Source organism: Parahoeflea halophila, assembly GCF_900220985.1.
GTDB lineage: Bacteria > Pseudomonadota > Alphaproteobacteria > Rhizobiales > Rhizobiaceae > Hoeflea > Hoeflea halophila.
Window position 1 is genome coordinate 228,750 of sequence record NZ_OCPC01000005.1, and the last position, 56,473, is coordinate 285,222.

Below are 56,473 nucleotides of genomic sequence, written 5' to 3' on the forward strand. Positions count from 1 at the left end.
GTGGTCGGGACGGCATTTGCGATCGTGGCAATCGCCATGCAGGCATCGCGACAGACAGCGACGAGCGCCTGGATCTTCTCGTCCGGCTCGTCGCTCTCAATGAGCACGTGGCAACTATAGGCATCACAGCGGCCGACGCCCTGCCCCCCGTTTTGCGGATCAGGCTGCAAGGTCGCGTATTCGGCACGGATCTCGACCTTGATGCTGGAGATCTGCATCGGCGCCTTATGCAGATAGCCCTTGATGTGGGTCAGAAGGCAGAAGGCGACGCCCATGATCAGGTAGCCAAGCGGCGAAGGCGCCTCGTCGCCGCCGCCCATGCCGGTGCCTTCGTCGCAGCGTACTTCCCAGCTGCTGTAATCGGGCCGCGGGCTGAGGATCACGCCGCGCTTGCTCTGTCCCTCGCCCGGTTCGGCGATGACGTGATAGGGGAAACAAACCGGATCACCCGGCTTGATCCTGGCCCGCTCATAGGGCTCGAAAGACTGCAGTTCCGGTGGGTTTTCAGCTCGGGTGACAATTGACAAACTGGTGGCTCCTCAAACTACGATCTGGCTTTGACAGCTGAGACCAGACGAAATCAGTCTCGGAACATAGCCACCGGCCTGCACCAGCCCGCGCTGGCATCCTTGACCTTGACCGGGAAGCAGACCACCTCGAAGCCGGTGGCGGGCAGCGTCTCCAGCGCGGCCATCTTTTCCATGTGGCAATAGCCGCGCACCATGCCAGCCCGGTGGCCTTCCCAGATCAGCGAGGCATCGCCGGTTTCCGCGACTTTCCGGGCGGTATGGATAAAGGGAGCGTCCCAGCTCCAGGCATCGGTTCCTGTCACCCGCACACCGCGTTCGGTGAGGTAGAGTGTCGCTTCACGTCCCATGCCACAGCCGGTGCCAACATAGGCTGGCGTGCCATAGGCCTCTGCGGCCGCCGTGTTGACCAGCACGATATCGCCTTCGCGCAAGGTGTGGCCAATACGCGCCAACTCGTCTTCCACATCCTTGGCGGTGGCAACATAGCCATCGCCAAAATGCCGGAAGTCGAGCTTGACGCCCTGCCCCCAGCACCACTCCAGCGGCACCTCGTCGATGGTGATGGCGCGCTTGCCGCCATCCATCGTCGAATGGAAATGGTAGGGTGCGTCGAGATGGGTGCCGTTGTGCGTGCTCAGCGCAACCGTTTCCACTGCCCAGCCCTCACCACCGGGCAGCTGGTCGCGGGTCACTCCCGGAAAAAAGCCAAGCACCTGCTCTGCCGAATCGTCGTGACCCGTATAGGCAATTTTCGGACCAAGGCCCGGCGGATCGGCGTACTCTGTGTTTTCCAGCGGCCGGGATAGATCGACAAGTCTCATGATTTTCTCCGTTTGGAAGGGGTCAACGCCCCAGAAGTCCGGTGGCGATAACCGGAAATGCGATGACAAGACCGAGACAGATCACCATCATCAGGGCGAAGGGAGCGGCTCCGACAAAGATGTCCTTCAGGCTGATATCCGGGTCATTGAGGGTGGATTTGATCACGTAGACCGAGATGCCGAACGGCGGCGTCAGAAGGCCGATTTCAACAGCGATGACCGTGATGACACCGAACCAGACCAGATCGACCTGCAGATCGGTCATTACCGGCAACATCAACGGCACTAGGATCAGCATGATCGAGCTGCTGTCGAGGATCATGCCGAACAGGACGACGACCACAACATAAAGCAGGATGATGGACAGCATGCCCATGTCTGCGCCTGCAACCATGGAGCCGAATTCGGCCGGAACACCGGAAAAGGACAACATCCGGGAATACATCTGTGCGGCGATGATCAGGAACGATATGGCGGCCGTGATCAGGCCGGTCTCGACCAGCACCCGCCACAAAGCTGCCAGCGACAGGCGGCGCTTGGCGACGCCGATGATCAATGCGCCGGCCACACCCACCGCACCAGCCTCGACCGGGGTGAAGAAGCCCATGTAAAGTCCGCCCAGCACGAGGCCGATCAGCAGAGCGATCGGCAGGCCCTTGGAGGCGGCCTCGGAAATGGGCATCGTGTCGCCGCCGGAGCTCAATGATCGACCGATGAAACCGGGTGTCAGATAGGCCATCAGAATGGTGCCGACGGCAAACAGCAGCGCCAGAAGCAGCCCCGGAACGACGCCGGCCAGAAACAGGTCGCCAATCGACTGCTCGGCCAGCAAGCCATAAAGGATCATCAAAAGGCTTGGCGGAATCAGCATGCCCAGAACGGAACTGCCTGCCACCACGCCCACCGAATAGCGCGGGGAATAACCATGGCGGCGCAATTCCGGCACGGCAAGCTTGGTAAAAACCGCGGCTGACGCGATCGAGATTCCGGTGATCGCGGCAAAGATGGCATTGGCGGCAATGGTGCCGACCCCGAGCCCCCCCTTGATGCGCTTGAAGGTGGCATTGGCGACATCGAAGGCATCGCGTCCCATACCGCTTTCGGAGACCAGGAACCCCATCAACACGAAGACCGGGACCACGCCGAAGAAATAGCTGGAGATCGCGTCATTGGCCGCAAGCCCCAGCATCTTGGCTGCCAGTAGCGGAGTACCCTTGATCGCCCAGACACCAACGAAAGAGCACAGAATCAGGGCGATGGGCACATACAACCCGCCGAGCACAAGCGTGCCCATGGCAAGCAGGCTCACCATGCCGATGGCAAAGTCAGTCACTCGGGAGCCCCCTTGCTCAGTCGCAAAGCGATCCGGGCGATAAACTGCAAGGCCAGCAGCACTGCGCCGATGAGAATCATCAGCTTGGCCGGCCATGTCGGCATGGTGAAATTGCCGACCGCACCGACGAATTCAGAACGTGTGATGGATTTCATCAGGATCGGCCAGTGGGCATAAATGATTGTTGCGATGACCAGAAAACCGAGGACCTCGAAGGCGGCCTCGAGCAGATTGGCCGACCGGGGCGAGCGCGCCCGCAGCGTCGTAATGACCGCATCAGACTGGGTCAGGCGTCCGGCCTTGAGCGCCTGCGGCACCTGCAGAAAGACGATCGCCACGATCGACAGCGACACCATTTCCGGCACGCCTGGCAGCGGCGTGCCGAACAGGTTGCGCCCCAGCACATCGGTACAGATCATGATGACCAGGCCGACGATCAGCATGGTGCCTGCGATGTTCGCCCCCTGCGTGGCAAGATTGAGCACACGCAGGGGGTATGGGGTGGCTGGCATCTATTCCTTGTCCCAGTCGCGAAGCGGCTCGGCGCCGCCGGCGCGCATGCGGTCCATGTACTCGGTCAGCACGCCGGAGCCATCCTTGCCGGCCGCGTCCAGGCCCTCGGCCCAGGTCTTGGCGGCATTGTCCATTCCGGTGGCCCATTGCTCGCGCAACGCGTCGCTGGCGTCGGTAATTGTCGCACCGGCTTCGGCCATCTTGCTGAAGGCTATGCCGACAAAGGCTTCAAGGTCGCCGATATACCATTCGGCGGCCGCTTCGGAGCCGGCCATGAACGCCATCTGCACATCTTCGGGCAGGCCATCCCACCAGTCCTTGTTGGCACAGAGCGAGCCGGCATATTGGGCACCGAGTCCAGCCTTGGTGATGTAGGGTGCAACCTCGTAGAGCTTGCCGGGGAAAGCGGCCGAGGCGAACACGATGACGCCGTCATAGACCCCGGTCTGCAACTCGTTGTAATAGGTCGTCAGATTGCCCTGGACGCCAACAGCGCCAGTGCCTGACAGCCAGTTGATGGCGGCCCCGGGTGCTGCAATCTTGCGGCCCTCCAGATCAGCCATCGAGTTGACCGGGAAATTTGTCATCAACGTGTAGTCGTCGATCGATGTCGGCGCGCCGAGATACACAACATTGTTGTCGGTGTAGGCCTGCTGCATGCGCGGGTCCTCGACATGAAGGTCATGCATGGTGTCGGCGACAAGGCGGGCGTCAGCGCTGACGAAAGGCGTGTAGTAGGTCACGTTCTGAACCGCCATCTTGCCGGGATCGAACAGGCTGGAACAGACGCCGATTTCGGCCAAGCCCGCCTCGACCGTTTCGAGCTCTTCGCCAACACCGGCAATTGCGCCGCCATATTGTTCAGAAAACGAAATCGTGTGGCCCAGTTCGCTCATCTTCTCGGTCACCGCCGGAATAAACGCTTCCGGTAACATCTTGACCCAGCGGAAGACCGGCGGATGGCCTGCCACCAGGGTGACATTGTAATTTTCGGCAAGAACGGATGTCGACGACATGAGAACGAGCGCAGCCGCGCCCAATCCGGCAATTTTCATAAAACCCTCCCATAGAGGTCACGCGCGGCCGGGCTCCTCCCCGTCTGCCGTGACTTTCGACAGAGCTTAGCGCGATTTTTCCCAAGTAAGGAAATTGATATTGACGGTACCGGTCAGTAATGCTGTTGATACCTCATGCACCTCGAAAAACTCGATCTGAACCTGCTTGTTGTGATCGACGCGCTGTTGCGGACAAGCAGCGTGACGGTTGCCGCGACTGAGCTCAACCTTACCCAGTCGGCGGTGAGCAGTGCGCTCAAGCGTGCGCGTGCGCACTTCGAAGACGAGATCCTGTTCTACGACGGCCAGAAAATGAGCCCGACACCGTTCGGGCAGTCGATCGCAGGCATTGTTCCCGAAATGGTGATCCGGCTCCGGGCCCTGTCGCGGATGCGGGCAACAACGGATCTGGTTTCCCTCAATCGCCAGTTCACCGTGATTGCCTCGGACTACGTGGCTGCCGTCTTTCTTTCATCGGTGGTGCAGCGGCTTTCCAAGGCTGCCCCGGGCGTTTCACTGGCGGTGGTGCCGTTCAGCGAAGATTCGATGGACCGGTTCAACCGCGGCAAGATCGATTTCATGATCGGGCCATCGTTCTGGTCGGTGCCGGATCAAAATCGCGCCGCGCTTTTCGAGGACGGATTCAAATGCGTCCTGTGCAAGACCAACCCATTGTGCGAGACGGGCCTGACACTCGATGCATTCCTTAATTCTCCACATGTGCTGACCAATTTCTTTGTCGGGCATGGCAAGAGCCATTTCGAGAACTGGCTGGAAGAACAGAATTTCTTAATCAAGGTCGCGGCGTCGCTGCCAAGTTTCGTGGTGCTTCCGCATTACATCTCCGGAACAGCGAACATTTCCACCATCCACAAGCGGCTTCTGAGCCACGTCGTCCATCTGGAGGACCTGGTAAGTTTCGAGCCACCATGCGACATCCCTCCGCTGACGGAGCACCTGAGCTGGAAAAACCATCAGGAGTTTGATGTCGAAGCGAAGCTGATGCGCGAATTCATGCTGGAAATCGCCAAGAACATGTAATTTTCCGGGCTTGCACTCCGCCCTCTTTCCCAGAGCGCTTTCATCCAGGAAGTCGGCAAAGATCGAGGCTGCTAACAGCTACAGGCGAGCGGCGCAACCTGCTACGTGACGACGTCGGCGGCCCCCCGGACGCGCGGTTTTGTTCATTACAGTCCTCCGATTTCCGCGCCCCTTCAAAGGCACGCCGCTCATGTCCAGAAGCTGAAGCAGCCCACTTGCAGAAAACATATGACTTGTCACGCATTTCCATTCGGTGTCTACTCGCCGACTGAGAGAGATCGCAATGAAACAAGCATCAGAGCGTCAGGCGGAGCGGATAAAGCAGCGACGTGAGCGCCAGGAACAGAACCTGTTTTCGCGCCTCCCGGCAGCCTATGCGGCGTCGCGGCTGCAGGCGCAGCGCCTGCTGCAACGGGCCGGCGGACTTTCGGTCCTGGAATGGCGGGTATTGTGGGATCTTTGTGAAGCCGGCCCGATGACAATCCGGGACCTGGCGGAGATACAGCGGACCGATCATTCGCAGTTGAGCCGGGCCCTGCCCGCCATGCAAAGGAAGCAGTTTGTCACAATGACCCGGGACAGTTCCGACGGCCGGCAGATCGTGGTCGAAATCACTGATACGGGGCGGCGTGCCTATGAAACAACAGCGCCGACAATGAAACTTCGGCGCGACGCGCTCAGGGCGGAATTCTCGCCTGAGGAAATCGCAACCTTCATCAGCCTGCTGGACCGGCTCGAGGATTTCCTGCGCCGTCCGATCGACACATTTCTGGAAAGAGAACCTCCCGAATGACCAATGCGCCGAATGTTTTGTGGATCATGGCCGACCAGTTGCGGTTCGACTACCTGAGTTGCTACGGCCACCCGCATCTCGACACCCCGCATATCGACGCTCTGGCAGGGCGCGGGGTGCGGTTCAACAAGGCCTATGTACAGTCTCCCGTCTGCGGCCCGTCGCGCATGTCGGCTTACACCGGCCGCTACGTTCGCAGCCATGGCTCCACTTGGAACGGCATGCCGCTGCGCGTGGGGGAACCGACCCTTGGCGACCATCTGCGCGAAGCCGGCGCCCGGGCGGTGCTGGTGGGCAAGACCCACATGATCGCCGACCGCGAGGGCATGGCCTGGCTTGGCATTGATCCGGCCAGCGAGATCGGCGTGCGCGTGTCTGAATGTGGCTTCGAACCTTTCGAGCGCGACGACGGGCTGCACCCCGACAGTCCTCGCCAGCACTGGTCGGCCTATGACGATTATCTCGTCAGTCTCGGATACAAATCCGACAATCCCTGGGAGGATTTCGCCAATTCCGGTCTCGACCCGGACGGCGAACTGATGTCGGCCTGGCTTTTGAAGAATTCGCGCCTGCCAGCCAATGTGCCCGAAGAACACTCGGAAACAGCTTACATGACCAACCGGGCCATGGATTTCATGGCCGAAGCTTCGCAGGGCGACAAACCGTGGTTGTGTCACCTGAGCTATATCAAGCCGCACTGGCCCTATATCGTGCCTGCGCCCTACCACGACATGTTCGGCCCCGAGCATATTGTCGAACCGATCCGGTCGCAGGCCGAGCGGGACACCGACCACCCGTTGCTCAACGCCTATCAGCAATCACGGGTCTGCCGCAGTTTTTCTCGCGACCATGTGCGCGAGCACGTGATTCCGGCCTATATGGGACTGATCAAGCAGCTCGACGACAATCTGGGGCGATTGTTTGCCTGGATGGACGAGAAAGGGCTGAGCGAGAACACGATCATCGCGTTCACCTCCGACCATGGTGACTACATGGGCGACCACTGGATGGGCGACAAGGATTTCTATCACGAGGTCGCTGTAAAGGTGCCCTTGATCATCGCCGATCCCCGGCCCGAAGCGGACAAGACCCGCGGCTCCACAAGTGACGCGCTCGTCGAGATGATCGACCTTGCGCCCACCTTCATGGCGGCGATGGGCTGCGCGCCGAAACCCCACGTGATCGAGGGCCGCGACCTGACGCCGCTGCTGCACGGCACTGACGGCTTCTTTCGGCGCTACGCCATCAGCGAACATGACTATTCCAGTTTCGAAATGGCGAGCGCCCTTGAGGTGGCGCAGGAGGACGCGCGGACCGTCATGATCTTCGACGGGCGCTGGAAGTACATCCGCTGCGAAGGCTTCCGCCCTGTCCTGTTTGACCTTGAGACCGACCCCGGCGAATTTATAGATCTGGGTGCTTCCGAAGCAGCGGAGCACATACGAATCCGGGCCGAGATGGAACAGGCGCTGCTCGCATGGGCAATGCAACACCACTCCCGGATCACCGCGACGCCGGAAGTGTTAGCCAAACAGAAGTTAGCCGCAGAAATCGGCATTCTGATCGGCTTCTGGGACGAGATCGAATACGAGCAAACCACCGGCAAACCGTTCAGCAGTCTTGTGCCGGTCGGGGCACCGGCATCCAAATCAAACGCGGGATAGGGATGATCCGCCGGAACGGCTTGTTCAAGGACCGTCCGGTCCTCTCTGGCGAATGCACCGCAGCAGGCCATTCAGGCGTTGTGACCCGGCCCCGATTGCTGCCGTGTGCCGTCGTGTGAAAGTGCGATCGAGCTGTAGACAAGATCGCTCGCAATAAATATGACTATTTCTGTCATGTATTTTTGTTACCCCCTATCGCCGCTTCGGCTGACAGGGGTGCAGCACCGATCCGAGTAGCCTCATGCGTAACAGCGAAAGTCAAGCAACAGCGTCCCAAGGGTCCAACACCGTCTGCCTCGCTGAGCCGAAACCTTCTGGAGAGGTGCATCTGCCGGCCGGGGCCATTCCTTCGGGCAGCCTGTTTCAAAACCGCCGCGAGGTCACAATTTCCCACCAGGGCTCGCTTTACCGGTTGCGCATTACCCGGCAAGGCAAACTCATCCTGCACAAATGAGCCCGGCTTCGCACCAGCCAGGCAATCCGGAACCAGCATCGTCGCCGACCCGGACCCCGTGCAGCATGGTGAAATCTGTTCGCGCTGGCAAATGTTCCAGACCGGCACGAGTTGTCTTTGGCCAAAATCGCTGTAGCATTCCGGGCCAATCCACTCGAAGCGAGAGTTGCCCCTTTGACGATTGCCAAACCGCCGTTCGATGACGGCTTTCTGCTCAGATCGGACCCTTCCGACCCCCGTCTGTCTGCCAAGGTTGTCGGTATTGATCACCTTGGCGTGGAAGTTACCACGCGGGTGGTCACCGAAAAGCCACTGACGCTCTATCTCAACCGGCAGGAAATCGTCACCATGATGACGATCGGGGATCATCCGGGCTTGATGGCGGTCGGCTACCTGCTCAACCAGAACATGCTGCATGCCGACGACGAGATCACGGCAATCGACTATGACGAGGATCTCGAAGTGGTGGTGGTCCGGACCGAACGCGAGACCAACTACGAGACCAAGCTGCAGAAGAAGGTGCGCACTTCGGGCTGCGCCCAGGGCACGGTGTTTGGCGATGTGATGGACAATTTTTCCGACATCGCGCTTTCGCCGGATGCGCGGTTGAAGACCTCCTGGCTCTACAGCCTGACCCACAAGATCAACACCGCGCCGAGCCTTTACCTGGAAGCCGGTGCGATTCATGGCTGCGTGCTGTGCCAGGGCGATGCGCCACTGGTCTATATGGAGGACGTCGGACGGCACAATGCGGTCGACAAGATCGCCGGCTGGATGTTCCTGAACAAGGTCAAGCCGGACGACAAGATCTTCTACACCACCGGGCGGCTGACCTCGGAAATGGTAATCAAGACCGTGATGATGGGCATTCCCATACTGGTCTCGCGATCCGGCTTCACCGCCTGGGGCGTGGAGCTGGCGCGGGAAGCGGGATTGACGCTGATCGGGCGGGCCCGCGGCAAGCGCTTCGTGGCTCTGTCCGGGCTCGACCGCATCGAGTTTGACGGTGACCCGACCGAGGCAGGCGGAGAATCACCACGGCATCGCCGCAAGAGCGCGTCTGAGGACAATTCATGAGCGGCCCGATCGCAGGGCTGGTGCTGGCTGGCGGCCTGTCGCGGCGGATGGGGGGCGGCGAGAAAGGCCTGCAGATGCTCGCCGGACGGTCTATGATCTCCCGGGTGATCGACCGGATCGCGCCGCAGGTGGATCATCTGGCCATCAACGCAAATTCCGATCCCGCCCCCTATCTCGCTTTCGACCTGCCGGTTCTTCCCGATACGATCAAGGGCCATGTCGGCCCGCTTGCGGGTGTTCTCACCGGTCTCGAATGGGCGGCGGCGCTGCCTGGTGTTACCCAAGTGGTCACGGCCGCGACCGATACGCCGTTCCTGCCTCTGGATCTGGTCGCGCGTTTCACGGCCCTGTCAGGACCTGAGCGCATTGTCATCGCCCGCTCGAATGGAAACCGGCACCCGGTTTTCGGGCTTTGGCCGGTGGCTTTGCGCCAGGATCTCGCCGAATGGCTCGCCACCAGCGACACCATGAAGGTTCTGGCCTGGGTTCACCGGCATGATTACGCGTTTTGCGATTTTGAAGCCGCGAGCGATGGTGTGCCTGACCCGTTTTTCAACGCCAACACGCCCGGGGAACTGGCCGATGCGGAGACTTACGTCAACGGAGCGTCTGCATGACCTTACGTGTCTTCGGTATTACCGGGTGGAAGAATTCCGGCAAGACCACGCTGACCTGCAAGCTGGTGGAGGAATTCACCCGGCGCGGCTTTCGGGTCTCCACGCTCAAACACGCGCATCATGCGTTTGATGTCGACCACGAAGGCACCGACAGTTACCGCCATCGCCAGGCAGGCGCCGGTGAAGTGGCCATCGTCTCAGGACGACGCTGGGCCGTCATGCATGAACTCAAGGACAGGCCGGAACCATCGATGCAGGAAATGCTTGCGCAGCTGTCGCCCTGTGACCTGGTTCTGATCGAAGGTTTCAAGCGTGCAAACCATCCGAAGATCGAGCTGCGACGGGAGGCAGCGCTTGACCGGACACCGGTTCCCGACGAAGGCGGCAGCATTCGCGCAATCGCCGCCGATCATGCCGTCGATGATGCAAAGGTCCCGGTCTTCTCGCTCGAAGACATCGCTGCCATCGCTGATATGATCGCGCTGGAAACCGGACTGGGAGAGCCTGCTGCATGACCTCGCGCAAACTGCTCAATGATTGCTTCCTCACAGACCACGACCGGCTCAGCCATGCGGAATGCCTGGAGATCCTGACCGGGCGGCTGTCAGCGGTGGCGGGCGTGGAAGTGCTGCCGCTGGCCGAGATCTCCGGGCGCTGGCTTGCCTCTGATATCATCGCGCCGCGCAACGTGCCGCTGCATGACAATTCCGCCGTCGACGGCTACGCCTTTGCGGCCCCGGCCACCGGGCCGATGCCGGTGGCCGTCCGCATCGCCGCAGGGGATTTGAGCAGCTACCGCATTGAACCGGGCCAGGCAGCACGGATTTTCACCGGTGCCCCGATGCCCGAAGGCGCTGACACGGTGGCGATGCAGGAAGATTGCACGGTCGAGGGCGACGAGGTTTCCGTTCCACTGGATCTCCAGCGCGGCGCCAATGCCCGTCTGGCCGGCGAGGACGTGGCCGCCAATACGCCGGTGCTCGACGCCAGCGCACGGCTCAGGCCGCAAGACATGGCGGCGCTGGCCTCGTTCGGCCTTCCGGAAATCGCGGTGCGCAAACGCTTACGTGTCGCGATCCTGTCGAATGGCGACGAATTGCTCGAACCGGGCACAGCGATCGCCCAGGGCCAGGTCTATGATTCAAACCGCCCGATGCTGCATGCGTTGCTGGGCACCCTGCCCTGCGAGATCACCGACCTCGGCATCCTTCCCGACAACGCGGAGCTGATTGAGTCCACACTGTCAGAAGTTTCCGCAAGCCATGACGTGATCCTGACCAGTGGTGGCGCGTCCCGCGGCGACGAGGATCACATCATCAATGCCATCGACGCGCTGGGAACGCGTCACCTCTGGCAGATCGCGGTCAAACCCGGCAGACCGATGAGCTTCGGCCAGATTGGCGACTGCATCTTTCTCGGCCTGCCTGGCAACCCGGTCGCTGCCTTTGTCTGCTTTCTGCTCTATGTGCGCCCGGCGCTCACCGTGCTCGGCGGCGGCCGATACCAGGAGCCGGTCCGGTTCCCGGTGGCTGCCGGTTTCGAGGTGCCGCGCAAGAAGCCCGGCCGACGCGAATTCTGGCGCGGATGGTTGGAGCCCGGTCCGGACGGCCGACCCATCGCGCACAAATTTGCCCGTGACGGGTCCGGGCTGATTTCCGGTTTGCGGCAGGCAACGGGCCTGATCGAAATCACCGAGGACGTGACATCGGTGGAGAAAGGCGAACTGGTATCGTTCCTGCCCTTCACCGGCTTCGGGATCGACAGCTGATCACCTGTTCGCGTTGGCGAAGAACAGCTGCTTGCCGTCGAGTTTGAAATCATCGATCAGCTCTTGCCCCTGCGGGGAGGTGAGCCAGTCGATGAAGTGCTGGCCGAGATCGGCTTTCACGCTCGGGCACTTCTCGGGATTGACCAGAATGATGCCATACTGGTTGAACAGCACCGGATCGCCCTCCACAGTGATCCTGTAATCGCCCTTGTTGCCGAAGCTGATCCATGTGGCACGGTCCGAGATCGTGTAGGCGCCCATGCCGACGCTGGCATTGAGTGTCGCGCCCATGCCGGATCCGGTGGCACGGTACCAGCCGCCGGAGGCGGACTTGGTGTCGACGCCCGCCTCGTCCCAAAGTCTGAGTTCAGCCTTGTTGGTGCCGGAATCATCACCGCGCGATGCAAACAATGCCTTCTTCTCGGCAATGGTCCTCAACGCTGCGACGGCATCACTGCCGCCGTCAATTCCGGCAGGGTCAGCAGCCGGGCCGACGATGACGAAATCATTGTACATCAGGTTCGAGCGCGCCACGCCGAAGCCGCCGTCGACGAATTTCTCTTCCGCCGCCCTGGCGTGGACCAGGAGAACATCCGCATCACAGTTCTGGGCGTTCTTGATCGCCTGCCCGGTGCCCACGGCGACCACGTTCACCGTCACACCGGTCTCGGACTTGTAGATAGGCAGAATGTAGTCATAAAAGCCGGAATTCTGTGTCGATGTGGTCGACTGGACCAGGATCGAAGGGGCTTCTGCCGACGCGGCAGCTGCAAGGCTGGAGAGTAGTGCAGCTCCGAGAACGGCAGGTTTCATTGTCATGTCTGTCTTTCTCCGCAACAAGGTTTCGGCTTAAGCTTAGAGCACAATGCGGCCCGCCAGATATGCATCGACAGCTTCGGATGCCGGGCTGGTGAAGAAAATGGCTGCCGGCCGATGTTCGATCAGCCGACCGTGATGCAGGAATGCCACGTCATCGGCGAGCCGCCGGGCCTGGCCCACATCATGGGTGACGAAAATCACCTTGGTATCCTCCGCGCTGGCTGCCAGCACGATCTGCTCGATCATCTGCACCGACGCGGGATCGAGGCTGGCGGTCGGTTCATCCAGCAGCAACACCTTAGGGAGGGTGGCAAGCGCCCGCGCCAGCGCCAGCCGCTGCTGCTCGCCACCCGACAGCAACCGTGCGGGCTGCTCGGCCTGGCCGGCAAGCCCGACCCGGGCCAGCAATTCGTCACGCCGGGCCCGGCGCTCGGCCCTGGATCCGGCACGGCGACGCAGCACAAAATCGAGATTGGCCGCCACCGACCGGCGCAGCAGCACCGGTTTCTGGAAAACCATTGCCTGGGTCGAGCGGGTCGCCTCACCGCAGGCAACCTCGCCCCAGCTGACCCAGCCGCTGGACGGCGGGATCAGGCCGTGAACGAGGCGAAGGAACAGGCTCTTGCCGGCGCCATTGGGGCCCATGACCACTGTAACAGAGCGCGGTTCCAGCTCCAGTTTTTCGATGTCGACCAGGGTTTTCCCGGCAACCTGCAGCGTAAGCCGGTCGAGCCGCAGCGCGCCTGGCAACAAGCGATCGCGCGGCGTCGGCGGTCCCTTGTCAGGTTTATCCGGCGGGGCGAACGGTACGGTGTCAGGCATAGGCCTGCCTTTCGGCGATGGCGCGCAGCGCGCTTGCGCCGAGATTGACCGACACCGCGATGCTCATCAGGATGATCCCGAGCGCCAGCGCCATGCCGAGGTCCCCCTTCGAGGTTTCGAGTGCAATCGCCGTGGTCATGACCCGGGTCAGATGTTCGATATTGCCGCCAACAATAATCACCGCTCCGACCTCCGCCACGGCGCGGCCAAAGCCTGCCAGCGCGACGGTGACGAGGCCGTAGCGACCGTCAACGATCAGCGCCAGCATGGCCGAGCCACGCGAAACCCCGAGCGAGCGGAACTGCTCGTCATACTCGGCCTGCAGGGCTTCGAGCACCTGGCGCGACAGGGCGGCGACAATCGGCGCGATCAACAGGGTCTGGGCGATGATCATCGCCGCCGGGCTGTAGAGCAGACCGAGCCACCCCAAGGGGCCGGCGCGCGACAGCGCCAGATAGACCAGCAGCCCGATTACCACCGGTGGAAAGCCCATCATCGAATTGACCAGGGCAATGACGATGCCACGGCCGAAGAACTTGCGGACCACCAGCAACGCGCCGATGGGGAAGCCGATGAGACACGACAGCAGCAGCGCGGTGAGGCTGACGCGCATGGACAGGCCGACAATCTCGAACAGATCCGCATCGCCCGAAGCGATCAAACCGAATGCAAGCCCGAATGCAGCCGAAAAATCCTGCATGGCTAACCGTCGCCTCCCGCCAGCAACCGCTCTTCCCCCAGGCGCTCCCAGATCAGCCCGGCGATGTCACGGTAGATTTGCGCCTGGACGCTCTGCGGATCGGACACGACGATGGGGGCGCCGCTGTCTGATGTCTCACGGATCTGCATCACCAGCGGCACTTCGCCCAGAAACGGCGCACCGATGCGCTCGGCTTCGGCGCGGGCGCCGCCATGGCCGAAAATCGCGTGCCGGCCATCACAATCGGGACAGGTGAAATAGCTCATGTTCTCGATCAGCCCGAGAATGGGCACATCCACCTTGCGGAACATGTTCAGCCCCTTGCGGGCGTCGATGAGAGCGAGATCCTGCGGTGTCGAGACGATCACGACACCAGCCAATGGCACGTTTTGCGCCATGGTCAGTTGCGCGTCACCGGTGCCCGGCGGCATGTCGACGATCAGCACATCGAGCTCACCCCAGGCGACTTCGCGCAGCATCTGGGTCAGGGCCTGCATGATCATCGGGCCACGCCAGACTGTGGCAGTGTCCTCGGCGACCATGAACCCCATCGACATGACTCTCAGCCCATGGCGTTCCAGTGGCAACAGGACGCGGTCGCCACCGCTCTGCGGCCGGCCCGAGATATTGAGCAGCCGTGGCAATGACGGGCCGTAGATGTCGGCATCAAGAACGCCGACCTTGAGTCCGCGGGCGTGCAACCCGAGCGCAATGTTGACCGCGGTGGTGGATTTGCCGACACCACCCTTCCCGGAGGCAACGGCGATGATCGCCCCGACACCGGGAACGGAAGCCTTGGCGGCCGGCGCTTGGGGCGGCTGTGGTGCCCGTTTCTGCATCGGCGGAGGAACCGCATCAGCCTGCTTGATGGAGGGTGCCGAGCGCACCGGCGCGAGCTGTGCCTTGCTGTCCGCGGTCAGCGTGACCAGCGCCCTGGCAACACCCGGAGCAGCCAGGGCCGCTTTTTCCGCTGCGGCGCGCAACGGCTCCAGTTGCGCCGCGCGATCGGCAGGCACCGTGATCGAAAACGCAACCTGATCGCCGCTCGCCGCGATATCCGAAACAAGCGCAAGATCGACAATGTTGCCGTTCAAGTCGGGCCCCTTGACCCGTTTGAGCTGTTCCAGAACCTGGTCGATGGCGATTGTCACTGCGTACCCCATGGCCGATAGTAAACCGCAGTTGTCGCAGCTCTCATTCCAACTTCGGACTCCGGTGCTGGTGTGGCGCTTCGACAGTAATTATTTGATGGAGAATGCCCGCGATGGACAGCACCGCAACGGAAAAATTCGTCAGGCTTGCCGACCGGTTTGTCCGCACCGCCAACAAGGCCAACGCCAAGATCCCCGCCACCGAGGTCCACATGGCATTCCTGTATGGCGCTGCGCGCTACAATGCGTTTGTCGCCAAGAACGTCATCGACGTCGCTGATCACGAAGCCTTTGTTACCGAAATGGCCGCCACCTACAGCGAAATGCTGCGCAATCATCTGGCGGATCCCAACGTCTGACACGCCCATCATCCGTTCAGCCGCTGCCTGATCGAAACACGCTTTTGTTGCGGCTGTTCGGCTTCCCCGGTTTGCGAATCCTGCGGCGCATCGACCGGCTGGACCTCGCCGGTTTGTCCGCCGTTACTATCGGCAGCCGCGTGTTCTTCATCGCCTGTTTGTTCCTCAGCAGCAATTTCCGCCGCGTCGGTTTCCGGTTCCCCGGGCAGGTCTACCTCATCCGCCTCAGCCTGTGGTCGCTCCTGCGTGAGACGGCCTGTTGCCTGTTGCAGCGCCCTTTCAGCCTCCGTCAGGAAACCCCGGCCGACGTCCCAGGACGACTTGTAGACCATATGCAGCGGGTTGTTGTAATCCTCGTCGTAATCATTCAGGCCATCGAGATTGGCCAGCACCGGATTGGAGTTGAAGAATTTCTTCAATGCCTTCTTGCGCAGGGCATCCGGTACGCCGCGCTTCATGAAAAGCGAAAAATCGAAACCATACTCGACCTTGTCCAGATCGACTGCCTCGGCCGCCAGCCGGTTGGCTTCCGCTTCACTGCGCTCGGCTTCCAGCTGCTCTTCATCGATGACCACCGGTGCGGCCGCAGGCGCCTCATCGTCGGGATCGACGCCGGGATTGGCCCGTTGCGCCTGCTTGCGTTTCGACCAGCGTGAGAGAAACCCTTCCTTGTCTTCAACCATCGAGATCCCCCCGGTCTGAGCGCTTGCGGCCCAGAAAGATCGGCTGCTTGCCGAATTTCTGTTCCTCTACATCCAGCTTGTCGCGCCGCCGTTTCAGAAACGGCGTCTCGACATGGTAGGCGTCGAGAAACTCGAGAATCGCCTGTGCAATCTCAGGCGGCATCGGCAGGCGTTCGATGATGTCTTCGCTGCCGACCTCGTAATCCTGAGCAGCATGTGGAGAGGCGGTGACGCTCTGGACAAACCAGTCGAGCGGATGATCGTTCTCGCTGTCGCGCCGCAACACCACATAGAGTGCAGGATTTCCGCTGTCGAAGTTTTCGACATAGGCATCGGTGTCGGCGGCATAACAGGTGAGATCGACGCGCCCCATGTAGTAGCGGGTCATGCGGTCGCCGCTGACGAGGATATCGCCGGCATTGAGATCTGCGGGTGCCAGCATCACGCCGACGGGTATCCAGTAGTCTTTTGCCCAGCGGGAAACGGATTGCCGCTTCTCGGCAATCACTCCCAGCATGATCGTCAGTTCCCGCGACACGCCTGCCAGTTCCTCCCCGGTCTCGAGGCAATCACGGTTGTCTCTTCCCGTTGAAAGTATAAGCTGTTTGCAAGCGACAACAAGGGCACCCCGATGGTTTTGGACGCAACCAGATTATTCGTATGCAACTGCGAAAAGACCATGTCCGTCGATCCGGCGAAACTGGGGTCGGCCTATGGCGAAGTCTCGGGTCACACCCAGCTTTGCCGCAGTGAATTGGGAGCGGTCGAGACCGCGCTCGCTAAAGAATCGCCGATCTGTATTGCCTGCACGCAGGAACGTCCGCTGTTTGAGGAAATTGCCGCGGAAAAAGGTCACAACGCGCTGTCATTCGTCAATATCCGCGAGATGGCGGGCTGGAGCGCCGACAGTGCCGCGAAGACGCCCAAGATCGCGGCGCTGCTGACAGCAGCCGCCCTGCCAATAGCCCCCGCGCGGCTCAGGGCCATCGAGAGCGACGGGCTGTGCCTGGTGGTCGGGGCCGGACAGGCTGCGTTCGATGCCGCGCAACGGCTGAACCGGTCCTTGTCGGTGACACTGCTGCTCAGCGCAGTGGAGGATCTCGTGCTGCCGTCCGAGCTCGAGTTTCCGATCTTCGCCGGCCACGTGAGCACTGCGACCGGTTCGCTTGGCGCCTTTGAGCTGGTCGTGGACGGCTATGCCGCGATGCTGCCGTCGTCGCGCGCCAAGCCGGAGTTCGCCATGCCGCGTGACGGGGCGAAAACCAGTTGCAGCGTGATCTTCGACATCTCGGGCGAGACCGCGCTGTTTACCCGTGCTCATGGGCGCGACGGCTACTTCCGGGCCGACCCCGGCAATCCGGTGGCGATCCTGGAAGCAGTGATAGAGGCGTCGGATTACGTCGGAAGCTTCGAGAAGCCGCTTTACGTCACCTATGACGCCTCGATCTGCGCCCATGAACGGTCGCGGAAGACCGGCTGCAACAAGTGCATCGACCAGTGCCCCGCCGGCGCGATCACCGGTCAGGGCGACATCATCACCGTCGATCCTGGCATCTGCGGCGGCTGCGGCAACTGTGCCGCCCATTGTCCGACCGGAGCGGTGGCCTATGCCTATCCGACGCGCAGCGACCAGATCCTGAAGATCCAGACATTGGCCCGGACCTACCTTGCCGCGAAAGGCAAGGCCCCAGTTCTGCTCTTGCACGATGCAAGCCACGGAACGCCACTGATCGGGGCGATGGCGCGGTTGGGCCGCGGTCTGCCTGCAAGGGTTATTCCGCTGGAGATGCATGCGACCAGCGGTGTCGGCCACGATGTGATGGCAGCAGCGCTGGCTGCAGGGTTCCGGCAGATCGTGGTGCTCGGCGATCCGCGCAAGGCGGAAGAATTCAGTGCGGTTGCGGAAGAAAGCCAGTTGATGGAAACCCTGTTGTCGGGCTTTGGCCATACCGGCGGGCGGATCGTGACCATGCTGGAAACCGATCCGGATAAAGTGGAATCCACGCTTTACGCGCTGCCGGACCTGCCGGAACTCACACGCTCCGCACCAGCGCCGTTCGGCGGAAAGCGGGACGTGGCGCGCGCGGCACTCGGTGTGCTGGCCGATGCCGGCGAGCCTGTCTCCCCCATCATGGCTCTACCGGACAGCGCGCCCTACGGGAACGTGCTGGTCGACGCGGAAGCCTGCACGCTGTGCATGGCCTGCACCTCCTCCTGCCCGGCCGATGCGTTGCGCGACACGCCGGGCACTCCGCAATTGCGCTTTGTCGAAGCGGCCTGCGTTCAGTGCGGCATCTGTGAAACCACCTGCCCGGAATCGGCGATCCGGCTGGAGCCGCGCTACAACCTGTCGCCAGCCGTCATGCAGCCAGTCACATTGCACGAGGACGAGCCGGCCTGTTGCACCTCCTGCGGCAAGGCCTTTGCTGCCGGTGGCATGCTTCGCGCAGTGGAAAAGCGGCTTGAGGGCAACCGGATGTTTGACAGCGACGAGCGCCGGGCCCTGATCCACATGTGCGAGGATTGCCGGCTCGAAGCGCTGTCGCGCGACGGGGCGGATCCCTTCGCCATTGCACGCCCGCGCCGCACCAGAACCACAGACGATTATCTGGAAGCCGGCCGCCGGGGGCTCAGGGTGGAAGATTTTCTCAACGAGAAATAGAGCCAGCCCGGAGTTGGGTTGAAGGGCTTCCAACCCCTCTTGCGGGAGTGAGCGGACAGGCGCATATCTTGTTTCACCACGTCGTACGGAGGAAGTCATGCGCCTGTTATCTGCAATCACACTTCTCGGTTCCATTCTTGCAACACCGGCTCTGGCCGACACGACTGGAGGCGTCGTCGTCGCCTATGACCGGGTCGATCGTGTGCTGGTGCTGGACGACAAGACCGTCTGGGATCTCACGCCCGCCGGTGATCTGGTCCCGGACGGGCTGAGCGCTGGTGACAAGGTTACCATCGAGTATGAGTCTGCTGGCGACAGCGGCGTTGGAAAGATCACGGCAATTTCGGTCAGCGCCGAGTAGTCATGTATGCCTTTGTCGGGCGACACCTGCGGGCGCGACAGGTACGCGGCCGCGCAAAGTCACGCCTGCACGCTTCTGATCGGACAGCAGTGATTCCCGAGCGCTACTGAAGCAACGGATTGAGCGGCAAGTTGATCAGCAGATTCTGTGGCTTCATGCGAATGCGATCATGGGCGTCGACAGCCAGACCAAGAAAGGCTGGCTTTCGGCGCATCCTGTCGATCACCCGGTCGAAGTCGAGAAACTCCATCCGGAACAAGGCAACGATGCTGCCCTGGCCCTGCTCCGGAAGATATTCGCCCTCGTAGAGCGCGTTGAGGATACGGGTTGCCTCCGCGTCAAGGCCGACGTGCCAGGACCAGCGCTGTTCCTTGACCGACTGCAGCGGCTGCACCCGGACCCGCATGTCGAGGAAATGCCTGATCCAGCGTTCGACCAGCCGGGCAAAGGCATCTTGCCCCGGCTCGGCAAACCGGAAGTCGAGCGCCAGGTCGAAGCGGTCGGCACGAGCCCAGTAATCCCCGGCGCCCTCGGCATTGAGAATTTCAAGATCGACTTCGGTGCGGCGGGGATCGCTTAGAGCCAGAAGCGCGGTTTGCCGGGCGCGGGTTTCCACCACCTCGGCATCGGCCAGCATCATCCGCTCATTGGAGGTGGTCGCGGTCTGCTCGCGGAAGAACAGCTCGGCCGCGCGCGCCACCATCGCATCGGTTTCGCCCAAAAGGATATTGCCCATGATCAGATGCGCCATCTGGCTGATGAAGACCGGCGGGACCAGCGGCGCCCCGGGCGTGAACAGCGAGGCATAGCCAGCCTCGATCGACCCCTTGGCGACCAGGTGATCGCGAAACCGCAGCACCACGGTGTAGTTTTCCGCCGCATCCGGATCGGCGATCTTGGCAAGTTCCCCGGCGCTGACCGGCGCGAAAGGGTCGGCCATCAGCCGCTCAAACAGCGCATGTTCGACGGCACAGCTTTCCTCGACCGGATGGATCTCGGGCCGCGTGTAATAGGCGCGAAGAAAGTCCCCGCTCACCGCAAGCCAGCCGTTGTCGAGCCTGTGGGTCAGGTGCTGTCCGGCGGATTTCCAGATCACGCGCCCCGTCTTGTCATTCACCGCTGTCACCGGCCATCCCCAGTCCTTGCGCAAGCGACAGGCCGCGGGCACCGCCGGTGCCATTGAGCAGCAAGCCGCCGTCTTCATCTATGCCGATCATCCGGCCTTCATGTCTCACCGGTCCGACCTGAACGGCAACGGTGTCCGAGGGTTGCATGCGTCCGAGGAAGTCTGCGTGGGCGGCGGCAAATCCATCATGCTCCCAGGCGTCAACCCAGGACAGGAAATGCCGCGCCACTGCCTCGATCACCTGGGTCCGGTCAAGATCGCCGCAGCCCTCCTCAAACAGCGCGGTGGCGTGGCTTGCAAGCCCCGGCGCGTCGGTGATCTCGGGCGGCAGGCTCAGTGCGATCGAAAATCCCAGAACCATAAATCCGGGCGTGTCTTCAGGTCCGGCACTTCCAGGCGTCCTCAGAAACACCTCGCCGACTTCGCCGCCATTGGCAAGCAGCGTTGACGGCCACCGGTACATCAAAGCAAGATTTGGCGGTCCGATGGCGCCCAGCGCATCGCCGATCGCAACCATCAGCAGCGGCGCCATCTGCAGTGCCTTGTCCAAGGGGCAATCGGGCTCGAGAATGATCGCGGCGCGGGCGTGGGTTTCCGCCCTCGACCAGAACAGATCTCCGGCTTGAAGCTTGCCTTCGCTCATGCCCTCGAGCGCCACGGCCAACGGGTCTTGCGACGCAGGCACCGCGTGGCCTATCAAAAGCGGCGGAAATTCCGGATCTGGCAGCATGCTGTGGGTCAGGGCAACTCGACTTCGCCGGCGACGACATGATGCATGTCAGTGCCTTCGGCCGTCAGCACCATCTTGAGTTTCAACGGTCCGTTGCCCGCTGCACCCGATCGCACCAGCTCTTCGATCTTCTGCTGGGATGTCACACCGACCTGCTTGAGAAATTTCCGCATCGACAGGTTGAAGGTTTCGTCGCTCATCTCGTCATATCCATGTTTTGAGGCCGGTCGTCATGCCAGGCGGACCGTGCATGCGGAAGGCGCAGCCTGTCAGTCAAGGCGCACATTATCTGTCGAATAAGCCACCGCCGACGGAGTTTCCAGCAGCGGCTTGAGGCCGAACCGGGCCCCCGCAACAATCAGCAGCAGGACTACAATGCTGAGAAGAAATGCTTTCATGTTCTCTTCCTTGCCGTCATCACTCGGCCGGTGCGGGTGATATCCGCTCGGGCTTCCGGGCCACCACTTCTTCCGCCCACAGCGAATGGTGCTCGCGCGCCCAGTTAAGGTCGACTTCGCCCGAGCCCATGGCGTCATAGGCACCCTGCATCCCGATCGTGCCGATATAGATATGGGCAAAGATCAGACAGATCATCGCCACCGCGACAATACTATGCCAAACGCTGTTGAACTGCTGCTCCTGGATGGCGCTGTAGGGTGGCTCGGGCAGCCCGAGTATAGCCGGTACGTCGATGCCGATATTGCCGAGAAGCGCGAAAGTGCCTGTGAACAGCTGGTGCTCGAAGGGGAACAGCAACGCCCAGCCCGAGACCGACACCGACAGCCCGAGCAGCATCACGCCCCAGAAGATCAGCTTCTGACCGGCGTTGAATTTCTTTGCCGGAGGATGGTTTGATTTGCCAATCAGTCCGCCACCCTTGGCCAGCCAGTTGAGATCGGTCCGGTCGGGGATGTTGTGGACGATCCAAAGCACAAAAGCGAGAGCGAGCCCGATCATGAAGGCAAAGGCGGTGTAGTTGTGCGTGGCCTTGAGGAAGCCCGACAAGGGGCCGAACAGGTCCTTTCCAATGACCGGCAAGACCAGCGAACGGCCAAAAGTGAAGTTGAGCCCGCTGATGCCCAGTGTGATGAAGGACAGCGCCATCAGCCAGTGGCTCATCCGCTCAAGCGTGGAGAAACGCTTGATCTTGACGCCGGACATTCCGTGCTCGACCTTGATGCGGCCGCGAATTGCGAAGAACACCGCCAGCAGGACGATCGTGGCCAGCATGGCATAGCCCAGGTAATCATTCATCGGGCCCTTGCGCTGGAGCCGCCAGTCCTCGCCCTGGGACTGGATCATCAGACCGGCGGACTTGTCGGGGATCGGTACGGTGCCGACCTCGCCCTGCCGGATGTCGCGCCAGATATCCGCATCCGATGCGGTGCCCTGAACCCCGCCCTGCAGGGGCGGACCGGGCGGTGCGATGGAGGTCGTTGCATTTTCCGGTGGGCGAACCGAACTCTGAGCCTTGGCCTCAGGCGGCAGCACCAGCCCGGTGAGAACCAGCAGCGCAAAGGCGATGCCAGGTAGAAGGTAGCGCGCAGACGCGCGGCGCGTCGTGAGATGCTTCATCGGTGAACTCCCGGTGTCCGGATACGATCTGGCGACGACCACTCAGCCGGCAGGCAAGCCCCCGCCGGCCGCTCAGACTGTGATGGGCGAATGCCGATCAACCGCCCTTCTGCTCGTAGGCTGTACCCCAGCCCCAGGCCCCGGCGCCGAAACCCCGGGCAACGATGCGCTCGCGGTAGATCTGCGAGACAGTGTCGCCATCTCCGGCCAGCAGCGCCTTGGTCGAGCACATCTCGGCACACAGCGGCAACTTGCCTTCGGCTATACGGTTGCGGCCGTATTTCTGAAACTCGGCAGCGGAGGTGTCCTCCTCCGGTCCGCCGGCGCAGAAAGTGCATTTGTCCATCTTGCCGCGGGAACCGAAGTTCGAGGCTTGCGGGAATTGCGGCGCGCCGAAGGGGCAGGCATAGAAGCAATAGCCGCACCCGATGCACAGATCCTTGTCGTGCAGCACGATGCCGTCTGCCGTCTGGTAGAAACAATCCACTGGGCAGACCGCCATGCACGGCGCGTCCGAGCAGTGCATGCAGGCGACCGAGATCGAGCGTTCACCCGGCTTGCCGTCATTGATGGTGACGACGCGCCGGCGGTTGATGCCCCAAGGCACTTCGTTCTCGTTCTTGCAGGCGGTGACGCAGGCGTTGCATTCGATGCAGCGTTCAGCGTCGCAGAGGAATTTCATTCTAGCCATAGTGTTTATCCTCCCTATGCCCGTTCGATGCGGCAAAGCGTGGTTTTGGATTCCTGCATCTGCGTGACCATGTCGTAGCCATAGGTCTGCGCGGTGTTGCACGCTTCCCCAAGCACGATCGGATCAGCCCCTTCAGGATACTTGTCTCTCTGGTCCACACCCTGGAAATGCCCGCCGAAGTGGAACGGACAGAAGACGACGCCCCTACCGACCCGCTCGGTCAGCATCGCCATGACCTTTATCTTGGCACCGGACGGGCTGTGCAGCCAGACGGTGTCACGGTCCCGGATGCCGAGATTGTTGGCGTCGAAGGTGTTGATCTCGACGAACATGTCCTGCTGCAATTCGGCCAGCCATGAATTGGAGCGGGATTCATCACCGCCACCTTCATACTCGACCAGACGCCCGGAGGTCATGACCAGCGGAAAGTCCTTGGAATGATCAACGTCCTGGATCGACTTGTAGGCTGTCGGCACACGCCAGAAAGTCTTGTCGGCGATCGTCGGGTAGTCGGCGACAAGCTCGCGATTGGGCGCGTAGAGTGGTTCGCGATGAAGCGGCACGGGGTCCGGGAAGGTCCAGACCACAGCGCGAGCCTTGGCGTTGCCATAGGGTGCGCAACCGTGATTGATGGCGACGCGCTGGATGCCGCCGGAAAGATCGACCTTCCAGTTCACGCCTCCGACCTTGTCGTCATAGTCCGACGGGATTTCGCCCTGATGCGAGGTCTCGCCGACCTCTTCCTCATTCGGGCGTTCCTTGATGATGCCGGCGACATATTCGATCATCCTGCGCTCGTACGGAGACAGGTCCTGGTCCCAGCCGAGGCCCTTGAGCATGGCCATGGTGAATTCAGGATAACCATCCTCGATCTCCGAACCGACCGGCCAGCTGTTTTCGGCCAGCAGATTGTCGCCATTGCGCTCGACGCCGAAGCGGGCACGGAAGCCCATGCCGCCCTTGGCAACGGGAACTGACACATCATAAAGGTTGGCCGAACCGGTGTGCTTCATTTCGGGTGTTCCCCAGCACGGCCATGGCAGACCATAGAATTCACCATCATGCGGACCACCGACACCACGCAGGGTGGTCTTGTCGAAGGTGTGCTGGTTCTCCATGTGCGACTTCAACCGCTCGGGAGACTGTCCGGTCATGCCGATGGTCCACATGCCCCGGTTCCACTCGCGGGTAATGTCCTCGACCAGCGGCTCCTCACCGTTGACCTCGATGTTGCGGAACAGACGATCCTCAAAACCGAACTTCTTGGCGAACTTGTACATGATGATGTGGTCAGGCAGCGATTCGAACAGCGGCTCGACCACGGCCTCACGCCACTGGATCGAGCGGTTGGACGCCGTCACCGAGCCGTAGGTCTCGTACTGGGTCGAGGCCGGCAGCAGATAGACGCCGTCCTGGCGGTCCTGAAGCACCGCGGTCATGGTCGGATAGGGATCAACGACAACCAGAAGATCGAGCATCCCCATCGCCTTTTGCATTTCCGGCAGCCGGGTTTGCGAGTTCGGCGCATGACCCCAGAATACCATGACCTTGGTCTGATCAGGTTGCTCCAGATTCTCCTTGGCTTCCAGAACACCGTCGATCCAGCGCGATACCGGAATTCCGGTCTCGTTCATCATCAACTTGTCCTTGCCGTCCTTGCCCTGCATGGTGGCAAAACGACCTTTCAGCCAATCGAGGTCCTCACCCCAGACGCGCGCCCAGTGAGCGTAGGCCCCCGCCGACAGGCCGTAATAGCCGGGCAGCGTATCGGCAAGCACGCCGAGGTCGGTTGCGCCCTGCACGTTGTCGTGGCCACGGAAGATGTTGGCGCCGCCGCCGCTCGTGCCGATGTTGCCCAGGGCGAGCTGCAGGATCGAGTAGGCGCGGGTATTGGAAGACCCGTTGGTGTGCTGGGTACCGCCCATGCACCAGATCAGGGTGCCCGGACGGTTTTCAGCCAGCGTACGGGCGACCCGCTCGAGCTGCGAGCCAGGCACACCGGTTACACGCTCAACTTCGCCGGGGTTCCATTTCCTCACTTCTTCACGGATCTGGTCCATACCCCAGACACGGGAGGAAATGTACTCCTTGTCTTCCCAGCCGTTCTCAAAGACGTGGTAGAGAATTCCCCAGATCAGCGCCACGTCGGTGCCGGGCCGGAAACGCACGAACTCGTCGGCATGTGCCGCGGTGCGGGTAAAGCGCGGATCGCAAACGATCAACGGCGCATTGTTCTCTTCCTTGCACTTGAGAAGGTGCAGCAGCGACACCGGATGCGCCTCGGCCGGGTTCGAGCCGATCAGAATCATCGACCTGGCATTGTGGATGTCGTTGTAAGAGTTGGTCATCGCACCATAGCCCCAGGTGTTGGCAACACCGGACACCGTGGTCGAATGGCAGATGCGGGCCTGGTGGTCGACGTTGTTCGTCCCCCAGTAGGCCGCGAATTTGCGGAACAGATAGGCCTGTTCGTTGGAGAACTTGGCTGAGCCGAGCCAGTAGACCGAATCCGGCCCCGAGGTCTCGCGCACCTCAAGCATCTTGTCGCCGATCTCGTTGATGGCCTCGTCCCAGGAGACGCGTTGCCACTTTCCGCCGACCAGCTTCATCGGATACTTCAGACGGCGGTCGCCATGCGCATGCTCGCGCACCGAGGCGCCCTTGGCACAGTGGGCGCCGATGTTGAACGGGGAATCATAGCCAGGCGCCTGACGGGTCCAGACCCCGTTCTCGACTTCAGCAATAACCGTGCAACCGACCGAGCAGTGCGTGCAGACCGATTTTCTGGTTACGACGTCTGCGGTGCCTGCGGCTGTTTGAGCTTCCGCGCGCTTGACCATCCCGCCGGAAAGCGTGGAAATGGCCGCCGCCCCACCGATGGTGAGACCGGAACGCTTGAGGAATGTCCGGCGATCGATCGCCGTCACTCCCTGCTCTGCTACCGTCGAGGACAGCCGGGAGCCTCGCGCAACCCCATTTGCCTTCTTCCTGAGCATAGTATCCTCCGTTGGGTTTAATACGTCTCCAGGACGATCAGCAAGGGCCCTCCTCAGAACCGCGTGCTGGCATTACAAGCCTTAATACCGTGCACTGGCGTAATAGGCCTTGATGTGGTCGGTCTCCCGGTAGCCGGCGTCACCCGCAGGCTCGGCAAGCTCGACCGCCTGGCTTTCGCCGCCTGCGACCAGAGCTGCGCCGCCGGCAACCGTACCCAGCCCGGCGAACTTCAGAAAACCGCGACGGTCGGTCGTGGTGTCTTCGGTCTTTGCCTTCATTTTGGTCTCCAGTTCTCGACGCCTTTACCCGTCCGCTGCAGCCTGGCCGGGCGTCTTCTCCGGACTGCGTTACCCAATTTGCAAACACTCATCGCAAAGGCGGCCTACATCTCGAACGCGGCTTGCTCGATTGCCATGAACAGGCGTCCCATGCGGCCGACAGGTTTGAAGAAGCGCGCCGATGAACAAGTCTCGAGATCTCTGAAAAAATGCGGGGTCCAGCTGCCCACATGGCTGTCGAAGAACCGTTTCTGGACGGTCAGGGGCTGGATTGCGCCAAACGTCCCGTCGATCAGGCCTGCCATCATTTCCATCAGGGCGGCCGCGTGATCCTCGGGATCCTTGACATCGTGGTTGCGGGCTATGCCCAGCGGGCGCATGTCGTTGCGCAGGCGCGCGAGCGGCTTCTCATGCATGAAACCGGTCAGATAATAGGAGCCGAATGGGGTTAGCATGCCACGGCCGAGGCCTATGAACAGCATTTCATACTCGTCGCGGGCATCGGCCAGACTCGTGCCGGCCGCAGCATTTGAGAGATCGGCAATTGCCTCGCCGAGCTCAGAACTGTCGCCCGTCATCTGGGTCAGAATGGAAATGAGAGATGCATCAGGTGGTTCGCGCAGAAGTCGGGCCAGAAGCCTGTAAACATTGACCCGAGACTGATCGGTTTCATCAACTCTATTTGTCGAACGAGCTTGCTGATTCAGCACATGCTTTCTCCCTAAAGCAAAAAGATCACCTTTCCTGACCTAATGCAATTCAAATCGATATTGCTTTGCAATATGAAGAGCGGATCCCGACAGCGGGCATGCTTTGGTTTACACCCTTGGCAAAGAAGCACTTTCGGTCGAAAACCATGATTGGGAGATTTGCTGGAAACGCCCGCTGTGGGACCCACCAACATGGACATCCCGGCGGCGAAACCGGCCGGCGCAGTGAAGTGAACAACGCGTCGCCTGCCCACCCGCACGCAGTACGGATGGGCCAGGCGGTAACGCCTAACGCAGCGCGGCCTCGATGTTGCCGCCATCGACGGTGATGACGTGGGCGGTGGTCCGCTCTGACCTGGCCAGCGCCACGAAGGCATCGGCAACATGATGCGCCTCGACTTCCGCCTTGAGCAGATTGCCCGCCATGTAATCGGATGCGGAGACACCTCTCGCCTCGGCGCGCGACTTGATGAAGTCGTCGGTCAGCAGGCCGGAGCGGATGCGGTCGGCATTGACGCCGTTGACCCGGACGCCGGCACCGCCGAGTTCCAGCGCCAATTGCCGCACTAGGAAGAAAGTGGTGGCTTTGGGAAGTCCGTAGGCACCGAAGCCCTTGCCCGGATTGACCGCCTGCTTGGAGACGTTAAACAGCATCTGGCCGCCATGATCCTGAGCCGCAAACACCCGTGCTGCAGCGCGCGCCATGGCGAGGTGGGAGAAGAAGTTGAGCTCGAAGCTCGAGCGCAGCGTTTCCTCGTCCAGGTCAAGCAGCATGCCCGGGATGGCGGCACCGGCGTTGGACACCAGCACATCGAGACCACCGAAGCGTTCGACGATTTCAGCCACGGCCTTGCTCGCCGCACCGTTTTCCGTCAGATCGGCAACCACGGCAAGACAGTTCTCACCGATCGAGGCGGCTGCGGCCTTGCAGGCCTCGGCGTTGAAGTCGATCAACGCAACGGCGGCGCCCTCGCGGGCAAAAGCCTTGGCGGTCGCAAGCCCAATGGCGCCGGCGCCGCCGGTGACGGCCACCACCTGCCCGGAGAAGGGTTTGGCGCTGGCCTTGCCCAATTTGGCCTGCTCGAGCGACCAGTACTCCAAGTCGAACAGATCATCCTGTCCGAGGGGTTGGAATCCGCCTGCCGCTTCACCGAGTGTCATGACTTCGACGGTCTGTTCGGCAATATCAGCGGCAGCAGAGGCTGCGGATGCATCCTTGCCGATGCCAACGATGCCGAGCCCTTCAATCCAGGCCACACAGGGGTGCGGCTCCAGCATGACCTTGCCGCCACCGAACCTCTGGTTCTGTGTCTCGAACATGGCGTGGTAAGCCTTGGCGAACTCATCCACGCGCGTCTCAACGCTTCCGTTGGCCATATCCTGCTTGCTGAGCCTCAGCATGCGGCCCTTGGTGCGAATGACGTGATCGGGCGAGGCGACGCCGCGTTGGGCCAGTTGCTCAAGATCGCCGCGGTTGAGGAAGGCATCGATCACATCGCTGCTTCTGACATCCATGACCACCGGCCGCGGGGCGCCGCTGTGATGCGCTCCCCGCACACGCCCGATCGCGCCGCGCAGAAGCGGCAGAACCGATGCGGCCAGATCCGTATCCGCTATGGAGCGGTTGCGCTGGACGGTACGGTTGAAGCTGCGGCCCTTGTCACGCGCCGCCAGCCATTCCTCGACCATATTGGTGTGCTCGATCACCTTGTCATAACTTTCGCGCGCAGTGGCACCAAAGGTGAAATGGCCGTGCTTGAGCAGAATCAGGCCTTCGCAATCGGGATTGGCTTCAAACACTTCGGCTGCCTTTTTGGCCAGCGCGAAGCCGGGCATGATGTAAGGCACAACCGCCAGCCGGTCGCCGAAGATCTCGCGGATTGCGGCCTCGGCATCCGGCAGGTTGGCCAGCGCCAGAAATGCCGTTGCGTGGGTGTGATCGACAAAGGTATGCGGCAGGAAGGCGTGCAGCAGGGTCTCGACCGACGGGTTGGGGGCCGTGGAGTCGAGCAGGTTGGAACGCTGCATGTTGACCATGGCCTCGTCCGACATGGCGTCGAGTTTGCGCGTCTCCAGCAGAGGCGAGAGCCAGAGCCCGGGAAGTCCCGGCGCCTCCAGCGTATCGAGATCCCAACCACTGCCCTTGACGTGCAGAACCTGCCGGACATTTCCGAGAAGGTCCATGCGTTCGGTCTTGACCGAGGTGTTGCCGCCACCGTGCATGACAAGGTCAGGATCCGCACCGATAAGGCGGGAGGAGTAGACCCTCATCGCCAGTGTCTGGTCGGAGGGATCCGAACCTGCTGCATCCACCCGCGCCTGAGCTTCCTTGTCATTCCACCTGTTTTGCCGCATTAACCTTCTCCTGCCGACTTGAACTCGCTGCATTTGACAAAAGTCATTGCATGTTGTCAAATGTATATATCGACGAGGAATTGAAATGCCTCAAAATCCGACCAGGCGTTCAACCAGGCAGATCAGCGGCGAGGATATCGTCGTCGAAACCGCATGGCTTTATTATCATGACGGCCTCAATCAAAGCGAGATCGCCAACAAATTGCTGGTGTCGCGGGCGACGGTGGTCAACTACCTGCAGGAAGCCCGCGAGCGCGGCTACATCCATACCAAATTGTCGCCGGAAGCCTTCAACACGCACCGGACGGCGCTGGAGCTGCGCGAACGCTTTGAACTCAAGGCCGCCTATGTGCTGCCCGACGGAACCGGCGGTCAGGACGACCACGCAAGCCGTATCATCCGGGGTGCCGCGGACTGGCTGCCGAGCCTGATCCAGCCCGGGGACAGGCTCGGCGTGGCCTGGGGAAAGACCATCTACGATGTAGCCGAGCGGCTTGAACAGACCAACATACCTGACCTCACGGTGCTGCAACTGGTCGGATCGATGGCCACGCCCTACGGCTTCTCGGCCGACGTCTGCTCATCGATTGTGGCGCGCAAATTCTCCGCCAAGTGCATCAACCTGCATGTGCCGGCAATTCTGAGCACTGCCGAGAACGCGGCAATGCTGAGGTCAGAATCCCTGATCGCCAACCAGCTCGATGCCATCAGCGACTGCAACAAGACGCTGTTTGCCGTGGGTTCCTGCAATCCCGACAGCCACGTCGTTTCAAGTGGCGTTGCGACACGGGCGGAGCTGGAAGACTACATTTCCAATGGGGCGGTCGGGGTGATGTGCGGGCGCTTCATCGATGCCAAGGGCGACGCGATCAGCGGCCCGCTCGACGACCGGATGATGGGCATCGGACTGGATGAGCTGCGCCACCGTGACATGGGGATCCTGGTGTCGGTCGGTGAGGAACGCGTGCCCGCTGCCGTTGCCGCCATCAGGGGCGGATATGCTACCCACCTGGTCACCAACCGGAGCTGTGCCGCAGCAATGATGAAGCTCGCCTGAGGCATCTGCGCCCCAGGGCGAGTGAGGGTCAGGCGGCGTCGCGCCGTTCCGGGAACAGCTCCAGCAGGCCTTCGCGTGTCGCTTCAGCAACGCCGCGTTCGGTGATCAGGCCGGTCACGAGCCGCGCCGGGGTGACGTCGAAGGCCGGATTGCCGCCCGGCGTTCCATCCGGCGAGATCTGCACCGAGGCGACGCTGCCATCTTCGAGACGGCCGAAGACGTGGGTCACCTCGCGGTCATCACGCTCCTCGATCGGAATCTCGCGGACGCCATCATCCACCGTCCAGTCGATCGTGCTCGACGGCAGCGCGACATAGAACGGCACATTGTTGTCGTGTGCCGCCAGCGCCTTGAGATAGGTGCCGATCTTGTTGCAGACATCGCCCGAGGCGGTGGTGCGGTCGGTGCCGACAATGACCAGATCGACTTCGCCATGCTGCATCAGATGCCCGCCCGCATTGTCGACGATGAGATGATGCGGGATGCCGTGGCTGTTCATTTCCCAGCTGGTGAGCTGGGCGCCCTGGTTGCGCGGACGGGTCTCGTCGACCCAGACATGGAGGGGGATGCCCGCCGCCGCCGCGTGATACATGGGCGAGGTGGCTGTGCCCCAATCCACCGTCGCCAGCCAGCCAGCATTGCAATGGGTCAGAATGTTGACTGCTTCACCCGACTTTTTGGTGGCCGCAATCTTCTTGATGATCTCGAGACCGTGCACACCGATCATCCGGTTAGTCTCGACATCGGCATCATTGATCTCTTCGGCCTTGCGGAAAGCCGCCCTGGCACGTTCGCTTTCGGGAAGTGCCGAAAGCACCTTGCGCATTTCATCCAGCGCCCAGCGCAGATTGACCGCGGTCGGCCGGGTTTCGTTCAGCCGCTCCCAGGCGTTGTCCAACGCCTCATCAGAGGCATTTCGCTGCATCTCGATGGCGATGCCATAGGCGGCCGTGGCGCCGATCAGAGGTGCGCCGCGCACCCACATGTCGCGGATCGCCGTCGCAAATTCATCCAGCCCGTCGAGTTCGACAACCCGGAATTCGTGCGGCAGCCAGCGCTGGTCAATGATCATGACCTTCGCCTTCTCTGCATCGAACCAGATCGACCGGTAATGTGTGTTGCCAACCTTCATTGCTATGCTCCCGTCTCAGCGCGCCGCGCTGCCGCCAATACGGCATCCATGCCGGTCAGGCGGTTTCTGTTGATGACCAGGAATTGACCCAGCTTCAGGCACTTGGCTTCGCAGCGCGCCTTCAGGTCCTCATCCTCGATGGTGTCGATCTCTGCGACATGCGCCAGTCCGAGAATGCGGCGATGCATTTCGATGCCGGCAAAGCCGACGAGATCACGGAAGATCTCGGCAAGCAGCTGCTCCGCGGCGCTTTCCGACGCGAAGTTATGCCCCTGTTCCTCGTAGAGTGCCTTCGGATAAAGAATGCCGGTACGCTCAGTGCGCCACAACCGCAGGAACTCTTGCCTAAAGACCGACCAGGTTTCCTCGATGACGGAAAGAATCCAGTCCTGGAAATCGCTGCACTTGCCAGCATCTGAGATGTGAGCCGGCATGGCGTGGTAGGCCATCAGGTAATTGCCGATCAGCATGCCAATGTCGAAGCCGAATGGGCCGTAATAGGCAAACTCCGGATCGATGATCCGTGCCTCGTCGTCGGTGACCATGATAGAGCCGGCATGCAGATCACCGTGGCACATGGTTTCACCGCGCGAGGTAAACGCGCGCTTCATGTGCTGAACCTCAACCTTGAGCGCGGTGTCGTTGCGCAGTTCTGCCACGATGCCGTCAAGCTGCGGCGTGGTGTGCCGGTTCATCTCGGCATCGTAATACGGGTCCGTGAAAACCAGCGCTTCGGTGATGTCGCAGAGTTCGACATTGTCGGCGAACAGCGCGACATCGGCTTTCTTGTCCTTCGCCGTCATCGACAAATCCGACCCACGGAACGCGGTGCGTGCAGCAAACAATCCCAATGTCTTGCCCAATCCGGCAACCTTGCGCCCTTCCATGGTCTGCTGGCGCAAAATAATATGCGGCTGCAGGCGTTCCATGACGATCAGCGCCTGGCTTTCATCAAAATGCAGGACTTCGGGTACGCTGCCCGGATCCCGCGCTTCCTGACGGGTCAATGCATGATATTCGAAGAACGCCCGCTTGAGCGGCAAAGGCCAGCTGTCTCCAACCAGGCGCACATAGGGAAGCGCCTGCTTGACGATGACGCTGCCGGCATCGCCTTCCACGATGAAGACGAGGTTGAGATTGCCATCGCCCACTTCGCGCACCGTCCAGGCATCGGCATTGGCACCAACAGCCTTCTTCATGACGTTGAGTTCACCCAGCCTCTGGCACAGGGTCTCCGGCGATAAAGGTTTGTAGTTGTTGCTCAAAACTATCCTCCCAATTGACAGTCGAGGCTGTTTTTCAGCCAAGCCTAGTGTTCTCGTCAATCATTTGTCAATACGTATTGACTTTTGTCATTGCTGCTGTTCTCATCATAGCGGGAGGACAGGATGAACGGAACTCTTTGCGATCTGCGGGGTGTGAGCAAGTCGTTCGGGGACAATCGTGTCCTCAAGCAGCTCAATCTGTCACTTCCTGCCGGCTCCGTCACTGTGCTGATGGGTGCAAATGGCGCAGGCAAGTCCACCCTCGTGAAGATCCTGAGTGGCGTACACAAGCTTGACGCCGGCTCCATCAGCCTTCTCGGCAAGGATTTCCTACCCTCGTCGCCATCCGAAGCCATTCGCGCCGGTGTCGTGACCGTGCACCAGAACATCAATGACGGCGTGATCCCGGATCTCGACGTCGCTTCCAATCTGCTGATCGACCGGCTGGCCGAGCCGGGCTACGGCTTCTTTCTCAAGCGTCAGCAGAACTATGCCGAGGCGGAGCGTATCGCCAGTCAGATGGGATTGTCGCTCAATGTCCGGCAGTCGGTTGCCGAGCTAGGCGTGGCCGACCGGCAGTTGATCGCGATTGCCCGCGCCATGGCACATGACCCGCAATTGCTGATCCTCGACGAGCCGACCTCCTCGCTCTCGGCCTCGGAAGCTGAGCGGCTGTTCCTGTTGATCGAGCGGCTGGCGGCCAAGGGCGTTGCGGTGCTCTACATCTCGCACCGCATGTCCGACATCCGCCGCATTGCTGACAGGATCGTCTCGATGCGGGACGGTGAAATTTCGGGCGTCTTTGAAGGCGACTCTCTTGATTACGAAGGTGCTGTGAACGCCATGCTCGGCCACCGGATGACCGACGTGGACATTACCATCGCCCGGCCGGGCAGATGCGTGCTGGAGATCGAGAAGCTACGGCTTCTGCCCGACAGCACGCCCTTCGATCTCGAACTGTGCGAGAACGAAGTTGTCGCCGTCACCGGCCTGCTTGGCAGCGGCAAAAGCGCATTCGCCCAAAGCCTGTTCGGCCTCGGGCGTCCTGCTGCCGGCCAGATCCGTATCGACGGTCAGGATTACGCGCCTGCCACGCCGCAAGCCGCCATCCGGCACGGCGTGTTCATGTCGGCCAAGGACCGGGCCAATAACGCGGTGGTCGCCGATTTCGACATCACACGCAACATTACCCTGCCCTTCCTGACGCGCTACTCCCACCTATCCTTTGCCCGTCGCTCTCAGGAGCGCAGAACCGCTGACGAGATGATCGAGGCGCTGTCGATTGTCTGCCGGAGCAATTCCGATCCCATTGGCACGCTTTCGGGCGGCAACCAGCAGAAGGTGATGCTGGCGCGCTGGCTGGCCGAAGAGTGCCGGCTGCTGCTGCTTGACGAACCCTTCCAGGGCGTCGACATCCGTGCCCGCCGTGACATCGGCCGAAAGATCCGCGAGACCGCGCAGAACCGTGCGACGCTGGTGTTCGTCGCCGAACTCGACGAAGCACTGGAAGTGGCCGATCGGATCATTGTCATGACCGAGCATTCGGTCACGGCCGAATTCCGCAACGAGAACGTGGATATCAACAACATCCTGACCGCAGTAACCGGTGCTGTACTGACCGACAATGACAGCGCCGCAAGGACAGCACTCGCATGAGCATGAACCTGGACCAGACAAACCCATCCGGAAGCACCAGTCCTGGCGCGCGCAAACCGCAACCGGGCTCATCCGGCCTCATCGACATTGCCATCCGCTACGGCTTCCTGGCGCTTCTTGTCGGGCTGGTGATCTTCTTCTCGGTGTTTGCAAACGGGTTTGCCGGACCGCGCAGCGCGGTGTTCATCTTCCAGTCGGTGGCCATCACCGGCATTCTGGCGCTGGGCGTCACCTGCACCCTGGTGGTGGGCGGCTTCGACCTTTCCATCGGTTCGGTTGCAACCTCATCAATGATGCTGGCCGCCTACATGATGGTGGTACTGGAACAGCCGGCATTCGTCGCCATCATTGCCTGTCTGGCGATGGGGGCGTTCATCGGCTTGGTCAACGGCCTGCTGATCGTCAAGACCAAGGTGCCCGACCTGCTGGCGACACTTGGCATGATGTTCCTGCTGGTCGGGCTTCAGCGCATTCCCACGGAAGGCCGCTCGATCGCAATGGGCATGACACTGCCCGACGGTTCGACCGCCGAAGGCACGTTCTCGCCGCTGTTCCTGCAGCTTGGCCGCCACCGGTTCGATTTCATGCTCGAGAACCTGCTGCCAGCGCCAGTGGTCTTCCTCATCGTGATCGGCTTGCTGGTCTGGGTGTTCCTCGAACTGACCCGCCATGGGCGACTTATGTACGCTATCGGCTCGAACGAACGGGCTGCCAGCCTGACCGGCACCAATGTCAACCAGTACAAGATCATGGCTTACATGATTTCCGGTGTGCTGGCCTCGATCGGCGGCATGCTGCTGGCTGCCCGGCTGGGCCGCGGCGACATCGCCTCGGGCACCAATCTGCTGCTTGATGCGGTTGCAGCAGCATTGATCGGTTTTGCGGTTCTGGGGGCTGCCAAGCCCAATGCCTTCGGCACCTCGATGGGGGCGCTGTTTGTCGGCATCCTGCTGCAGGGGCTGACGATGATGAATGCACCTTACTACACCCAGGATTTCATCAAGGGTCTGGTTCTGGTTATCGCCCTTGTCTTCACATTCTCGCTGTCGGCCAGAAAAGCCGGCGGCCACTAAGCAAGACCAAGCACTTTAACGGAGGAAAACAGCATGAGAATCATTCGCAGAAAGGCCCTTGCCCTGATCGCAGGCCTGGCCGCCGCAGCCGTCACCCTTCCCGCAGGCTTCGCGCAGGCCGCAGACATGCCGGCACCGCTCGACAATCCCGGTGATGTGAAGATCGCGCTTGTCCGCTACCTTTCCACCGGCGACTTCTTCCAGGCCTATCTTTCCGGCGTCGAACAGCAGGCCAAGGCGCTGGGCGTCGACCTCCGGGTTCTCGACAGCCGTCAGGACGCGGCCCTTCAGGCCGACATGGTTGACCAGGCAATTGCGCTTGGTGTCGACGGCATCATCATCCAGCACGGGCTGACTGAATCGATGAAGGAGGCCGCGCAACGTGCAGTGGATGCCGGTATCAAGGTGGTGGCTTTTGACGTTAATGTCGAAAACGACGCCATCCCGCAAATCGAGCAGTCGGATTACCTGCTCGGCAAACTCGCCCTGGAGCAGGCCATCAAGGATAACGGCACCGAATGGAAGGCCGGTTACGTCTACGTACCCGGCATTGCCCCGCTCGACCGCCGCCATGTCGCGTGGGAAGAGGTGAAGGAAGCCAATCCGGGTATCGTCGAAGCCGCACAGATGGGTACGCTGGACAATCCGATCGCCAACTCCAATGCCAACCAGGCTCGCTCGGTGCTGCAGGCCAACCCGGACATCTCAGTGTTCTTCGCCCCCTATGACGAGTTCGCAAAGGGCGTGAAGATCGCTGTCGACGAAGCAGGACTGTCGCAGGACATCAAGATCTACTCGGCAGATGTCTCGACCGCCGACATCTCCGCCATGCGTGAGCCCGACAGTGCCTGGGCGGCGACCGTTGCCACCAACCCCGCCGTTGTCGGCGAAGTTTCGGTGCGTGCGCTGGCGATCATGCTGACCGGTGGCAATCCCGGTGCTCAGGTGGTGGTGCCGCCGACACTGATCACGCAGGATTTCCTCAACGAAAAGGACATCAAGAACATGGAAGATCTGTCGGCCAACATGCCTCAATTTGCCCATGCCGATGTCGCGATGACGGAGTGGATGCCACTGCCGCCGCGCTGATCCAACATCCCTCCCAGGACCGAAGAGGCCGCATCTCCGGATGCGGCTTTTTTATTGGTTGAGAGCGTCAGACCGGCTTTTGTCCGGAATAGACGATGCAGGGCATGCCAACATGAATTTCGCCACCTTTGGCGTATTGGCTGAAATGAGAATTGACGCTCTCGCGGATGGTCGCCTGCACAGCTTCCGTCTGACGCGACAGTATCAGGGATATGCGCACTCCGAACCGCATGAAGAAGCTGTAGAAATCGTCGCTTGGCGCACGCAGCACACTCTCGACCTGGACGCTCTCGATCTCGCTGAAACCAGCTTGCTGCATCAATCCGGTCGCATGATCGACATCCGAAAGCAAGAAAGCGTCCGGCGCAGGATCGGCCTTTGCCACATCGGCATGTGCCATCACAATCTTGAGGAACCCGCCGAAGAGCGGCGAAACCGAGGGCGCGGACCACTGGCTGAAAGCATACCGGCCGCCGGGCTTGAGCACCCGGTAAGCCTCGCAGATCGCCTTGGGCGGATCGGTGACATGATAGAGCACCATTCCACTGACCACCGCATCGAAACTGTTGTCTGCTTCGTCCAGGGCTTCGACATCGGCGATTTCGAATGGCAGTTGCGGGAACCTTTTCCCCGCAACGGCAATCATTTCATCTGAAAAATCCACGCCCTTTACACGTGCGCCCAGAGCCGCTGCCGCCCCCGCCGCATAGCCCGGGCCGCATCCCGCGTCGAGAACCCGGGCGCCATGAAACAGACGGACAGCTGCAAGCATCGCGGGGATTGCCTGTGTCGTGGCGCGCGCAGTTGCGTCGTCGTAGAGACCGGCGCGTTCGCTCCAGCCAGCGCGCTCGCTGTTGCGGAAACTGTCAAAAGCCATGGCCCACCTCCCCCTAAGGAAGCCTAGACCAGTGGGAGACTTGTGACCAGTGCTTGTCAATCCGCACCATAAGACCGGTCCAGGCCACGGACCTACCGGGGTACCGGTACCGCGGATGGCCGGCACCGCGTTCCCGCAAGTGCAACCTACCCTCAGGGCGGACAGATGGAAAGCTGGATCTTTTTACCGAGCTGCGACCGGTTGAAGCACAAAGGCGCCGGACACGACAGGGTGCCCGGCGCTCCAAGTCTTTCCTGTCCTGTCAGGTGTCAGTTGCCGCCGACTTCACCCGAGATGATCTCGCCGAAGTTTTCCCAACGCTCGCCGTTGAACTTCATCAGCTGCATCTGCTCGATCGGGAAATAATCGGTTTCCGACGTGTTCATCGACATGCCGGGCAGGAACAGCGGCAAGGTCACATCCTTCATGCTTGCGGCCTGCTTGAGCACGTTCTCGCGCGTCAGATCATCGCCAGCTTGCTCGAGGATATGTGCCATGGTTTGCGCCACGGTATAGCCGTAGGTGGTGAAGCTCGAAAGCTTGTCACCGTCCGGATAGTACTTGTCCATGAAGGCGTTCCATTCCTTCGCGCCCTGGTCATCCGCCCACTGCGGATCCTGCATGTCCTTGAGATAGGCGGTAGAAATCAGCCCGGTGGAGGCTTCCAGCCCGGCAGGCGTGAGCACCGCGCCCACCGAGTTGGAGACGTTGGCGACGATCTGGGTCGCATCCCAGCCGATCTCGTGGGCCTTCTTGATGGCCTGGGCGGCAAATTTCGGTGTCGAGAAGCTGATGAAGACATCGGCGCCTGACGCCTTGAGCTTGACGACCTGCGAATCCACCACCGGTTCGGCCACCTCGTAGGAGGCCTCGGCAACGATCATGTCTGCCTTGTCACCGAGACCGGTCTTCAGGCCGTCGAGCAAGTCCTTGCCGAAATCGTCGTTCTGATACATCACGGCGATCTTCGCATCGGGCATCTCGTCTGCGATCCAGCGGCCATAGATGATGCCTTCGCTCTGGTAATTCGGCTGCCAACCCATGGTCCAAGGAGAGTTTTCCGGATCGCCAAACTTGGTGGCTCCTGTCGCAACGAGAAGCTGCGGCACCTTCTTCATGTTCATGTACTTCGTGATCGCCGAATTCGACGGCGTGCCGAGCGACTGGAAGATCAGCAGTGCCTCATCGCTCTCTACCAGCTTGCGCGCCTGTTCCACGGCCTTGGGCGGCGAATAACCGTCATCATAGGACACGAAGTTGATCTTGCGTCCGTTGATTCCGCCCTCTTCGTTGACCTTGTCGAAATAGGCGGAAATCGTCTTGGCGATGGTTGAGTAGGCAGAGGCCGGTCCGCTGTAGGGCGCAATATTGCCGATCTTGATCTCGGTATCGGTGACGCCGGGCATCTCCTGTGCCTGAGCGATCGAACCAAATGCCAGGCTGGAACTTACGACAAGCCCCGCCGCTGCATATTTCAGGATGTTACGTCTGATGTGCATGGTTTCCTCCCATTAGGTTGCACTATCCAGTCTTACTGCGCTTCGACAACGCCGTCAGCGCCGCCTTCAACAGGCCTCCCAGCCCGGTTGGTATTGCGTACATCATCAGGATCATGATGGCACCGTAAACGGCTCCCGACAGCCCCTTGGACAGCTCCTCGGCAATGTTCGGCACGAACATGATGAAGGCGCCGCCGAACAATGCGCCGGGCAGCCAGCCGACACCGCCGACGACAAGGCCGACGACGAGGGCCACGGAAAGTGTGAAGGTAAAGGAATCAGGGGAAATATACTGAACCACAATGGCGCCGAGCGCACCGGCCACGCCGGTGTAGAGAGCGCTGACACCAAAGGCCAGGGACTTGAACAGTGCCGTGTTTACACCCATCGATCCCGCGGCGATCGGATTGTCACGGATTGCCATCAACGCACGCCCGGTCCGGCTGCCAACCAGGTTCCTGGCGCAGACATAGGCAACCAGACCAATCGCCAGGGTCAGGAAATACAGCCACTGGTCGGGATTGAGCGGCAGCCCTAAAGGGGCTTCCGGCTTTGAGATGACAATGCCCATCACGCCGCTGGTCCAGTGCTCGAACGGCGACAGCTTGAACAGCTGCGGGGTCACCACGGCGAGAGCAAAGGTCGCCAGCGCCAGGTAGATGCCTTCAAGCCGGAGCGCCGGCAGGCCGAACAGAAAACCCACGATGAAGCAGATTATTCCTGCGACAGGCAAAGTCCAAAGGTAGCCGACGCCGAACTGGTCCATCATGATGGCCGCCGTGTAGGCGCCCACCGCGTAGAAAGCGCCATGGCCCAGCGAAAACTGCCCGTTGATCCCGGTCAGGATGTTGAGCCCGAGAATGGCAATGCCGTAGATCAGCATCATGGTCAGCTGGAAGATCAGGAAGTTGCCGGCCATGAAGGGCGCCGTCAGCCCCATGATGAGCAGCGCGATGCCGGCTGTTCGCATGATCTTCGCGTTGCCGCTGGCTGCAGCGGGTTCCGGCAGGCTGACAGCCTTGACCGCGCCGGCAGGGCCTGTAGCGGTTGTGCTTGCTGCGGCCTGTCTGGCGTCGGTGGTCGTGGTGTTTACGGACATATCTCAGACCCTCTGTACGACAGTGCGGCCGAACAGGCCGGTGGGCTTGAACACCAGAACGGTGACGATCAGGAAAAGCGCGATCGGCAGCTTCAGTTCGCCACCGATCTCGGGAATGTAGGTTCCGGCCAGGTTCTCGATGATGCCGACCATGAAGCCGCCGAAGACGGCACCGATCGGACTCGTAAGGCCGCCAAGCACCGCGCCGGCAAAGCCGTAAAGCAGGATCGAGAGCATCATGTTGGGTTCGAGGAACACGATCGGCGCAATCAGGATACCGGCAATGGCGCCGATCGCCGCAGCCATGCCCCAGCCCAGCGCAATCATCCAGCCGACCCGGATGCCGACGAGACGGGCGGATGCCGGGTTTTCCGCCGCAGCGCGCATCGCAAGGCCGACGCGGGTGTAGCGGAAAAACAGGAACAGCATCAACAGAACCGTCATGGTAACCGCTATCATGCCGAGCTGGTGATTGCTGATCAGGCCGCCGAACCGGGAGCCCTCGCCGAAGGCACTGGGAAACGGCTTGATAGTGAAATCCCAGATGAAACCCGCCAGGCTGTTGATAATGGCGAACAGGCCGATGAACACGACGATATGGCTGAGCACGGGCGCATCGCCAAGCGGGCGGATGACAAGACGTTCGATGGCGACGCCACCGACAAAGGAGAGTGCGACCGTCAGCGGGATCACCAGCCAGTAGGGAACGCCCCAGGCCAGCATCTGCCAGGCTATGAAAGTGGAAAACATCGCCATCTCGCCCTGGGCGAAATTGAGGTGATGAATGGCCTGATAGATCATCACGACCGCAAGGGCCATGCAGGCGTAGATTCCGCCGGTTGCAATGCCGGTGATGAGTTGTTGTGCCAGAAGCTCCATCGTGTCTCCCTCAGTAGCCCAGATAGGCGGCGCGAATGGTTTCGTTGTCGCGGACTTCCGCAGCGGTGCCGGACATCACGATGCCCCCGGTCTCGAGAACAAAGGCATTGTCGGCAAGTTCAAGCACCACGCCGGCGTTCTGCTCAACGATCAGCATGGAGACCTGCTCTTCCTGATTGACCTTGCGAAGGATCGAGAACATTTCCTGCACGATCAGCGGCGCGAGGCCGAAGGAGGGCTCGTCGAGCAGCATCAGCCGTGGCCTGAGCATCAGCGCGCGGGCGATGGCGAGCATCTGCTGTTCGCCGCCCGACAGCGTGCCCGCCTGCTGGTTTCGCCGCTCACGCAAGCGTGGAAACCAGTGATAGGCCTGCTCTAGATCGCGGGCGATCTCTGCCCGGGACCGGCGCGTCATGGCACCGCATTGCAGGTTTTCTTCCGTCGTCAGACCGGTAAATGTCCCCCGTCCCTCCGGAACATGCGCCACGCCGAGACGAACGATTTCCTCGGTCGCCTTGCTGCTGATGTCGTTGCCTTCGAAGCGGATGGTCCCGGTGCGCTTGATCATGCCGCACAGGGCCCTCAGCGTCGTGGTCTTGCCTGCCCCATTGGCGCCGAGCAAGGTCGAGATGCCGCCTTTCTCGACGGTGAAATCGAGGCCGTGCAAGACCCGGAAATCGCCATAGGAAGCGTGCAGGCCGGTAACTTCAAGTAGCATGCTCATTCGGCTGGTCCTCCCAGATAAGCCGCGATGACGTCGGGATTTTGCTGAACTTCGGCGGGGGTGCCTTCGGCGATCTTGCGGCCGAAGCTCAGCACCACAACCTTGTCAGAGATCGACATAACCAGACCCATGTGGTGTTCGACCAGGAGGATAGTGACGCCGCGATCATCCCGGATGCTCTTGATCAGGCGCCCAAGCTCGCCCACCTCATCATGGTTGAGGCCGCCTGCCGGTTCATCAAGCAGCAGAACACCCGGCCTGATCGCCAGGGCGCGGGCGATCTCCACCCGCTTGCGGGTGCCAAAGGGCAGCCCCTCCACCGGCAGATCGGCGACGGCGCCAAGGCCGAGATAATCGATCAATTCGCTGACGGTGGCGTCGACCGCTGCTTCCTGACGCCTGACCCAGGGCAGATGAAGCGCATCGGAGAAAAAGTCGCTGCGGCTGGCGGCATGGGCGCCGACGCGGATGTTGTCGCGCACAGTCATGCGCTGGAAAAGCGCGACGTTCTGGAACGACCGCCCGATACCGATTGCGGGCATGTCGTGCGGTCGCCTGGAAAGAACCGAATTGCCGTCGTACAGGATGTCGCCCGATGCTGGCGTGTACAGGCGGCTGAGACAGTTGAAGAGGGTCGTCTTGCCGGCCCCGTTGGGGCCGATGAGACCCAGGATCTCGCCTTTGTGCAAATCGAAAGCTATGCCGTCCAGCGCTACGATTCCTCCGAAACGAACGACCACGTCGCGTACGGCAAGTTGGGGTGGTGCGCTGGCGGTATTAGCTTGCATCATGGGCCTCCGTGCTCCGGTCTCTTGTCGTGTGTCCCTCCGGATATTGAAGGAGACATCCATGCTTCGTCAGGCCTGTGCGGCCGTCTTCCATTGAGGGCGTCATCAATCACACGGACAAGCGATGCCATCACCGGTCCGACGTCATTGTAGAGGCGCTCGGGCGGAAAGTGGTGCGGCGGTGCGCCGCAATTGAAAGCGTAGGTTCCCGACCCGTCGGCAGCGACAAGCGGTGCCCCGGCAGCAAAAATGTCGGGCCGCCACTCGCCGGTGGAGACCACGAAGCCATGCTGTTGGTAATCCGTGATCGCCCTGTCCAGGGTCTTGCGCATCAGCATGGCCTTGTCGGGATGCCTCTCGATGGCCAGCGCCATATGCTCCTCGCGCTCAGCCTCGGGCAGGGTGACCAGCAAGGCCAGCCCCATGGCTGTTCCGAACAATGGAATGCGGGAACCGATTTCGAGCTGAACCGTAAACGTCGCCGAGCCACGCGAGATACCGACGTAAAGCGCCTTGCTGCGGTCGAGCACGCCCAGCGCAACCGGTGCCGCAAGCGCCTCGGCCGCCTGATCCATGAATTCGCGGGCGACATGGCGGATGCCGAGATTGGCAAGCGCTGCATAGCCAAGCGTAATGGTGCCGGGTGCAAGCTGGTATTTGCCAAGCCTGGGGATCTGCATGAGATAGCCAAGCTGGCACAAAGTATAGGTAAGACGCGTGACTGTCGGTTTGGGCAGGCTCGTGCGTTCAGCAATCTCCTGATTGCTCAGGAAACCGTCACGCGGATGGAAGCAGCGCAGAACCTCAAGTCCGCGCGCGAGTGCGGTAACAAACTTGCGGTCGCCATCATGAGCATAGCTGTGTCTTTCAGCAGCAACGCCATAGACGTCGCCACGTGCATTGGCTGTCATTGCAGCCGCTCCTCCCTTTATTGACAATCAATGCATCACATTCTAGCAGTGAGGTCAAATAATAAAATTGAATTTCGCAATGCGGAACTGGGAGGTTGTTTGCGGACTTCGGAGGACACTGTTTCCGTGCACGAATTGCTCGACAGATCCCCTTGCGGGAGCTTGCCGGAGTGGTTGAACCATGCCGCGTATGCCCCGGTGGCGGAGCTGGACCGCCAGGCATTGCGGAGTGAGGTGGCCACTGAGGAAGGCTTCGCAGTCTGGCGCGAATGGGGCTCGGGCCCGGCGCTGGTGATGCTGCACGGTGGTGCCGGCTCATGGACCCATTTCTGCCGTCAGATCCGCTTCTTTGCGCGCAATTACAGGGTGATAGTGCCTGACCTTCCGGGATTTGGCGACTCGGCTGACAGCAATCGGGATGCCGATCCGCACCGGATGGCGCGGATTCTGGCGGCAGGGATCGACCAGTTGATTGGTCACGACCGGCTTTACTTGGTGGGGTTCTCCTATGGCGGGATCATCGGCAGCTTTCTTTCGAAACTGATCACGCCACGGGTTAAGGGGTTCGCCATCGTCGGCGGCGTGGGATTCGAGGCGCGACGCAATGAAGTTGCGCTGTCGAGCTGGCGCCGCATTTCCGACACCGGACAACGCCGCGCCCGGCACCGTGACAACCTGCTGGCGATCATGATCGCTGATCCGGCCCGGATCGACGCTACGGCCATCCTTATCCAGCAAGCCAATGCCGAGCGCTCGCGTCACGACACGCGCCCGACAGCGCGAACAAGGCCGCTGACCGCAAATCTCGATGCCATCCGGATCCCGCTGGCGGCGATCTGGGGCGAGCGCGACCAGCTCGCAGCCCCCTATTTCGAAGAACGGCGGGCATGGCTTGCCGAACGTGATCCCGAGGCCTGTTTCAAGCTGATTGAGGATGCCGGGCACTGGGTACAATACGAAGCCGCAGACGCATTCAACGATGCCCTTACCGATTGTCTCCGCTCGTTTGTAGAGCGGGCGGAAACGTAAACCTTTTCTGGGAGAAGAACATGGCAGGTGATGCACATTACGAGGTAGACGGGTCTGTTGCCGTCATCACGATCAACAACCCACCGGTCAACGCCTTCGGATTCGACGTTCGGCGCGGCGTCATCGACGCCATGGATCGCGCCGAAGCCGATTCAGCCGTTACCGGTGTGGTTCTGACCGGCGGTGGCCGGACTTTCAGCGGCGGCGCCGACATCACCGAGTTCGGCAAGACGCCGCGTGAACCATCACTTGCGGATGTAAACACCCGCTGCGAAACCATGAGCAAACCGGTAGTCGCAGCCATTCACGGCTTTGCCTTTGGCGGCGGGCTTGAAGTTTCGCTGTCCTGCCACGGCCGGATTGCGACGGCGGATGTCAAGCTTGGATTGCCCGAAGTCAAACTCGGCCTCATTCCAGGCGCCGGAGGCACCCAGCGACTGCCTCGCCTGATCGGTCCGGAAGCCGCGCTTGACGTCATTGTTCCTGGCAATCCGGTTTCCGCCGGGAAAGCCCTGAAGGTCGGCATTCTCGATCGCATTGCAGACAACGACCTTCTGGAAGACGCCAAGGCATTCGTGCGGGATCTTGCAGCCGGAGGCATGCCGACGGCGCTGCGGGATCGCGAAGACAAGCTGGAAGCGGCGCGCCAGGATCCATCTGGCTTCGATGCACATGCCGCCAAGCTGACCAGGAAAGCGAAAGGGCTCGAAGCGCCGCATGCCTGCGTCCGCGCGGTGCGTCTGGCAATCGACACGCCCTTCGAGGAGGGGCTTGCAAAGGAACGCGACATCTTCATCGAGCTGATGAATGGAGAGCAGTCGAAAGCGCAGCGGCACCTGTTCTTCGCCGAGCGCGAGGCCAACAAGGTGCCCGGAATCGGCAAGGACGTGCGCCCGCGTGCTGTGAAGACCGCTGCCGTCATCGGCGCCGGAACCATGGGCGGCGGCATTGCCATGGCGCTGGCCAATGGCGGCATCCCTGTTACCATCCTCGAAATGAGCCAGGAAGCGATCGACCGCGGCATGGCCGTCATCCGACGCAACTACGATACCTCGGTCAAACGCGGCTCGATTTCGGAAGCCGTGCGCGACGAAAGGCTGGCACGGCTTAGCACCACAACAAGCTACGAAGATATTGCAGACTGCGACCTGGTCATTGAAGCCGTGTTTGAGGAAATGTCGGTCAAGAAGGATGTCTTCGGCAAGCTGGACGAGGTGATGAAGCCGGGAGCGGTGCTGGCCAGCAACACCTCCTATCTGGATGTTGATGATATCGGCCAGATGACAAAGCGGCCTGCGGATGTTCTCGGCATGCATTTCTTCTCGCCTGCCAATGTGATGAAACTGCTGGAGATCGTCCGCGGCAAGGAAACCGCGCCGGATGTGATCGCCACGGCGCTGGCGCTCGGCAAGCAGATCGGCAAGGTGCCGGTTGTCGTCGGTGTCTGCCACGGCTTTGTCGGCAACCGCATGCTGTCGGCGCGCTCGTCGGAAAACGAGCCGCTGCTGCTCGAGGGCGCCTCGCCGTCCGATGTCGACAAGGCATTTCTCGATTTCGGCTTCTCCATGGGACCCTTTGCAATGGGCGACCTTGCCGGGCTCGACATCGGCTGGCGCAACCGCAAATCGCTCGGACAGACCGCCGTGATCTTCGATGCGCTGTGTGAGGAGGGCCGCTTCGGCCAGAAAACCGGCAAGGGGTTTTACAGCTACGAAGACGGTCCGCGCGATGCCAAGCCGGATCCGTGGGTTGACGGGCTGATCGCGGAGAAGGCCAAGGAACTCGGCGTCAACCGCCGCAGCATCGATGCCACCGAGATCATCGAACGCACCATCTACCCGATGATCAACGAGGGGGCACGGATCCTTGAGGAAGGCATTGCGCTGAGGCCCTCCGACATCGACATCGTCTGGATCAACGGCTATGCCTTCCCCGTCGGCAAGGGCGGCCCCATGTTCTGGGCCGAACAGGCGGGGCTGGCTCACATTGTCGAGCGGCTTGAATACTGGCATGGCAAGACCGGCAATGCGGTGTTCGAACCGGCAGCACTCTTGCGCAAGGCCGCGCAGTCGGGTCAATCGCTGGCGGCAGCGATGGCGGACAAGGACGGCCAGGCATGACTGCCGGGCGTCATGCCTGGGAGAAGTCCTATCCGGACAACATGAGATGGGATTCGCCGATCGTGACGGCGACTCTTCCGGCGCTGCTGGACGAGGCCGTTGCCGATTGTCCGGATCAGACCGTGCTCGGATTCCGCGACTGGTCGATGAGCTATGCCGGCTTGCGGGACGAGGCGGAAGCCTTTGCCTCGGCGCTGATGGCGGCGGGCCTTGCCAAGGACCAGACCGTCGCCCTGTTCCTGCCCAACACGCCCTACCATCCGATCACGTTCTTCGGCGCCTTGAAGGCCGGCGCGCGGCTTGCACACATGTCACCGCTCGACGCGCCACGGGAACTGGCGCACAAGCTCACCGATTCGGGCGCCCGCACCATCGTCACCACCAATCTCGCCGGCATGCTCGAGGGCGCGATCAAGCTGATGGAGGCCGGACTGGCCGACCGCGTCATTGTCGGCGACGATGCCCGCTTCGGTGGCGACATTCCGACGCGCGAAGCCATTCCCGAGCGGGACGACGTGGTCAGGCTGGATGTCTTCTGTGCCGACGCACAGGCTCCGTCGGCCTGGCCGGAGATTGATGAAGGCGACATAGCGCTGCTGCAATATACCGGAGGCACCACCGGCCCCGCCAAGGGAGCGATGCTGACCCACACCAATCTGACCGCCGCCGTGGCCAGTTACGACGTCTGGTTCGAAGCGCTCTACGGCAGTGCAGGGCCGCGTGAAAAGGTCCTCTGCGTCCTGCCGCTGTTTCACATCTATGCGCTCACGACAGTCCTGTTGCTGTGCGTCAAGCGGCGGGGCGAAATCGTGCTACACTTGCGGTTCGACCCGACACAGGTGCTCAGCGATATCCAGTCGAAGCAGATCACCTCATTCCCGGGCGTGCCGACAATGTGGATAGCGCTTGCCAACCATCCTGAGCTGATGAAGACCGACCTTTCCTCGCTCAAGCGCTGCTCGTCGGGTGGCGCGCCCCTGCCCGTCGAGGTCGGGCAACGCTTCGAGGGACTGACCGGCCAGCGCCTGGCAGGAGGCTGGGGCATGACGGAAACGTCGCCTGCGGGAACCAACCTGCTTCCCTTTGGCGAAGCCAAGCCCGGTTCCATTGGCATGCCGCTGCCCGGTGTCGAGCTGCAGATCGTTTCGCTGGAGGATCCGCACCAGGTGCTTTCGGCCGGCGAAGTCGGCGAATTGCGCGTCCGCGGCAAGAATGTGACAGCCGGATACTGGAACCAGCCGGAGGAAAACGAGGCGGCCTTTGCCGACGGGTTCTTCCTCACCGGCGATGTCGGCTACATGGCCGAGGACGGCTATTTCTACATTGTCGACCGCAAGAAGGACATGATCCTGTCGAGCGGCTTCAACGTCTACCCGCAGATGATCGAACAGGCAATCTACGAGCATCCGGCTGTCGGCGAATGCATCGTGATCGGAATCGCTGACGAATACCGCGGCGAAGCCGCAAAGGCGTTCATCACGCTGAAGCCGGGAGCAGAGCCATTCACGCTGGAAGAGCTTGTCACCTTTCTGGAGGACCGGATCGGGCGTCACGAATTGCCCGCGGCGCTCGAGTTCAGAGACGAGCTTCCGAAGACTTCCGTCGGCAAGTTGTCGCGCAAGGAGTTGCGCGACATGGAGAAAGGCAAATTATCAGCCGCCGAGTGACGAAAAACACCAGACACAATGAAGGAAAATACAATGCAGGATGCAGTCATCGTTTCAACCGCACGCACGCCGATCGGCAAGGCCTTCCGGGGCGGGCTGAATGACACCGACGGCGCGACACTCGGCGCCCATGCGATCAAGCACGCCGTAGAGCGGGCCGGGATCGAACCGGGCGAAGTCGAAGACGTGATCATGGGCTGCGCCTTGCAGCAGGGCACGACCGGCGGCAATGTTGCCCGCCAGGCCCTTGTGCGCGCCGGCTTGCCGGTCACGGTATCCGGCGCCACCATCGACCGGCAATGCTCCTCGGGCCTGCAGGCAATTGCCGTTGCCTCCCGCTCGATCCAGCTCGACGGCGTTCCGGTGGCGATTGGCGGCGGGCTTGAATCGGTCAGCTTGGTGCAAAACGAGCACATGAATGCGTTTCACCGCCATGACCGCTGGCTGATGCAGCACAAGCCCGACATCTACATGCCGATGATCGATACAGCCGAGACCGTCGGCAAGCGCTACGGCATCAGCCGTGACGCCCAGGACCAGTATGCACTGGAAAGCCAGCGGCGCACCGCCGCGGCTATGGAAGCGGGCCGCTTTGACGCGGAAATCGTGCCGATCAGCACGACCATGGCGGTGATGGACAAGGTGACCAAAGAGGTCTCCTACAAGGAAGTGACGATCGAGGCCGACGAAGGTCCGCGGCCGCAGACAACGCTGGACGCACTGGCGGGCCTCGCCCCGGTGCGCGGCGAAGGCGCACTGATCACGGCCGGCAATGCCAGCCAGCTATCGGACGGCGCCTCGGCCTGTGTGGTCATGAACGCCAAGCTCGCCGAACAGAAGGGCCTTGAAGCAATGGGAGCACTGCGCGGCTTCGTGGTCGCAGGCACCGAACCCGACGAGATGGGAATCGGTCCGGTTTTCGCCATTCCGCGCCTGCTGGAGCGCGCGGGCCTGAAGATAGGCGACATCGGACTTTGGGAACTCAACGAGGCCTTTGCGGTGCAGGTTATCTACTGCCGAGACAAGCTGGGCATTGATCCGGAGAAGCTCAACGTCAACGGCGGCAGCATTGCGGTTGGCCATCCCTACGGCATGACCGGCGCCCGGCTCTCAGGCCATGTGCTGATCGAAGGCAAGCGGCGCGGCGCCAAATACGGTGTCGTGACCATGTGTGTGGGCGGCGGCATGGGTGCTGCCGGTCTTTTCGAGATTTTCTGAGGAGCCAGGCGATGGATTTGAGATTTACAGAGGACGAGCTGGCGTTTCGCGACGAGGTCCGCAGCTTTTTCCGGCAGGCGCTTCCTGCCAGCATTCGCGACAACATTGTCGCCGGGCGCCACACCAGCAAGGAAGAGCTGGTCACGTGGACGCGGATCCTGCACGACAAGGGGTGGGCGGTGCCACACTGGCCGGTCGAGCATGGCGGCACCGGATGGAGCCCGATCAAGCAATACATCTATCTCGAGGAAATGAGCCAGGCCCCGGCGCCGGCGCCGCTGGCGTTTGGCGTCAACATGGTGGGCCCTGTGATCTACACTTTCGGCAGCGAGGCTCAGAAGAACCGCTTCCTGCCGCGTATCGCGACGCTGGAAGACTGGTGGTGCCAGGGCTTCTCCGAACCCGGCTCGGGCTCGGACCTCGCATCGCTGAAAACCCGCGCCGTGCGTGACGGCGATCACTACATCGTCAATGGCCAAAAGACCTGGACCACGCTGGCCCAGTATGCCGACTGGATCTTCTGCCTGGTGCGCACCGATCCGGAGGCCCGCAAGCAGTCCGGCATCTCGTTCCTGCTGGTCGACATGAAGACGCCCGGCATCACCGTACGCCCGATCCAGACCATCGACGGCGGCCACGAGGTCAATGAGGTGTTCTTCGACGATGTCCGGGTTCCGGTCGAAAACCTGGTCGGCGAGGAGAACAAGGGCTGGAACTATGCGAAGTTCCTGCTCGGCAACGAGCGCGTCAACATTGCCCGCGTCGGTGTCTCGAAGGAGCGCATCCGGCGGATCAAGGAGCTGGCGGCAAAACAGCGTGTGGGAGGCGAGCGCATGATCGACCAGCCGGAATTTCGCGAAAAGGTGGCTGCGGTCGAGGTGCGCCTGAAAGCGCTCGAGATGACCCAGCTGCGGGTGCTTGCCGGTGAGGCGAAACGCGAGAAAGGCACCCAGGACCCGGCCAGTTCCATTCTGAAGATCAAGGGCTCGGAGATCCAGCAGGCAACGACCGAGCTGCTGATGGATGTCGTCGGCCCCTATGCCATGCCCTACCAGCCGGAGGAGGCGATCGATGGCCGCAACGAGCCGGATATCGGTCCGGACTGGGCCTCGACCATAGCGCCGGCCTATTTCAATACGCGCAAGGTCTCGATCTACGGCGGGTCCAACGAGATCCAGAAGAACATCATCGCCAAGGCCATTCTCGGGCTTTAGCACGAAAGAGTATCCGGGCCCCGGCAGCGGCGCCCCCAATTCGACACCGGGCCGCCGGCAAGTCGGGAGAACGACACAATGGATTTTGACCTTTCCGAAGAACAGACCATGCTCAAGGACAGCGTGGAGCGGCTGCTCGCGGACCAGTACGGTTTCGAGGCGCGCAAGAAGCACGGCGCCGGCAAGGCCGGCTACAGCGACAGGATGTGGCAGCAATATGCGGAACTCGGCCTTCTGGCCCTGCCTTTCGCCGAGGAGGATGGCGGCATCGGCGGTGGTGCCACCGAAACCATGCTCGTGATGGAGGCCTTCGGGAAGGCGCTGATCCTCGAGCCGTATTTTGCCAGCATCATCCTCGCCGGCGGCGTGCTGCGGCATGCCGGCAATGGCGAGCAAAAGGCAGCACTCATCCCGGCGATGGCCGAAGGCGGGCTGAAGATTGCTTTCGCCTGCGCCGAACCGCAGGGCCGCTATGATCTGTTCGATGTCGAGACCACCGCCAGAAAGGACGGCGATGGATGGGTGATCGACGGCAAGAAGGCACTGGTGCTGCACGGTGACAGCGCAGACAAGCTGATCGTGTCCGCGCGGACATCTGGAAACGCGCGCGATGAAGACGGGATCTCGCTGTTCATCATCGATGCCGACGCCGAGGGCGTGTCGCGCAACGGCTACCCGACACAGGACGGGTTGCGCGCCGCCGAGATCACGCTGCAGTCGGTCAAGGCTGGTCCGGACGCGCTGATCGGCAGCAAGGGGACAGCCTGGCCGGTGATCTCGCGAGTCGCCGACGAAGCCATCGCCGCGCTGTGCGCCGAAGCCGTCGGGTGCTTCGAGAAGATGCACGAGCTTACGCTCGAGTACCTGAAGACCCGCAGCCAGTTCGGCACCACCATCGGCTCGTTCCAGGCGCTGCAGCACCGGGCGGTCGACATGTTTGTCGAGCTCGAACAGTCCCGCTCGATGACGATGTACGCCAGCATGCTGGCAACGGGTGACGATGCGGTCGAACGGGCCAGAGCTGTGTCGGCGGCGAAGGTTCAGATCGGCGAGTCCGCGAAGATTATCGGCCGCGAGGCTGTGCAGCTGCATGGCGGTGTCGGGATGACCATGGAATATGCCATCGGTCACTACTTCAAGCGCACCACCATGCTCGACATTCTCTTCGGAGACGCCAACCACCACCTCAAACGGCTTGCGCAACTGGACGGCCTGATCCGGGAAGACAGTTGAGGGGTCGAGCCACGGTAGCTGGGAGGACACCGCGCTATGGATGCATCAATGCCATTCTCGCTTGAAGGCAAGATTGCCGTCATCACCGGTTCAAGCCGCGGCATAGGCCGGGCGACGGCTGAAACCATGGCGCGGCTCGGCGCCAAGGTCGTCGTCTCCAGCCGCACCGCCGAAGCCTGCGAACCGGTGGCCAAAGCCATCCGCGCCGAAGGTGGCGAGGCGGCTGTCGTGGCCTGCAACATCTCGCGCAAAGGCGAGGTCGAAGGTCTCATCGCCAGCACGGAAAAACTCTACGGCGCCCCGGATATCCTTGTCTGCAACGCCGCCGTCAATCCGGTCTATGGTCCGCTTGCAGAGCTGTCGGACGAAGCCTTCGACAAGATCATGGGCTCGAACGTCAAGAGCAACCTCTGGCTCTGCAACCGGGTGATTCCGGCGATGAAGCAGAAAGGCGGCGGCGCCATTGTCATCGTCTCCTCGATTGCCGGGATCCAGGGCAATTCGGTGATCGGCGGCTACGGCATTTCGAAAGCCGCCGATTTTGCCCTGGCGCGCAACCTGGCTGTTGAACACGGCCCCGACAATGTGCGGGTCAACTGCATCGCTCCGGGGCTGGTGAAAACCGATTTTGCCCGCGCCCTGTGGGAAGACGAGGACAATCTGAATCAGCGCACAGGGACCACGCCGCTCAGGCGGATCGGCCTGCCCGAGGAAATCGGCCCGGTCGCCGCGTTCCTCGCGTCTGCTGCCGCCAGCTTCATCACCGGACAAGTCATTGTCGCCGATGGCGGCGTCACCATCGCCTGAACCGCCCCTGAAAGGAACACACCATGCCTGATCAAATGCAGCGGATCGTGCTTGCCAAGCGCCCCGAAGGCCAACCCACCCGGGAGAATTTCCGTCTCGAGACCGTGGCAATGCCATCGCCCGGCGAGGGCGAAGTGTTACTCAAGGTCCTTTATATGTCGCTCGATCCCTATATGCGCGGTCGGATGGATGACGCCAAATCCTATTCGGCGCCAGTGGCAATCGACGAACAGATGGGCGGTGGAGCAGTCGGCGAGGTCATTGAAAGCCGCTCCTCGCGATTCAATCCCGGCGACATTGCCATGGGCATGTTCGGCTGGGGCAGCCATGGAGTGGTTGCAGCCAGCGAGCTGAGAAAGATCGATGCCGGTGTGGCGCCGGTTTCCACCTCGCTTGGCGTGCTCGGCATGCCAGGATTTACCGGCTGGTACGGTTTCAACGAAATCGGCAAGCCGAAGGCCGGCGAAACGCTGGTCGTGGGCGCTGCTACCGGTCCGGTTGGGTCAATGGTCGGCCAATTGGCCAAGCAGAAAGGCCTTCGTGCCATCGGTATTGCCGGCGGGGCAGACAAATGCGCCTATGCGGTCGAAGAGCTCGGTTTTGATGCCTGCATCGATCACCGTGCCACAAGCGACGCCAAGGCGCTGCGCAAGGAGCTTTCCGAGGCCTGCCCGGACGGGATCGACATCTATTTCGAAAACATCGCCGGCATGACGCTTGAAGCAGTGTTGCCGATGATGAATGTCGGCGGACGGATTCCGCTGTGTGGCATGATCGCCTGGTACAATTCCGGCGCGCTCGGTGCCGGGGAAACATCCGGTCCTGATCGCCTGCCCAAGGCCTGGCGGACCATCCTCGTCAACCGGCTGACGGTGGGCGGTTTCATCATCTCCGATCACTTCGACCGCTTCGCCGATTTCCTCGCAGAGGTCGGCCCTCTTGTTGGCAACGGCAAGATCGCCTATCGCGAGGACGTGACCGAGGGGCTGGAGAACGCACCTGATGCCTTCATCCGCATGCTCGGCGGCAAGAACTTCGGCAAGACGATCGTAAAGGTTGGCGACGCCGGGTGATCTGCCTTTGAGACCACGAAAGCACCGCCCCGGGTGAGACAATGCGTCGGGGCCGGTGTGGTTGCTGACCGCCAAGGCGCCTTTAATGGGTGGCCGAATCTGAGAGCATGTTAAGAACGAGCACACCGGCGACGATCAGTGCAATGCCGATATAGGCATAAAGGTCCAGCTTCTGGCCAAACAGCACGATGCCGAAGAGCGTGACCAGTGCCACTCCGGCCCCGGACCAAATCGCATAGGCGATGCCGACCGGAACGGTCTTGAGAACGATCGCAAGCAGGTAGAGCGAGATGGCGTAACCGATGATCGAGATGCTGCCATAGTCCCATCTGGTAAAGCCCTCGGAAGCCTTGAGCGCAGTGGTGGCGATGACTTCGCCAAAGATTGCCATACCAAGAAACAGCCAAGGCATCTCATTGCCCTCCTTTGCCGGGGTGTGAATTCAGGACTGTCGGCCAGTGCCAAGGGTTTCCAGAAATTGCAGGATCTCGTGGCGCACGGTGGCAACCGAATCCGGGCCGCCACCGAGGTCCGACAACCACAACCCGTCAGCGGCAAGGCGCATGCACCGCGCCACCGGTGACTGGTCGGTCGCCTGGTGCTCTCGCAACTGCGCCTCAACCCAGCTGGTCCACCGGGCGCAAAAATGCGGATCGGAACTGAGCATCAGGATCAGCACCGCCAGCCGCTTCTCCGAGGGCACCGACATGTCGATTTGCGCGATCACCTGGAGGTAGGCTCGTGAGAACCGGGCCGGGCGGGTCTCGTCCGGATCAATGGCCGCTTCCACCTGACCGCCGAACCAATCGACGACCATCTCGAACAGCCCGCCGATCAGAGCATCCTTTGAACTGTAATGATGCAGCAAGCCACCCTTGCTGACACCGGCTTCCCGCGCCACGCCGTCCAGCGTAAGCGCCGGAAGCCCGTGCTCAACGATCAACTGAGCGGCGCAGTCCAGGAGCCTGAGCCGCAGCGCCGCCGGATTGTTCTTGCGTTGAAGCCGTGTCATCATACTTGAAACATACCGTCTGGACGGTTTTTTTCAAACTGATTCCTGACGGGCAAGACCGACTTGCAATCTCCATTGCAAATTGTAGGATGAATAGGCAGAGATCACACACCCACGGGCGATACGCGCCTCTTGACTTGGCATTAATGCCTTCGCTATCCTTGATTTGTCCAACAATTTGGAAATCTCATTGTGATTGACCTGCCGCCCAAATCGGACAACCAGACCGAAAGTGCCGTCGCGAACGGTGTCGCAGAAAAAGGGACGGGTAGCCAGCAGACGAAAGCTTCGGCGGTTGATGAACTGGTCGACCATATCCGCACACTGATTTCCGAGGACGGGCTGAAGGTCGGCGACAGCCTGCCGACCGAGAAAGAGCTGTGCGAGCGCTTTGATGCCGGCCGCAACACGGTGCGCGAGGCCATGCGCATCCTCAAGTCCTATGGTGTGGTCAAGGTCCGCCCGAAAGTCGGCGCGGTGCTGATCGACGAACGCATGGCCCGCGCATTCGACCTTTTCGCCTTCAACACACTCGAAGTCTCGCGCGAGACATTTGTCGACATCCAGGGATTTCGCGGCCTGCTTGAGGTCGCCTCGTTCGAACTGCTGTTCGACAGGATCACGCCGGATGACATCGCCGAGCTTCACCAGGTAAACAAGGAACTCCTCGACGCCAATTCAGCCATGGAGGCCGCGGAGATCGATTTCCGCTTTCACACCCGTCTGGTGTCGGTGATCGGCAACAAGGCTATCCTCGACGTCTACAAGATCATGAAGCCGGTGATCCTGAAAATCATGCTGAAGGCGAAAACGGTCAAGACCTTCTCGACCGTCACATACTCGGAGCATGCAGAGGTTCTCGAGACGCTGGAGCGGCGGGACCGGACGGCCTATCAGTACAAGATGAAATCCCATCTCGACGCGGGCTTCCGGAATTTCGAGGCTGCGAAACCGGCTGAGCAAGCCCCGCGCGAGAGGTAGACGGAGATGTCGGGGGAGATGGTCGCTGCATATCGCGCCAGCTGGCAGGGTGACCATGAAGGGAAGAGTTAATGACCGGTCCGGAGGTGGTCCTGCTCAGCGAGCCGACGCGGGGCATCATGTCGGCACACCGCTGTCGCACAACCTGTAGAGCAGGTGTTCGCGGCTTGAGCCGAGCGGCAATTGCTCTCAGTGCAGCAGCGTCGACATATTCGTTTTGTAACGAAACAAAGGGCTGCTAACACAGCTTGCCCCGACGCTGCTGCCCGTCAACATCTGATCGTCAGCATCTGATCGATCGGGCTCCCGGAAAGCGGACAACAGACAACCGGCAACGGGCAAATTTAGGTGCACGCCAAACGGCATTGGAGAGGTAGATGTCAAG

At 61.3% G+C, this 56,473-nt stretch carries 57 protein-coding genes (2 of these 57 only partly in view); 25 read left to right on the forward strand and 32 right to left on the reverse strand.

Going from position 1 to position 56,473, the window contains the following annotated elements:
• The 5 genes in view from CRO46_RS16460 to CRO46_RS16480 are tightly spaced (at most 53 nt apart) and all read right to left on the reverse strand, a layout consistent with a single transcriptional unit that may run on beyond the window.
• Nucleotides 1-527: the 5' portion of an OsmC family protein gene (locus CRO46_RS16460; RefSeq protein ID WP_097108892.1), read on the reverse strand. 46 nt of this gene lie to the left of the window's left edge; 527 of the gene's 573 nt are visible here — the first part of the coding sequence; it begins with the start codon at nt 525-527; its stop codon lies off the left edge, out of view.
• Between the two features lie 53 nt (nt 528-580).
• The gene (locus tag CRO46_RS16465; RefSeq protein ID WP_097108893.1) at nt 581-1,351 is read right to left on the reverse strand and encodes a cyclase family protein; all 771 of its coding nucleotides are present in this window, start codon (nt 1,349-1,351) and stop codon (nt 581-583) included.
• A 22-nt stretch (nt 1,352-1,373) separates the two neighbouring features.
• On the reverse strand, nt 1,374-2,684 hold the full coding sequence (locus tag CRO46_RS16470; protein WP_097108894.1) for a TRAP transporter large permease: 1,311 nt from the start codon (nt 2,682-2,684) through the stop codon (nt 1,374-1,376).
• Nucleotides 2,681-3,196 (reverse strand): TRAP transporter small permease subunit, encoded by a 516-nt coding sequence (locus CRO46_RS16475; RefSeq protein WP_097108895.1) that lies wholly within the window; start codon nt 3,194-3,196, stop codon nt 2,681-2,683. Before CRO46_RS16475 ends, CRO46_RS16470 begins: the two co-directional genes overlap by 4 nt.
• Complete coding sequence (locus CRO46_RS16480) at nt 3,197-4,252, reverse strand: C4-dicarboxylate TRAP transporter substrate-binding protein (RefSeq protein ID WP_097108896.1); 1,056 nt, start codon at nt 4,250-4,252, stop codon at nt 3,197-3,199.
• Between the two features lie 135 nt (nt 4,253-4,387).
• Here CRO46_RS16480 and CRO46_RS16485 point away from each other — a divergent pair, with 135 nt between their 5' ends.
• The 8 genes from CRO46_RS16485 to CRO46_RS16520 all read left to right on the forward strand — a co-directional run bounded on the left by CRO46_RS16485 (nt 4,388) and on the right by CRO46_RS16520 (nt 11,666).
• On the forward strand, nt 4,388-5,293 hold the full coding sequence (locus tag CRO46_RS16485) for a LysR family transcriptional regulator (protein ID WP_097108897.1): 906 nt from the start codon (nt 4,388-4,390) through the stop codon (nt 5,291-5,293).
• Between the two features lie 283 nt (nt 5,294-5,576).
• Nucleotides 5,577-6,086, forward strand: a complete 510-nt coding sequence (locus CRO46_RS16490; RefSeq protein WP_097108898.1) for a MarR family winged helix-turn-helix transcriptional regulator — start codon at nt 5,577-5,579, stop codon at nt 6,084-6,086.
• Nucleotides 6,083-7,750, forward strand: a complete 1,668-nt coding sequence (locus tag CRO46_RS16495; RefSeq protein WP_097108899.1) for a sulfatase-like hydrolase/transferase — start codon at nt 6,083-6,085, stop codon at nt 7,748-7,750. Before CRO46_RS16490 ends, CRO46_RS16495 begins: the two co-directional genes overlap by 4 nt.
• Nucleotides 7,751-7,991: 241 nt before the next feature.
• Complete coding sequence (gene hemP, locus CRO46_RS16500; RefSeq protein WP_097108900.1) at nt 7,992-8,204, forward strand: hemin uptake protein HemP; 213 nt, start codon at nt 7,992-7,994, stop codon at nt 8,202-8,204.
• 174 nt (nt 8,205-8,378) lie between these two features.
• Nucleotides 8,379-9,281 (forward strand): formate dehydrogenase accessory sulfurtransferase FdhD, encoded by a 903-nt coding sequence (fdhD, locus tag CRO46_RS16505; RefSeq protein WP_244577933.1) that lies wholly within the window; start codon nt 8,379-8,381, stop codon nt 9,279-9,281.
• The gene (gene mobA, locus CRO46_RS16510; RefSeq protein ID WP_097108901.1) at nt 9,278-9,898 is read left to right on the forward strand and encodes a molybdenum cofactor guanylyltransferase MobA; all 621 of its coding nucleotides are present in this window, start codon (nt 9,278-9,280) and stop codon (nt 9,896-9,898) included. Before fdhD ends, mobA begins: the two co-directional genes overlap by 4 nt.
• The gene (gene mobB, locus CRO46_RS16515) at nt 9,895-10,413 is read left to right on the forward strand and encodes a molybdopterin-guanine dinucleotide biosynthesis protein B (protein WP_097108902.1); all 519 of its coding nucleotides are present in this window, start codon (nt 9,895-9,897) and stop codon (nt 10,411-10,413) included. Before mobA ends, mobB begins: the two co-directional genes overlap by 4 nt.
• Nucleotides 10,410-11,666, forward strand: coding sequence for a molybdopterin molybdotransferase MoeA (locus CRO46_RS16520; RefSeq protein ID WP_097108903.1), 1,257 nt, complete (start codon nt 10,410-10,412; stop codon nt 11,664-11,666). The genes mobB and CRO46_RS16520 overlap by 4 nt, the downstream gene beginning before the upstream one ends.
• Here CRO46_RS16520 and CRO46_RS16525 read toward each other — a convergent pair whose 3' ends face one another.
• From CRO46_RS16525 to CRO46_RS16540, 4 genes are read right to left on the reverse strand one after another with little or no spacing between them, the layout of a single operon-like run.
• On the reverse strand, nt 11,667-12,479 hold the full coding sequence (locus tag CRO46_RS16525; RefSeq protein WP_097109045.1) for an ABC transporter substrate-binding protein: 813 nt from the start codon (nt 12,477-12,479) through the stop codon (nt 11,667-11,669).
• 42 nt (nt 12,480-12,521) lie between these two features.
• Nucleotides 12,522-13,307: an ATP-binding cassette domain-containing protein gene (locus tag CRO46_RS16530; RefSeq protein WP_097108904.1), complete on the reverse strand. Its 786-nt coding sequence runs from the start codon at nt 13,305-13,307 to the stop codon at nt 12,522-12,524.
• Entirely contained in the window at nt 13,300-14,007 is a 708-nt protein-coding gene (locus tag CRO46_RS16535; RefSeq protein ID WP_097108905.1) for an ABC transporter permease, read from the reverse strand. The genes CRO46_RS16530 and CRO46_RS16535 overlap by 8 nt, the downstream gene beginning before the upstream one ends.
• 2 nt (nt 14,008-14,009) lie before the next feature.
• Nucleotides 14,010-15,158, reverse strand: coding sequence for an Mrp/NBP35 family ATP-binding protein (locus CRO46_RS16540; RefSeq protein ID WP_425479293.1), 1,149 nt, complete (start codon nt 15,156-15,158; stop codon nt 14,010-14,012).
• 113 nt (nt 15,159-15,271) lie between these two features.
• Between CRO46_RS16540 and CRO46_RS16545 the strand changes: the two genes are divergently transcribed.
• Nucleotides 15,272-15,517, forward strand: a complete 246-nt coding sequence (locus CRO46_RS16545; protein ID WP_179759096.1) for a DUF3144 domain-containing protein — start codon at nt 15,272-15,274, stop codon at nt 15,515-15,517.
• An 8-nt stretch (nt 15,518-15,525) separates the two neighbouring features.
• On the opposite strand, the gene CRO46_RS16550 is transcribed toward CRO46_RS16545, so the two are convergent.
• Complete coding sequence (locus tag CRO46_RS16550; protein ID WP_097108908.1) at nt 15,526-16,200, reverse strand: DUF3306 domain-containing protein; 675 nt, start codon at nt 16,198-16,200, stop codon at nt 15,526-15,528.
• Nucleotides 16,193-16,738 carry a DUF3305 domain-containing protein gene (locus CRO46_RS16555; protein WP_244577934.1) on the reverse strand — a complete coding sequence of 182 codons (546 nt, stop codon included), beginning with the start codon at nt 16,736-16,738 and terminating at the stop codon, nt 16,193-16,195. The genes CRO46_RS16550 and CRO46_RS16555 overlap by 8 nt, the downstream gene beginning before the upstream one ends.
• A gap of 141 nt (nt 16,739-16,879) precedes the next feature.
• Here CRO46_RS16555 and CRO46_RS16560 point away from each other — a divergent pair, with 141 nt between their 5' ends.
• Both CRO46_RS16560 and CRO46_RS16565 read left to right on the forward strand, forming a co-directional pair.
• Complete coding sequence (locus tag CRO46_RS16560) at nt 16,880-18,862, forward strand: 4Fe-4S dicluster domain-containing protein (RefSeq protein WP_244577935.1); 1,983 nt, start codon at nt 16,880-16,882, stop codon at nt 18,860-18,862.
• Between the two features lie 97 nt (nt 18,863-18,959).
• Complete coding sequence (locus CRO46_RS16565) at nt 18,960-19,223, forward strand: hypothetical protein (RefSeq protein WP_097108910.1); 264 nt, start codon at nt 18,960-18,962, stop codon at nt 19,221-19,223.
• Between the two features lie 103 nt (nt 19,224-19,326).
• On the opposite strand, the gene CRO46_RS16570 is transcribed toward CRO46_RS16565, so the two are convergent.
• The 10 genes from CRO46_RS16570 to CRO46_RS16610 form a co-directional block, all read right to left on the reverse strand.
• Nucleotides 19,327-20,340, reverse strand: a complete 1,014-nt coding sequence (locus CRO46_RS16570; protein WP_244577936.1) for a DUF6352 family protein — start codon at nt 20,338-20,340, stop codon at nt 19,327-19,329.
• A complete protein-coding gene (locus tag CRO46_RS16575; protein ID WP_097108911.1) occupies nt 20,333-21,079 on the reverse strand; it encodes a biotin/lipoate--protein ligase family protein in 747 nt (248 codons plus the stop codon). The genes CRO46_RS16570 and CRO46_RS16575 overlap by 8 nt, the downstream gene beginning before the upstream one ends.
• An 8-nt stretch (nt 21,080-21,087) precedes the next feature.
• A complete protein-coding gene (locus tag CRO46_RS16580) occupies nt 21,088-21,279 on the reverse strand; it encodes a DUF6494 family protein (protein ID WP_097108912.1) in 192 nt (63 codons plus the stop codon).
• A gap of 69 nt (nt 21,280-21,348) precedes the next feature.
• Nucleotides 21,349-21,477 carry a hypothetical protein gene (locus CRO46_RS20270; protein WP_280176273.1) on the reverse strand — a complete coding sequence of 43 codons (129 nt, stop codon included), beginning with the start codon at nt 21,475-21,477 and terminating at the stop codon, nt 21,349-21,351.
• A gap of 19 nt (nt 21,478-21,496) precedes the next feature.
• A complete protein-coding gene (locus tag CRO46_RS16585; RefSeq protein WP_097108913.1) occupies nt 21,497-22,654 on the reverse strand; it encodes a formate dehydrogenase subunit gamma in 1,158 nt (385 codons plus the stop codon).
• Nucleotides 22,655-22,751: 97 nt separating this feature from the next.
• Nucleotides 22,752-23,345 (reverse strand): formate dehydrogenase FDH3 subunit beta, encoded by a 594-nt coding sequence (fdh3B, locus tag CRO46_RS16590; RefSeq protein ID WP_097108914.1) that lies wholly within the window; start codon nt 23,343-23,345, stop codon nt 22,752-22,754.
• A 14-nt stretch (nt 23,346-23,359) separates the two neighbouring features.
• Complete coding sequence (locus tag CRO46_RS16595) at nt 23,360-26,341, reverse strand: molybdopterin-dependent oxidoreductase (RefSeq protein WP_097108915.1); 2,982 nt, start codon at nt 26,339-26,341, stop codon at nt 23,360-23,362.
• Nucleotides 26,342-26,422: 81 nt separating this feature from the next.
• Nucleotides 26,423-26,620, reverse strand: a complete 198-nt coding sequence (locus CRO46_RS16600) for a twin-arginine translocation signal domain-containing protein (protein WP_097108916.1) — start codon at nt 26,618-26,620, stop codon at nt 26,423-26,425.
• A gap of 104 nt (nt 26,621-26,724) precedes the next feature.
• The gene (locus tag CRO46_RS16605) at nt 26,725-27,330 is read right to left on the reverse strand and encodes a TorD/DmsD family molecular chaperone (protein ID WP_244577937.1); all 606 of its coding nucleotides are present in this window, start codon (nt 27,328-27,330) and stop codon (nt 26,725-26,727) included.
• A 288-nt stretch (nt 27,331-27,618) separates the two neighbouring features.
• Entirely contained in the window at nt 27,619-29,685 is a 2,067-nt protein-coding gene (locus CRO46_RS16610) for a bifunctional aldolase/short-chain dehydrogenase (protein WP_097108917.1), read from the reverse strand.
• 85 nt (nt 29,686-29,770) lie between these two features.
• Here CRO46_RS16610 and CRO46_RS16615 point away from each other — a divergent pair, with 85 nt between their 5' ends.
• Nucleotides 29,771-30,742: a sugar-binding transcriptional regulator gene (locus CRO46_RS16615; protein WP_097108918.1), complete on the forward strand. Its 972-nt coding sequence runs from the start codon at nt 29,771-29,773 to the stop codon at nt 30,740-30,742.
• A 28-nt stretch (nt 30,743-30,770) separates the two neighbouring features.
• On the opposite strand, the gene mtnA is transcribed toward CRO46_RS16615, so the two are convergent.
• Both mtnA and mtnK read right to left on the reverse strand, forming a co-directional pair.
• A complete protein-coding gene (mtnA, locus tag CRO46_RS16620; protein ID WP_097108919.1) occupies nt 30,771-31,874 on the reverse strand; it encodes an S-methyl-5-thioribose-1-phosphate isomerase in 1,104 nt (367 codons plus the stop codon).
• A 2-nt stretch (nt 31,875-31,876) separates the two neighbouring features.
• On the reverse strand, nt 31,877-33,139 hold the full coding sequence (mtnK, locus tag CRO46_RS16625) for an S-methyl-5-thioribose kinase (RefSeq protein WP_097108920.1): 1,263 nt from the start codon (nt 33,137-33,139) through the stop codon (nt 31,877-31,879).
• Nucleotides 33,140-33,262: 123 nt separating this feature from the next.
• On the opposite strand from mtnK, the gene CRO46_RS16630 reads away from it, so the two are divergent.
• Genes CRO46_RS16630 through CRO46_RS16640 form a run of 3 tightly spaced genes read left to right on the forward strand, consistent with a single transcriptional unit; the run spans nt 33,263 to nt 36,957 of the window.
• Nucleotides 33,263-34,795, forward strand: coding sequence for a sugar ABC transporter ATP-binding protein (locus CRO46_RS16630; RefSeq protein WP_097108921.1), 1,533 nt, complete (start codon nt 33,263-33,265; stop codon nt 34,793-34,795).
• The gene (locus tag CRO46_RS16635) at nt 34,792-35,868 is read left to right on the forward strand and encodes an ABC transporter permease (protein WP_244577938.1); all 1,077 of its coding nucleotides are present in this window, start codon (nt 34,792-34,794) and stop codon (nt 35,866-35,868) included. Before CRO46_RS16630 ends, CRO46_RS16635 begins: the two co-directional genes overlap by 4 nt.
• Before the next feature lie 33 nt (nt 35,869-35,901).
• Complete coding sequence (locus CRO46_RS16640; protein WP_097108922.1) at nt 35,902-36,957, forward strand: substrate-binding domain-containing protein; 1,056 nt, start codon at nt 35,902-35,904, stop codon at nt 36,955-36,957.
• 67 nt (nt 36,958-37,024) lie between these two features.
• Here CRO46_RS16640 and CRO46_RS16645 read toward each other — a convergent pair whose 3' ends face one another.
• The 7 genes from CRO46_RS16645 to CRO46_RS16675 all read right to left on the reverse strand — a co-directional run bounded on the left by CRO46_RS16645 (nt 37,025) and on the right by CRO46_RS16675 (nt 43,734).
• Complete coding sequence (locus CRO46_RS16645; RefSeq protein ID WP_097108923.1) at nt 37,025-37,834, reverse strand: class I SAM-dependent methyltransferase; 810 nt, start codon at nt 37,832-37,834, stop codon at nt 37,025-37,027.
• 269 nt (nt 37,835-38,103) lie between these two features.
• Nucleotides 38,104-39,333: an ABC transporter substrate-binding protein gene (locus CRO46_RS16650; protein WP_097108924.1), complete on the reverse strand. Its 1,230-nt coding sequence runs from the start codon at nt 39,331-39,333 to the stop codon at nt 38,104-38,106.
• 22 nt (nt 39,334-39,355) lie between these two features.
• Nucleotides 39,356-40,303 carry a branched-chain amino acid ABC transporter permease gene (locus CRO46_RS16655; RefSeq protein WP_097109050.1) on the reverse strand — a complete coding sequence of 316 codons (948 nt, stop codon included), beginning with the start codon at nt 40,301-40,303 and terminating at the stop codon, nt 39,356-39,358.
• A gap of 132 nt (nt 40,304-40,435) precedes the next feature.
• On the reverse strand, nt 40,436-41,311 hold the full coding sequence (locus CRO46_RS16660) for a branched-chain amino acid ABC transporter permease (protein WP_097108925.1): 876 nt from the start codon (nt 41,309-41,311) through the stop codon (nt 40,436-40,438).
• A gap of 10 nt (nt 41,312-41,321) precedes the next feature.
• On the reverse strand, nt 41,322-42,035 hold the full coding sequence (locus tag CRO46_RS16665) for an ABC transporter ATP-binding protein (protein ID WP_097108926.1): 714 nt from the start codon (nt 42,033-42,035) through the stop codon (nt 41,322-41,324).
• Nucleotides 42,032-42,826, reverse strand: a complete 795-nt coding sequence (locus CRO46_RS16670; RefSeq protein ID WP_097108927.1) for an ABC transporter ATP-binding protein — start codon at nt 42,824-42,826, stop codon at nt 42,032-42,034. Before CRO46_RS16670 ends, CRO46_RS16665 begins: the two co-directional genes overlap by 4 nt.
• Nucleotides 42,823-43,734 carry an IclR family transcriptional regulator gene (locus tag CRO46_RS16675; RefSeq protein WP_097108928.1) on the reverse strand — a complete coding sequence of 304 codons (912 nt, stop codon included), beginning with the start codon at nt 43,732-43,734 and terminating at the stop codon, nt 42,823-42,825. The genes CRO46_RS16670 and CRO46_RS16675 overlap by 4 nt, the downstream gene beginning before the upstream one ends.
• 174 nt (nt 43,735-43,908) lie before the next feature.
• Here CRO46_RS16675 and CRO46_RS16680 point away from each other — a divergent pair, with 174 nt between their 5' ends.
• The 8 genes from CRO46_RS16680 (at nt 43,909) to CRO46_RS16715 (ending at nt 54,095) form a co-directional block, all read left to right on the forward strand.
• Entirely contained in the window at nt 43,909-44,763 is an 855-nt protein-coding gene (locus CRO46_RS16680; RefSeq protein WP_101811085.1) for an alpha/beta fold hydrolase, read from the forward strand.
• Nucleotides 44,764-44,783: 20 nt separating this feature from the next.
• Nucleotides 44,784-46,883 (forward strand): 3-hydroxyacyl-CoA dehydrogenase NAD-binding domain-containing protein, encoded by a 2,100-nt coding sequence (locus CRO46_RS16685; RefSeq protein WP_097108930.1) that lies wholly within the window; start codon nt 44,784-44,786, stop codon nt 46,881-46,883.
• Nucleotides 46,880-48,550: a dicarboxylate--CoA ligase PimA gene (gene pimA / locus CRO46_RS16690; RefSeq protein ID WP_097108931.1), complete on the forward strand. Its 1,671-nt coding sequence runs from the start codon at nt 46,880-46,882 to the stop codon at nt 48,548-48,550. Before CRO46_RS16685 ends, pimA begins: the two co-directional genes overlap by 4 nt.
• A 33-nt stretch (nt 48,551-48,583) precedes the next feature.
• Nucleotides 48,584-49,768: an acetyl-CoA C-acyltransferase gene (locus CRO46_RS16695; protein WP_097108932.1), complete on the forward strand. Its 1,185-nt coding sequence runs from the start codon at nt 48,584-48,586 to the stop codon at nt 49,766-49,768.
• Nucleotides 49,769-49,779: 11 nt separating this feature from the next.
• Nucleotides 49,780-50,982, forward strand: coding sequence for a pimeloyl-CoA dehydrogenase large subunit (gene pimC / locus CRO46_RS16700; RefSeq protein WP_097108933.1), 1,203 nt, complete (start codon nt 49,780-49,782; stop codon nt 50,980-50,982).
• Between the two features lie 78 nt (nt 50,983-51,060).
• Nucleotides 51,061-52,215 carry an acyl-CoA dehydrogenase family protein gene (locus tag CRO46_RS16705; protein ID WP_097108934.1) on the forward strand — a complete coding sequence of 385 codons (1,155 nt, stop codon included), beginning with the start codon at nt 51,061-51,063 and terminating at the stop codon, nt 52,213-52,215.
• Nucleotides 52,216-52,251: 36 nt separating this feature from the next.
• The gene (locus CRO46_RS16710; RefSeq protein ID WP_097108935.1) at nt 52,252-53,022 is read left to right on the forward strand and encodes an SDR family NAD(P)-dependent oxidoreductase; all 771 of its coding nucleotides are present in this window, start codon (nt 52,252-52,254) and stop codon (nt 53,020-53,022) included.
• 23 nt (nt 53,023-53,045) lie between these two features.
• Nucleotides 53,046-54,095, forward strand: coding sequence for an NADP-dependent oxidoreductase (locus CRO46_RS16715; protein ID WP_097108936.1), 1,050 nt, complete (start codon nt 53,046-53,048; stop codon nt 54,093-54,095).
• Nucleotides 54,096-54,177: 82 nt separating this feature from the next.
• Here CRO46_RS16715 and CRO46_RS16720 read toward each other — a convergent pair whose 3' ends face one another.
• Together CRO46_RS16720 and CRO46_RS16725 are read right to left on the reverse strand one after the other, a co-directional pair.
• Nucleotides 54,178-54,507 (reverse strand): DMT family transporter, encoded by a 330-nt coding sequence (locus CRO46_RS16720; RefSeq protein WP_097108937.1) that lies wholly within the window; start codon nt 54,505-54,507, stop codon nt 54,178-54,180.
• Between the two features lie 30 nt (nt 54,508-54,537).
• Nucleotides 54,538-55,110 (reverse strand): TetR/AcrR family transcriptional regulator, encoded by a 573-nt coding sequence (locus CRO46_RS16725; protein ID WP_097108938.1) that lies wholly within the window; start codon nt 55,108-55,110, stop codon nt 54,538-54,540.
• Between the two features lie 189 nt (nt 55,111-55,299).
• Here CRO46_RS16725 and CRO46_RS16730 point away from each other — a divergent pair, with 189 nt between their 5' ends.
• Nucleotides 55,300-56,088, forward strand: coding sequence for a FadR/GntR family transcriptional regulator (locus tag CRO46_RS16730; protein ID WP_097108939.1), 789 nt, complete (start codon nt 55,300-55,302; stop codon nt 56,086-56,088).
• Between the two features lie 377 nt (nt 56,089-56,465).
• On the forward strand, nt 56,466-56,473 hold the beginning of the coding sequence (locus CRO46_RS16735) for an IlvD/Edd family dehydratase (protein WP_097108940.1). It continues 1,792 nt past the right edge of the window; only the first 8 of its 1,800 coding nucleotides appear in the window; its start codon is at nt 56,466-56,468; the stop codon falls past the right edge of the window.

Bases quoted from the DNA above. Each gene is read 5' to 3' on its own strand.
- CRO46_RS16580 (WP_097108912.1), bottom strand. From the start codon at position 21,279: ATGAGCGACGAAACCTTCAACCTGTCGATGCGGAAATTTCTCAAGCAG.
- CRO46_RS16485 (WP_097108897.1), top strand. From the start codon at position 4,388: ATGCACCTCGAAAAACTCGATCTGAACCTGCTTGTTGTGATCGACGCG.
- CRO46_RS16640 (WP_097108922.1), top strand. From the start codon at position 35,902: ATGAGAATCATTCGCAGAAAGGCCCTTGCCCTGATCGCAGGCCTGGCC.
- CRO46_RS16530 (WP_097108904.1), bottom strand. From the start codon at position 13,307: ATGCCTGACACCGTACCGTTCGCCCCGCCGGATAAACCTGACAAGGGA.
- CRO46_RS16610 (WP_097108917.1), bottom strand. From the start codon at position 29,685: ATGCGGCAAAACAGGTGGAATGACAAGGAAGCTCAGGCGCGGGTGGAT.
- CRO46_RS16475 (WP_097108895.1), bottom strand. From the start codon at position 3,196: ATGCCAGCCACCCCATACCCCCTGCGTGTGCTCAATCTTGCCACGCAG.
- CRO46_RS16600 (WP_097108916.1), bottom strand. From the start codon at position 26,620: ATGAAGGCAAAGACCGAAGACACCACGACCGACCGTCGCGGTTTTCTG.
- CRO46_RS20270 (WP_280176273.1), bottom strand. From the start codon at position 21,477: ATGAAAGCATTTCTTCTCAGCATTGTAGTCCTGCTGCTGATTGTTGCG.
- CRO46_RS16655 (WP_097109050.1), bottom strand. From the start codon at position 40,303: ATGCGAACAGCCGGCATCGCGCTGCTCATCATGGGGCTGACGGCGCCC.
- CRO46_RS16565 (WP_097108910.1), top strand. From the start codon at position 18,960: ATGCGCCTGTTATCTGCAATCACACTTCTCGGTTCCATTCTTGCAACA.
- CRO46_RS16660 (WP_097108925.1), bottom strand. From the start codon at position 41,311: ATGGAGCTTCTGGCACAACAACTCATCACCGGCATTGCAACCGGCGGA.
- CRO46_RS16575 (WP_097108911.1), bottom strand. From the start codon at position 21,079: ATGCTGCCAGATCCGGAATTTCCGCCGCTTTTGATAGGCCACGCGGTG.
- mtnA (WP_097108919.1), bottom strand. From the start codon at position 31,874: ATGAAGGTTGGCAACACACATTACCGGTCGATCTGGTTCGATGCAGAG.
- CRO46_RS16490 (WP_097108898.1), top strand. From the start codon at position 5,577: ATGAAACAAGCATCAGAGCGTCAGGCGGAGCGGATAAAGCAGCGACGT.
- CRO46_RS16630 (WP_097108921.1), top strand. From the start codon at position 33,263: ATGAACGGAACTCTTTGCGATCTGCGGGGTGTGAGCAAGTCGTTCGGG.
- CRO46_RS16585 (WP_097108913.1), bottom strand. From the start codon at position 22,654: ATGAAGCATCTCACGACGCGCCGCGCGTCTGCGCGCTACCTTCTACCT.
- CRO46_RS16705 (WP_097108934.1), top strand. From the start codon at position 51,061: ATGGATTTTGACCTTTCCGAAGAACAGACCATGCTCAAGGACAGCGTG.
- CRO46_RS16595 (WP_097108915.1), bottom strand. From the start codon at position 26,341: ATGCTCAGGAAGAAGGCAAATGGGGTTGCGCGAGGCTCCCGGCTGTCC.
- CRO46_RS16545 (WP_179759096.1), top strand. From the start codon at position 15,272: ATGGACAGCACCGCAACGGAAAAATTCGTCAGGCTTGCCGACCGGTTT.
- CRO46_RS16675 (WP_097108928.1), bottom strand. From the start codon at position 43,734: ATGACAGCCAATGCACGTGGCGACGTCTATGGCGTTGCTGCTGAAAGA.
- CRO46_RS16495 (WP_097108899.1), top strand. From the start codon at position 6,083: ATGACCAATGCGCCGAATGTTTTGTGGATCATGGCCGACCAGTTGCGG.
- mobA (WP_097108901.1), top strand. From the start codon at position 9,278: ATGAGCGGCCCGATCGCAGGGCTGGTGCTGGCTGGCGGCCTGTCGCGG.
- CRO46_RS16720 (WP_097108937.1), bottom strand. From the start codon at position 54,507: ATGCCTTGGCTGTTTCTTGGTATGGCAATCTTTGGCGAAGTCATCGCC.
- CRO46_RS16520 (WP_097108903.1), top strand. From the start codon at position 10,410: ATGACCTCGCGCAAACTGCTCAATGATTGCTTCCTCACAGACCACGAC.
- CRO46_RS16710 (WP_097108935.1), top strand. From the start codon at position 52,252: ATGGATGCATCAATGCCATTCTCGCTTGAAGGCAAGATTGCCGTCATC.
- mobB (WP_097108902.1), top strand. From the start codon at position 9,895: ATGACCTTACGTGTCTTCGGTATTACCGGGTGGAAGAATTCCGGCAAG.
- CRO46_RS16685 (WP_097108930.1), top strand. From the start codon at position 44,784: ATGGCAGGTGATGCACATTACGAGGTAGACGGGTCTGTTGCCGTCATC.
- pimC (WP_097108933.1), top strand. From the start codon at position 49,780: ATGGATTTGAGATTTACAGAGGACGAGCTGGCGTTTCGCGACGAGGTC.
- CRO46_RS16560 (WP_244577935.1), top strand. From the start codon at position 16,880: ATGTCCGTCGATCCGGCGAAACTGGGGTCGGCCTATGGCGAAGTCTCG.
- CRO46_RS16525 (WP_097109045.1), bottom strand. From the start codon at position 12,479: ATGAAACCTGCCGTTCTCGGAGCTGCACTACTCTCCAGCCTTGCAGCT.
- CRO46_RS16650 (WP_097108924.1), bottom strand. From the start codon at position 39,333: ATGCACATCAGACGTAACATCCTGAAATATGCAGCGGCGGGGCTTGTC.
- CRO46_RS16665 (WP_097108926.1), bottom strand. From the start codon at position 42,035: ATGAGCATGCTACTTGAAGTTACCGGCCTGCACGCTTCCTATGGCGAT.
- CRO46_RS16670 (WP_097108927.1), bottom strand. From the start codon at position 42,826: ATGATGCAAGCTAATACCGCCAGCGCACCACCCCAACTTGCCGTACGC.
- fdh3B (WP_097108914.1), bottom strand. From the start codon at position 23,345: ATGGCTAGAATGAAATTCCTCTGCGACGCTGAACGCTGCATCGAATGC.
- CRO46_RS16725 (WP_097108938.1), bottom strand. From the start codon at position 55,110: ATGATGACACGGCTTCAACGCAAGAACAATCCGGCGGCGCTGCGGCTC.
- hemP (WP_097108900.1), top strand. From the start codon at position 7,992: ATGCGTAACAGCGAAAGTCAAGCAACAGCGTCCCAAGGGTCCAACACC.
- CRO46_RS16480 (WP_097108896.1), bottom strand. From the start codon at position 4,252: ATGAAAATTGCCGGATTGGGCGCGGCTGCGCTCGTTCTCATGTCGTCG.
- CRO46_RS16550 (WP_097108908.1), bottom strand. From the start codon at position 16,200: ATGGTTGAAGACAAGGAAGGGTTTCTCTCACGCTGGTCGAAACGCAAG.
- CRO46_RS16635 (WP_244577938.1), top strand. From the start codon at position 34,792: ATGAGCATGAACCTGGACCAGACAAACCCATCCGGAAGCACCAGTCCT.
- CRO46_RS16465 (WP_097108893.1), bottom strand. From the start codon at position 1,351: ATGAGACTTGTCGATCTATCCCGGCCGCTGGAAAACACAGAGTACGCC.
- CRO46_RS16645 (WP_097108923.1), bottom strand. From the start codon at position 37,834: ATGGCTTTTGACAGTTTCCGCAACAGCGAGCGCGCTGGCTGGAGCGAA.
- CRO46_RS16715 (WP_097108936.1), top strand. From the start codon at position 53,046: ATGCCTGATCAAATGCAGCGGATCGTGCTTGCCAAGCGCCCCGAAGGC.
- CRO46_RS16615 (WP_097108918.1), top strand. From the start codon at position 29,771: ATGCCTCAAAATCCGACCAGGCGTTCAACCAGGCAGATCAGCGGCGAG.
- CRO46_RS16535 (WP_097108905.1), bottom strand. From the start codon at position 14,007: ATGCAGGATTTTTCGGCTGCATTCGGGCTTGCATTCGGTTTGATCGCT.
- pimA (WP_097108931.1), top strand. From the start codon at position 46,880: ATGACTGCCGGGCGTCATGCCTGGGAGAAGTCCTATCCGGACAACATG.
- CRO46_RS16695 (WP_097108932.1), top strand. From the start codon at position 48,584: ATGCAGGATGCAGTCATCGTTTCAACCGCACGCACGCCGATCGGCAAG.